Origin of the sequence: Micromonospora sp. HK10, assembly GCF_000982955.1 — a bacterium.
GTDB lineage: Bacteria > Actinomycetota > Actinomycetes > Mycobacteriales > Micromonosporaceae > Micromonospora.
In genome coordinates this window covers 55,609-110,081 of sequence record NZ_KQ058900.1, presented here as the reverse complement: position 1 = coordinate 110,081, position 54,473 = coordinate 55,609, and the positions used below count along the sequence as shown (strand labels likewise).

General features: G+C 74.1%; 49 protein-coding genes (1 of these 49 running past the window's edge). 33 read left to right on the top strand and 16 right to left on the bottom strand.

What is annotated here, in order from left to right:
- Window positions 1–341 precede the first annotated feature (341 nt).
- Window positions 342–1,019, bottom strand: a complete 678-nt coding sequence (locus LQ51_RS30345; protein WP_046571656.1) for a hypothetical protein — start codon at window positions 1,017–1,019, stop codon at window positions 342–344.
- 69 nt (window positions 1,020–1,088) lie between these two features.
- Between LQ51_RS30345 and LQ51_RS30340 the strand changes: the two genes are divergently transcribed.
- From LQ51_RS30340 to LQ51_RS34680, 3 genes are read left to right on the top strand one after another with little or no spacing between them, the layout of a single operon-like run.
- Complete coding sequence (locus LQ51_RS30340) at window positions 1,089–3,707, top strand: valine--tRNA ligase (RefSeq protein ID WP_046571654.1); 2,619 nt, start codon at window positions 1,089–1,091, stop codon at window positions 3,705–3,707.
- 58 nt (window positions 3,708–3,765) lie between these two features.
- A complete protein-coding gene (locus LQ51_RS30335; RefSeq protein WP_046571653.1) occupies window positions 3,766–5,100 on the top strand; it encodes a bifunctional folylpolyglutamate synthase/dihydrofolate synthase in 1,335 nt (444 codons plus the stop codon).
- A gap of 23 nt (window positions 5,101–5,123) precedes the next feature.
- Window positions 5,124–5,648, top strand: coding sequence for a DUF4233 domain-containing protein (locus tag LQ51_RS34680; RefSeq protein ID WP_046571701.1), 525 nt, complete (start codon window positions 5,124–5,126; stop codon window positions 5,646–5,648).
- A 24-nt stretch (window positions 5,649–5,672) separates the two neighbouring features.
- Here LQ51_RS34680 and LQ51_RS30325 read toward each other — a convergent pair whose 3' ends face one another.
- Complete coding sequence (locus LQ51_RS30325; RefSeq protein WP_046571650.1) at window positions 5,673–6,974, bottom strand: VOC family protein; 1,302 nt, start codon at window positions 6,972–6,974, stop codon at window positions 5,673–5,675.
- Between the two features lie 144 nt (window positions 6,975–7,118).
- Here LQ51_RS30325 and ndk point away from each other — a divergent pair, with 144 nt between their 5' ends.
- Window positions 7,119–7,544, top strand: coding sequence for a nucleoside-diphosphate kinase (ndk, locus tag LQ51_RS30320; RefSeq protein WP_046571648.1), 426 nt, complete (start codon window positions 7,119–7,121; stop codon window positions 7,542–7,544).
- A 54-nt stretch (window positions 7,545–7,598) separates the two neighbouring features.
- On the opposite strand, the gene LQ51_RS30315 is transcribed toward ndk, so the two are convergent.
- The 6 genes from LQ51_RS30315 to LQ51_RS30290 all read right to left on the bottom strand — a co-directional run bounded on the left by LQ51_RS30315 (window position 7,599) and on the right by LQ51_RS30290 (window position 12,943).
- A complete protein-coding gene (locus LQ51_RS30315; protein WP_231605940.1) occupies window positions 7,599–8,483 on the bottom strand; it encodes an RNA polymerase sigma-70 factor in 885 nt (294 codons plus the stop codon).
- Window positions 8,480–8,920, bottom strand: a complete 441-nt coding sequence (locus tag LQ51_RS30310; protein WP_046571645.1) for a carboxymuconolactone decarboxylase family protein — start codon at window positions 8,918–8,920, stop codon at window positions 8,480–8,482. Before LQ51_RS30310 ends, LQ51_RS30315 begins: the two co-directional genes overlap by 4 nt.
- A gap of 300 nt (window positions 8,921–9,220) precedes the next feature.
- The gene (locus tag LQ51_RS30305; protein ID WP_082159732.1) at window positions 9,221–10,006 is read right to left on the bottom strand and encodes an ABC transporter permease; all 786 of its coding nucleotides are present in this window, start codon (window positions 10,004–10,006) and stop codon (window positions 9,221–9,223) included.
- Between the two features lie 11 nt (window positions 10,007–10,017).
- Window positions 10,018–10,788, bottom strand: a complete 771-nt coding sequence (locus tag LQ51_RS30300; RefSeq protein WP_231605939.1) for an ABC transporter permease — start codon at window positions 10,786–10,788, stop codon at window positions 10,018–10,020.
- Window positions 10,785–11,795 (bottom strand): ABC transporter ATP-binding protein, encoded by a 1,011-nt coding sequence (locus LQ51_RS30295; protein ID WP_046571639.1) that lies wholly within the window; start codon window positions 11,793–11,795, stop codon window positions 10,785–10,787. Before LQ51_RS30295 ends, LQ51_RS30300 begins: the two co-directional genes overlap by 4 nt.
- A 128-nt stretch (window positions 11,796–11,923) precedes the next feature.
- On the bottom strand, window positions 11,924–12,943 hold the full coding sequence (locus LQ51_RS30290; RefSeq protein ID WP_046571637.1) for an ArsR family transcriptional regulator: 1,020 nt from the start codon (window positions 12,941–12,943) through the stop codon (window positions 11,924–11,926).
- A 277-nt stretch (window positions 12,944–13,220) separates the two neighbouring features.
- Between LQ51_RS30290 and ileS the strand changes: the two genes are divergently transcribed.
- Both ileS and LQ51_RS30280 read left to right on the top strand, forming a co-directional pair.
- Complete coding sequence (gene ileS / locus LQ51_RS30285; RefSeq protein WP_046571635.1) at window positions 13,221–16,367, top strand: isoleucine--tRNA ligase; 3,147 nt, start codon at window positions 13,221–13,223, stop codon at window positions 16,365–16,367.
- Window positions 16,368–16,512: 145 nt separating this feature from the next.
- The gene (locus tag LQ51_RS30280) at window positions 16,513–17,202 is read left to right on the top strand and encodes a lysophospholipid acyltransferase family protein (protein WP_046571633.1); all 690 of its coding nucleotides are present in this window, start codon (window positions 16,513–16,515) and stop codon (window positions 17,200–17,202) included.
- 45 nt (window positions 17,203–17,247) lie between these two features.
- On the opposite strand, the gene LQ51_RS34230 is transcribed toward LQ51_RS30280, so the two are convergent.
- Window positions 17,248–18,774, bottom strand: a complete 1,527-nt coding sequence (locus LQ51_RS34230; RefSeq protein ID WP_082159731.1) for a hypothetical protein — start codon at window positions 18,772–18,774, stop codon at window positions 17,248–17,250.
- A gap of 144 nt (window positions 18,775–18,918) precedes the next feature.
- On the opposite strand from LQ51_RS34230, the gene LQ51_RS30270 reads away from it, so the two are divergent.
- The 11 genes from LQ51_RS30270 to LQ51_RS30220 all read left to right on the top strand — a co-directional run bounded on the left by LQ51_RS30270 (window position 18,919) and on the right by LQ51_RS30220 (window position 32,391).
- The gene (locus tag LQ51_RS30270) at window positions 18,919–20,958 is read left to right on the top strand and encodes a TIGR03960 family B12-binding radical SAM protein (RefSeq protein WP_082159730.1); all 2,040 of its coding nucleotides are present in this window, start codon (window positions 18,919–18,921) and stop codon (window positions 20,956–20,958) included.
- Window positions 20,959–21,136: 178 nt separating this feature from the next.
- Entirely contained in the window at window positions 21,137–21,577 is a 441-nt protein-coding gene (locus LQ51_RS30265; protein ID WP_046571631.1) for a hypothetical protein, read from the top strand.
- Between the two features lie 13 nt (window positions 21,578–21,590).
- Complete coding sequence (locus LQ51_RS34305) at window positions 21,591–23,030, top strand: hypothetical protein (RefSeq protein WP_046571630.1); 1,440 nt, start codon at window positions 21,591–21,593, stop codon at window positions 23,028–23,030.
- A gap of 10 nt (window positions 23,031–23,040) precedes the next feature.
- Window positions 23,041–24,573, top strand: coding sequence for a type VII secretion-associated serine protease mycosin (mycP, locus tag LQ51_RS30255; RefSeq protein ID WP_046571629.1), 1,533 nt, complete (start codon window positions 23,041–23,043; stop codon window positions 24,571–24,573).
- Window positions 24,574–24,954: 381 nt separating this feature from the next.
- Window positions 24,955–25,674, top strand: coding sequence for a TIGR03936 family radical SAM-associated protein (locus tag LQ51_RS30250; protein ID WP_082159734.1), 720 nt, complete (start codon window positions 24,955–24,957; stop codon window positions 25,672–25,674).
- A gap of 131 nt (window positions 25,675–25,805) precedes the next feature.
- Window positions 25,806–28,919, top strand: coding sequence for an Rne/Rng family ribonuclease (locus LQ51_RS30245; protein ID WP_046571628.1), 3,114 nt, complete (start codon window positions 25,806–25,808; stop codon window positions 28,917–28,919).
- Window positions 28,920–29,038: 119 nt separating this feature from the next.
- Window positions 29,039–29,515, top strand: a complete 477-nt coding sequence (locus LQ51_RS30240; RefSeq protein ID WP_046571627.1) for a hypothetical protein — start codon at window positions 29,039–29,041, stop codon at window positions 29,513–29,515.
- Between the two features lie 189 nt (window positions 29,516–29,704).
- The gene (rplU, locus tag LQ51_RS30235) at window positions 29,705–30,019 is read left to right on the top strand and encodes a 50S ribosomal protein L21 (RefSeq protein ID WP_046571626.1); all 315 of its coding nucleotides are present in this window, start codon (window positions 29,705–29,707) and stop codon (window positions 30,017–30,019) included.
- 11 nt (window positions 30,020–30,030) lie between these two features.
- Complete coding sequence (gene rpmA / locus LQ51_RS30230; protein WP_013288010.1) at window positions 30,031–30,285, top strand: 50S ribosomal protein L27; 255 nt, start codon at window positions 30,031–30,033, stop codon at window positions 30,283–30,285.
- A gap of 90 nt (window positions 30,286–30,375) precedes the next feature.
- Window positions 30,376–31,854 (top strand): GTPase ObgE, encoded by a 1,479-nt coding sequence (obgE, locus tag LQ51_RS30225; RefSeq protein ID WP_046571623.1) that lies wholly within the window; start codon window positions 30,376–30,378, stop codon window positions 31,852–31,854.
- Window positions 31,855–31,941: 87 nt separating this feature from the next.
- Complete coding sequence (locus LQ51_RS30220) at window positions 31,942–32,391, top strand: GNAT family N-acetyltransferase (RefSeq protein WP_046571621.1); 450 nt, start codon at window positions 31,942–31,944, stop codon at window positions 32,389–32,391.
- Window positions 32,392–32,489: 98 nt separating this feature from the next.
- Here LQ51_RS30220 and LQ51_RS30215 read toward each other — a convergent pair whose 3' ends face one another.
- Window positions 32,490–33,149, bottom strand: a complete 660-nt coding sequence (locus LQ51_RS30215) for a DUF6766 family protein (protein ID WP_046571620.1) — start codon at window positions 33,147–33,149, stop codon at window positions 32,490–32,492.
- A gap of 249 nt (window positions 33,150–33,398) precedes the next feature.
- Window positions 33,399–33,881: a DUF4383 domain-containing protein gene (locus LQ51_RS30210; protein ID WP_046571618.1), complete on the bottom strand. Its 483-nt coding sequence runs from the start codon at window positions 33,879–33,881 to the stop codon at window positions 33,399–33,401.
- Window positions 33,882–34,080: 199 nt separating this feature from the next.
- On the opposite strand from LQ51_RS30210, the gene LQ51_RS30205 reads away from it, so the two are divergent.
- The 3 genes from LQ51_RS30205 to LQ51_RS30195 are packed head-to-tail and all read left to right on the top strand — an operon-like array spanning window position 34,081 to window position 35,988.
- Window positions 34,081–34,857 (top strand): hypothetical protein, encoded by a 777-nt coding sequence (locus LQ51_RS30205; protein WP_046571616.1) that lies wholly within the window; start codon window positions 34,081–34,083, stop codon window positions 34,855–34,857.
- Window positions 34,858–34,888: 31 nt separating this feature from the next.
- Window positions 34,889–35,353, top strand: a complete 465-nt coding sequence (locus LQ51_RS30200) for a phage holin family protein (protein ID WP_082159728.1) — start codon at window positions 34,889–34,891, stop codon at window positions 35,351–35,353.
- Window positions 35,350–35,988 (top strand): DUF3618 domain-containing protein, encoded by a 639-nt coding sequence (locus LQ51_RS30195; RefSeq protein WP_046571614.1) that lies wholly within the window; start codon window positions 35,350–35,352, stop codon window positions 35,986–35,988. The genes LQ51_RS30200 and LQ51_RS30195 overlap by 4 nt, the downstream gene beginning before the upstream one ends.
- Window positions 35,989–36,172: 184 nt before the next feature.
- On the opposite strand, the gene LQ51_RS30190 is transcribed toward LQ51_RS30195, so the two are convergent.
- Window positions 36,173–37,279: a glycosyltransferase family 2 protein gene (locus tag LQ51_RS30190; protein ID WP_156313284.1), complete on the bottom strand. Its 1,107-nt coding sequence runs from the start codon at window positions 37,277–37,279 to the stop codon at window positions 36,173–36,175.
- Between the two features lie 143 nt (window positions 37,280–37,422).
- On the opposite strand from LQ51_RS30190, the gene LQ51_RS30185 reads away from it, so the two are divergent.
- From LQ51_RS30185 to LQ51_RS30170, 4 genes are all read left to right on the top strand, one after another.
- Window positions 37,423–38,061, top strand: coding sequence for an SRPBCC family protein (locus LQ51_RS30185; protein WP_046571609.1), 639 nt, complete (start codon window positions 37,423–37,425; stop codon window positions 38,059–38,061).
- Window positions 38,058–39,236: a zinc-dependent alcohol dehydrogenase gene (locus LQ51_RS30180; protein WP_046571607.1), complete on the top strand. Its 1,179-nt coding sequence runs from the start codon at window positions 38,058–38,060 to the stop codon at window positions 39,234–39,236. Before LQ51_RS30185 ends, LQ51_RS30180 begins: the two co-directional genes overlap by 4 nt.
- 146 nt (window positions 39,237–39,382) lie before the next feature.
- Complete coding sequence (locus tag LQ51_RS30175) at window positions 39,383–41,830, top strand: molybdopterin oxidoreductase family protein (RefSeq protein WP_046571604.1); 2,448 nt, start codon at window positions 39,383–39,385, stop codon at window positions 41,828–41,830.
- A 1-nt stretch (window position 41,831) separates the two neighbouring features.
- A complete protein-coding gene (locus LQ51_RS30170) occupies window positions 41,832–42,290 on the top strand; it encodes a hypothetical protein (protein ID WP_046571602.1) in 459 nt (152 codons plus the stop codon).
- Window positions 42,291–42,391: 101 nt separating this feature from the next.
- Here LQ51_RS30170 and LQ51_RS30165 read toward each other — a convergent pair whose 3' ends face one another.
- Window positions 42,392–43,639 (bottom strand): cytochrome P450, encoded by a 1,248-nt coding sequence (locus LQ51_RS30165; RefSeq protein ID WP_046571690.1) that lies wholly within the window; start codon window positions 43,637–43,639, stop codon window positions 42,392–42,394.
- A 281-nt stretch (window positions 43,640–43,920) separates the two neighbouring features.
- Here LQ51_RS30165 and LQ51_RS30160 point away from each other — a divergent pair, with 281 nt between their 5' ends.
- Window positions 43,921–44,307: a hypothetical protein gene (locus LQ51_RS30160; protein ID WP_046571689.1), complete on the top strand. Its 387-nt coding sequence runs from the start codon at window positions 43,921–43,923 to the stop codon at window positions 44,305–44,307.
- 10 nt (window positions 44,308–44,317) lie between these two features.
- Here the strand turns inward: LQ51_RS30160 and LQ51_RS30155 are convergent, their stop codons facing one another.
- On the bottom strand, window positions 44,318–44,536 hold the full coding sequence (locus LQ51_RS30155) for a DUF397 domain-containing protein (protein ID WP_046571600.1): 219 nt from the start codon (window positions 44,534–44,536) through the stop codon (window positions 44,318–44,320).
- A 65-nt stretch (window positions 44,537–44,601) separates the two neighbouring features.
- Here LQ51_RS30155 and pepN point away from each other — a divergent pair, with 65 nt between their 5' ends.
- A complete protein-coding gene (pepN, locus tag LQ51_RS30150) occupies window positions 44,602–47,118 on the top strand; it encodes an aminopeptidase N (protein ID WP_046571686.1) in 2,517 nt (838 codons plus the stop codon).
- Between the two features lie 139 nt (window positions 47,119–47,257).
- Here the strand turns inward: pepN and LQ51_RS30145 are convergent, their stop codons facing one another.
- A complete protein-coding gene (locus LQ51_RS30145; RefSeq protein ID WP_046571598.1) occupies window positions 47,258–48,463 on the bottom strand; it encodes an FAD-dependent monooxygenase in 1,206 nt (401 codons plus the stop codon).
- 153 nt (window positions 48,464–48,616) lie between these two features.
- Entirely contained in the window at window positions 48,617–49,255 is a 639-nt protein-coding gene (locus tag LQ51_RS30140; RefSeq protein ID WP_046571596.1) for a PadR family transcriptional regulator, read from the bottom strand.
- A 174-nt stretch (window positions 49,256–49,429) separates the two neighbouring features.
- Between LQ51_RS30140 and nadD the strand changes: the two genes are divergently transcribed.
- The 7 genes from nadD to LQ51_RS30105 all read left to right on the top strand — a co-directional run.
- Entirely contained in the window at window positions 49,430–50,026 is a 597-nt protein-coding gene (nadD, locus tag LQ51_RS30135) for a nicotinate-nucleotide adenylyltransferase (protein ID WP_046571595.1), read from the top strand.
- A gap of 111 nt (window positions 50,027–50,137) precedes the next feature.
- Window positions 50,138–50,542, top strand: coding sequence for a ribosome silencing factor (rsfS, locus tag LQ51_RS30130; protein WP_046571593.1), 405 nt, complete (start codon window positions 50,138–50,140; stop codon window positions 50,540–50,542).
- A complete protein-coding gene (locus tag LQ51_RS30125) occupies window positions 50,539–51,168 on the top strand; it encodes a histidine phosphatase family protein (protein ID WP_046571591.1) in 630 nt (209 codons plus the stop codon). The genes rsfS and LQ51_RS30125 overlap by 4 nt, the downstream gene beginning before the upstream one ends.
- Before the next feature lie 48 nt (window positions 51,169–51,216).
- On the top strand, window positions 51,217–52,062 hold the full coding sequence (locus tag LQ51_RS30120; protein ID WP_046571590.1) for a DegV family protein: 846 nt from the start codon (window positions 51,217–51,219) through the stop codon (window positions 52,060–52,062).
- Window positions 52,059–52,835, top strand: coding sequence for an SDR family NAD(P)-dependent oxidoreductase (locus tag LQ51_RS30115; RefSeq protein ID WP_082159726.1), 777 nt, complete (start codon window positions 52,059–52,061; stop codon window positions 52,833–52,835). Before LQ51_RS30120 ends, LQ51_RS30115 begins: the two co-directional genes overlap by 4 nt.
- A 384-nt stretch (window positions 52,836–53,219) precedes the next feature.
- Window positions 53,220–54,092, top strand: a complete 873-nt coding sequence (locus tag LQ51_RS30110; RefSeq protein WP_369799915.1) for a ComEA family DNA-binding protein — start codon at window positions 53,220–53,222, stop codon at window positions 54,090–54,092.
- Window positions 54,093–54,217: 125 nt separating this feature from the next.
- A protein-coding gene (locus LQ51_RS30105; RefSeq protein WP_369799914.1) for a ComEC/Rec2 family competence protein crosses the window boundary here: on the top strand, window positions 54,218–54,473 show its 5' portion. Its footprint extends 2,192 nt past the window's final position; 256 of the gene's 2,448 nt are visible here — the first part of the coding sequence; its start codon is at window positions 54,218–54,220; its stop codon lies off the right edge, out of view.

Here is a 54,473-nt window from a genome sequence, read left to right as displayed (position 1 = left end):
TCCCCACCCCGAAACCCCAAAAAGGACCGGCACCAATCGCCGCACCCCGGCGCTTCCCAGCGCCCCGAAACCACGTTCTGCCGCAAACAGCACCAACCAAAGGTGCCGCAGCCCGGGGCTTCGCAGCGCCCCGACACCACGACCTGCCGCAAACAGCACCAACGGAAGACACCGGTTGCCGCAGCCCGGGGCTTCCCAAGCGCCCCGATACCACGACCCGCCGCAAACAGCACCAACCACGACACCGGGTGCCGCAGCCCGGGACTTCCGAGCGCCCCGAAACCACGACCTGCCGCAAACAGCACCAACCAGGATGCGGGTTGCCGGATCGTGGCGGTCGGTCAGCGGCGCTCGATGGCCTCCCGCATGCGGCGGAACAGCGCGGCCGAGTCGTCGACGGACCGGTTCGGGAAGATCGCCATCACCACGCTGCCGTGGTCGGCCCAGCCGCACACCGCGAAGTCGCCACCGTCACCGTTGGTCGTACCGCACTTCATCACTCCGCCCAGCCGGCCGGCGTCCACCTCGCGCAGGCCGGTGACCTTGCCGGTCTCGTCCGCCATCAGCCCGAAGAGGCTGTCCAGGTCCCGCTCCGGCTGCCAGAGCAGGGTGGCGCCACCGAAGACCAGCACCGAACGCTTCGCGTCGGCCGGATCCGCGTACACGGTGCCGAAGCTGCGGTCCAGCTCGATGTCGGCGGCGAAGCCGTCACGCAGATAGTCCGCGGTGCTCCGGGCCCGGTCGCTGTCGTCCCGGTGCAACCCGGCCACCTCGGCCGGCGTGCTGAGCCGCGGATCCTTCTGCTGGAGCACCCGCCAGCCACCCACCCCGAGCGCCCCCAGCCCGGCCAGCCCGACCACCAGGACGGCGGCGAGGGCGATCCGGCGCCGGCGCGAGCCGCGGCCCGGCTCGGGCTCGTTCGCCGGGTCGCGGCGGCTCAGCTGGATCGGTTCGTCGGTCAGCTCGACGGGATCGGGACCGTCGTCGACCGGCCGCTCGGTCAGGTGCGCGTCGGACATGTCCGCCACCGTACGCGAACAGGAGGTGGCTCACGTCAGGTCTCCGAAAGCGCTCCGTAGACTTTCAGGGTGACCGAGAGACTGGATGCCCGACGCCCCGACGCCCCGACCCTTGCCGGCCAGTACCAGCCCGGCGAGGTAGAGCAGCGACGGTACGAGCAGTGGGTAGCCGCCGGGCACTTCCGGGCGTCGGCGGAGAGCGACAAGCCGCCCTTCACCATCGTCATCCCACCGCCGAACGTGACCGGCTCGCTGCACATGGGCCACGCGTTCGAGCACACCCTGATGGACGCGCTGAGCCGGCGCAAGCGGATGCAGGGCTACGAGGCGCTCTGGCTGCCCGGCATGGACCACGCCGGCATCGCCACCCAGAACCTGGTCGAGCGGCAACTCGCCGGCGAGGGCCTGTCCCGCCACGACCTGGGCCGGGAGAAGTTCGTCGAGCGGGTCTGGCAGTGGAAGGCCGAGTCCGGCGGCGCGATCCTCGGCCAGATGCGGCGCCTCGGTGACGCGGTCGACTGGGACCGGGAGCGCTTCACCATGGACGAGGGCCTGTCCCGGGCCGTGCAGACCATGTTCAAGAAGCTCTTCGACGACGGCCTGATCTACCGGGCCAACCGGATCATCAACTGGTGCCCGCGCTGCCTCACGGCGCTCTCAGACATTGAGGTGGAACACACCGACGACGAGGGGGAGCTGATCTCGATCCGCTACAGCGACGAGGTCGTGGTGGCCACCACCCGGGCCGAGACCATGCTCGGCGACACCGCGGTCGCGGTGCACCCGGACGACGAGCGTTACCGGCACCTCATCGGCACCGAGGTGGAGCTGCCGCTCACCGACCGGCGGATCCCGATCGTGGCCGACGAGCACGTCGACCCGAGCTTCGGCACCGGCATGGTCAAGGTGACCCCGGCGCACGACCCGAACGACTTCGAGATCGGCCAGCGGCACGACCTGCCGGCGCTGACGATCATGGACGAGCGGGGCATCATCACCGCGCCCGGTCCGTTCCAGGGCCTGGACCGGTACGAGGCCCGCCCGGCGATCGTCGCCGCGCTGCGCGAGCAGGGCCTGATCGTCGCCGAGAAGCGCCCGTACGTGCACGCGGTCGGGCACTGCTCGCGGTGCAAGACCACGGTCGAGCCGCGGCTGTCGCTGCAGTGGTTTGTCAACACCGCCCCGCTGGCCAAGGCCGCCGCCGACGCGGTGCGCGACGGGCGGGTGGCGATCGAGCCGGCCGAGCTGGCCAAGCGCTACTTCGCCTGGGTCGACAACATGCACGACTGGTGCATCTCCCGGCAGCTCTGGTGGGGCCACCGCATCCCGGTCTGGTACGGCCCGGACGGCGAGATCGTCTGCGTCGGCCCCGACGAGCAGCCGCCCACCGGCGAGGGCTGGCGGCAGGACGAGGACGTCCTGGACACCTGGTTCTCCAGCGGGCTGTGGCCGTTCTCCACCCTGGGCTGGCCGGAGCGCACCCCGGACCTGGCCAAGTTCTACCCGACCAGCGTGCTGGTCACCGGCTACGACATCCTCTTCTTCTGGGTCGCCCGGATGATGATGTTCGGCCTCTACGCGATGGACGGCGTGCAGCCCTTCGACGTGGTGGCCCTGCACGGCATGGTCCGCGACGAGCACGGCAAGAAGATGTCGAAGTCCTTCGGCAACGTGGTCGACCCGCTGGACTGGATCGACCGGTTCGGCGCCGACGCCACCCGGTTCACGCTGGCCCGGGGTGCCAACCCCGGCCAGGACGTCCCGGTCAGCGAGGAGTGGTGCCAGGGCTCCCGCAACTTCTGCAACAAGCTCTGGAACGCCACCCGGTTCGCGCTGCTCAACGGCGCGCACACCGATGGGCCGCTGCCGGCCGCGACCGAGCTGTCGACCGTCGACCGGTGGATCCTGTCCCGGCTGGCGCACGTCACCGCCGAGGTGGACGAGCAGTTCGAGGCGTACGAGTTCGCGAAGGTCTGCGATCTGCTCTACCACTTCGCCTGGGACGACGTCTGCGACTGGTACGTGGAGCTGAGCAAGCCGGTGCTCGCCGAGGGCGGGCCGGCCGCCGACGCCACCCGCCGGGTGCTCGGGCACGTGCTGGACCAGTTGCTGCGGCTGCTGCACCCGGTCATCCCGTTCGTCAGCGACGAGCTGTGGACCGCGCTCACCGGCGGGGAGACGGTGATGACGGCCGCGTGGCCGGCGGCCGACCGTACCCGGATCGACGACGCCGCGGAGGGCGAGGTCGGCACCCTGCAGCGGGTGGTGACCGAGATCCGGCGGTTCCGCTCCGACCAGGGGCTGCGCCCGACGCAGCGGGTGTCGGCCCGGCTGGACGGCCTGGCCGGCGCCGGCATCGCCGCGCACGAGCCGTTGATCCGTTCGCTGGTCCGCCTCGACGCGCCCGGCGACGACTTCCAGGCCAGCGCCACCCTCGCCATGCCCGGCGAGGTCAGCGTGGCGTTGGACACCCGGGGGTCGATCGACGTGGCCGCCGAGCGGGCCCGGCTCACCAAGGACCGGGCGGCCGCCGAGAAGGAGGCCGCGCAGGCGCGGGCGAAGCTGGACAACCCGGCGTTCGTCGGCAAGGCCCCCGAGCCGGTGGTCGCGAAGATCCGCGAGCGGCTGGCGGTGGCCGAGGCGGACCTGATCCGGATCGACGCCGCCCTGGCGGCGCTGCCCTCGTGAGCGCCAGCAGAGAGCCGGTGCTGCGGGCCCCGCAGTCGCGAACGAAGGGTGGCTCCGCATGACCGACCGCACCGGATTCGCCGAGGTGGAAGCCGCGCTCAACGCGCGCGGCTTCACCCGGATCCGCTTCGAGCTGGAGAAGATCGAGAGCTTGCTCGACCTGCTCGGCAGCCCGCAGCGGGCGTACCCGTCCATCCACCTCACCGGCACCAACGGCAAGACCTCGACGGCCCGGATGATCGACTCGCTGCTGCGGGCGTTCGGGCTGCACACCGGCCGCTACACCAGCCCGCACCTGGAGACCGTGCGCGAGCGGATCAGCCTGGACGGTGAGCCGGTCAGCGAGGACCGCTTCGTCGCCACGTACCGCGAGATCGCGCCGCTCGCCGAGCTGGTCGACCAGCGGTTCGACGAGCCGCTGACCTACTTCGACCTGACCACCGCGCTGGCGTTCGCCACGTTCGCCGACGCGCCCGTCGACGTCGCCGTGGTGGAGGTCGGGCTCGGTGGTGCGGAGGACGCCACCAACGTGATCCAGGCCGGCGTCGCGGTGATCACCCCGATCGGGCTGGACCACACCGAGTGGCTCGGCGACACGATCGAGGACATCGCGCTGCACAAGGCGGGCATCATCCACCCCGGCGCCACCGTGATCGCGGCGGCGCAGGAGGAGGAGGCGGCCCGCCCGATCCTGGAGCGCTGCGCCGAGGTCAACGCCACCGTGGCCCGGGAGGGCGCCGAGTTCGGCGTGCTGCGCCGCGCGGTCGCGGTCGGCGGCCAGGTGCTGACGATCCAGGGCCTCGGCGGGGTGTACGAGGAGATCTTCATCCCGCTGCACGGCGCACACCAGGCGCAGAACGCGGCCGTGGCGCTGGCCGCCGTGGAGGCGTTCCTCGGCGCGGGGGCCCGCCGGCAGCTGGACATCGAGGCGGTCCGGGAGGGCTTCGCCGCGACCAGTTCGCCGGGGCGGCTGGAGAAGGTGCGTACCGCGCCGACGATCCTGCTCGACGGCGCGCACAACCCGCACGGGATGGCCGCCACGGTCACCGCGCTTCAGGAGGAGTTCGCGTTCAGCAAGCTGGTCGGGGTGCTCGCCGTGCTCGGCGACAAGGACGCGGCCAGCCTGCTGGAGCTGCTGGAGCCGGTACTCGACTCCATCGTGGTCACCCGGAACAGCTCGCCCCGGGCGATGGCCGTCGAGGAACTGGCCGAGCTGGCCCGGGAGATCTTCGGGCCGGAACGGGTGGAGGTCACCGAGGAGATGCCGGACGCGATCGAAGCCGCGGTCGCCGAGGCCGAGTCGGACGTGCCGGGCGAGCTGGCCGGGGTGGGCGTCCTGATCACCGGATCGGTGGTGACCGTGGCCGACGCCCGCCGGCTGCTCAAGCGATGACCGGCCCCGCGGAGGACCGGCCGGTGACCGAGGGAAACCGGCCGCCGGCCCCGACCGGTGACCGCGCGGCAGCGGCCGGTGGGCCGGCGGAAGAGGCCGGGGCCCGTGGGCCGGCGGAAGAGGCCGGGGCCGGTGGGCCGTCGGGTGCCGCCGGGGCAGGTGGGCCGGCGGACGAGGCCGACGCGGGCGTCCCGGCTGGGGCGGGGGAGCGGCGGTCCGGGCTGCGGGACCCGGTGAAGGCCGTCCGCGGGCTCGGGGCCGGCACGCTCGCGCTCGAGGCGCTGGTGCTGGTGCTCGCCATCCAGCCGATCCGGGTCGTCGGCGGCGACCTGGGCGGCCCGGCCATCGCGGTGATCGTCACCCTGGCGGTGGCCTGCGTGCTGCTCGCCGGTCAGATGAAGCGCCGCTGGGCCTGGCATGCCGGCACGGTCCTGCAGGGCCTGCTGATGCTCGCCGGGCTGCTGCACTGGTCGCTGTTCGTGCTGGGCGTGACGTTCGCCCTGGTGTGGGCGTACGCGCTGCACGTGCGGCGGGTCATCCTCGGCTGAGCGGCCCGCGACGCCGCCGACCGATCAGGCGTCGGTGAGGCTGCGCCACTGGGTGAGGGCCACCCCGTGCCCGTCCGGGTCCTTGAAGGCGGCCGCCCACACCTCCAGCCGGCTGCCCCGGTTGACCACCCGGGGGGGGTACGTGAACCGGACCCCGGACCCGCGCAGCCGCTCGTACGCGGCCTGGATGTCGGCGACCTCCAGGTTGACGTGGACCAGCCGGCGGCTGATCGGGGCGGCCCCGGTCACCTGGCGCAGCACGAGCCGGGTCGGTCCGGAGACGAGAACGGCGTTGCCGGCGCCCCGATCGAGCTCGGCGAAGCCCAGCTCCCGGTAGAAGTCGAGGGACCGGTCCAGGTCGGTGACGAGCAGGGTGATCCCGACCCCGCTGATCGGGTTGTCCGCCTCGGCGGCGGGCGCGTCGGCGGGCGGGTCGGCGGCCGGCCCGAAGATGGCCTCGTCCAGCTCCTCGGCGGTGGGGCCGGCCTCCGGCCCCGGCTCGTCGAGCGGTAGGTCGATCGGTTCGAAACCCTCCTCGGCCGGCGGGCGCGGCGCGGGGGTGGCCCGGCGGGGTAGCGGCCCGCCCGCCATCGGTCCGCCGGCTGTCGGCCCGCCCGCCATCGACCCGCCAGCCGCCGGCTCCACGACCTCGCCCTCGACGACCTTCGGTCCACCGGGACGCTGGTGCACCACCACCGGCTCGCGTTCCTCGCCCAGCAGCACGTCGTCCAGCCGCGGATCCGACGCGTCCCGGAAGTCCTCCCGGAAGTCGTCCCGGAAGTCGTCCTCCGGGCGGCGGCCGGCCCACGGCGGGGCCTCCTGCCCGATCAGCACCTCCTCCACCGGCTCCGGCCCGCCGTACTCGGGCGGCAGGTCGGCGAGGGTGGCGGCACTTTCCGTGTGGGTGGGCACCTCGTCCCAGAGGACCCGGACGTGGCGCTGGTCGTCCAGGGCGACCCGGATCGGCAGGGCCTGGCCGAGCGACGGCCACTTGGCGACCGGCACCCGCGGCTCGATGATCTTCTTCGACCGGGGCGGCAGCCCGGGCGCGTCGATGACCAGTTGCAGTTCGCAGCGGCCGAACGCGTACTGGGTGGGCGGTTCGGAGGCGCTGTGCACGTGCCCCAGCCCGACCACCCAGGTGCGCCCGCCGCCGCGCACCGTGGCCAGGGCGATCGCCAGGACCAGCAGCGCGACGCCGAGCGCGACGATCGCCCAGCTCGTCATGCCCAGCCCGAACAGCGTGATGAAGGTCGCCACGGTGCCCAGCACCACGCCGATCAGTTTCCGTACCGGCGCGATGGTTCGGTTCCCGCCATTCGCCACAGTGGACCTCCCAGGGGTTCCAGGGCCAGGCTAGGCCGGGGCGGCGACCAAGGGAAAGAGCAGCCGCCGTCCCGGCGCCGGGACCGGGTCGCTAGGCTGACCGTACCCAGCCGACGCCGCATCCGCGCACAGGAGGAACCCAGCGTGTCCAGCAGCAGCCCCGAGGAGCGCAGCCTCGTCCTCATCAAGCCCGACGCGGTCCGCCGCGGTCTGGTGGGCGAGATCCTCACCCGGTTCGAGCGCAAGGGGCTGCGGATCGACGCGATGGTCTCCCGGACGATGGACGGCGACTTCGCCGACCAGCACTACGCCGAGCACGTGGACAAGCCGTTCTACCCGCCGCTGAAGGCGTTCATGACCGGCGGCCCGCTGGTCGCCCTGGTGCTCTCCGGCGACCAGGTGATCGACGTGGTCCGCGCGATGATCGGCAGCACCGACGGTCGCAAGGCCGCCGCCGGCACCGTCCGCGGCGACTTCTCGCTGTCCAACCGGGAGAACCTGGTGCACGCCTCCGACTCGGTGGACAGCGCCAAGCGGGAGATCGCGCTCTGGTTCCCCGAGCTGGCCTGACCTCGCCGTCGACGGCCCCGGCCCGCACCGCGGGACCGGGGCCGTCGCGCGTGGTCAATCGGCGACCCGGGTCAGCTTGTCCGGGTTGCCGACCAGGTAGACGCCGGTGATCCGGCCGCGGTCGGCGGCGACGGCGAGGGTGTAGCGGGTCCCGTCCGGCCAGCGCAGCAGCAGCCCCGGGGCGCCGTTCAGCTCCACCGGCGCCGCCCCGACGTGCCGCTGACGGCGGCCGTAGATGCCGGCGAAGAAACGGGCGATCCGGTCCGCCCCGTACACCGGGTTGAGCGCCGCGCGGACCCGGCCGCCGCCGTCGCTCCACGCGGTGGCGTCGGCCGCGACCAGGTCGGTCAGCCGGGCCAGGTCGCCGTCGCGGGCCGCCGCGAGGAACGCGTCGAGCAGCCTGCGCTGCTCCGCCGGGCCCGCCGTGAAGCGCCGCCGCTCGTCGTGGATCCGGGCCACCGCCCGGTGGTGCAGCTGCCGGCAGTCCGCCACCGACCGGTCCAGCACGTCGGCGATCTCGGTGTACGGCAGCGCGAACGCGGTGTGCAGCACGTACACCGCGCGTTCCGGCGGGGTGAGCCGTTCCAGCAGGTGCAGCAGCGCGGTGGAGAGCGTTTCGCGCTGCTCGACGGTGTCCAGCGGCCCGAACGGCGACGGGTCGGTCGGCACCGGTTCGGGCAGCCACGGCCCGACGTACGTCTCCCGGGCGGCCTGCCGCGCGCGCAGCCGGTCCAGCGCCAGCCGGGTCACCACCCGGGACAGGTACCGGCGCGGCTCGGCGACCGCCGCCCGGTCCACGTCCAGCCAGCGCAGGTAGGCCTCCTGGAGCACGTCCTCGGCGTCGTGCAGGCTGCCCAGCATCCGGTAGGCGAGCCCGAGCAGCATCGGCCGGTGCGCGGTGAGCGCACCGGCCGCCTGTGCTGCCGCGGGTTGGGTCACACCTCGAGGGGCGGCTGGGTCTGGGTGCTCACGGAGATCCGGTTCCACACGTTGATTGTGGCGATCGCGACGACCAGGTCGGCGAGTTCCCGCTCCGACCACACCTTCGCCGCGGCGTCCCACACGTCGTCCGGCACGCCGTGCTCGCCGAGGCGGGTGACCGCGTCGGTCAGCGCCAGCGCGGTCCGCTCCCGCTCGTCGAAGAACGGCGCCTCCCGCCAGGCCGCCACCGCGAAGAGCCGGCGGCTGGTCTCGCCGGCCGCGAGGGCCTCCCGGCTGTGCATGTCCACGCAGAACGAGCAGCCGTTGAGCATCGACGCCCGCAGCTTCACCAGCTCCAGCACGGTGTGGTCGACGTTCGCCTGGACGTACTTCTCCAGGCCGAGCACCGCCTTGTACGCCTCCGGCACCGCCGCCGCCATGTTGATCCGACTCATCTCGGCCTCCCTCGGTTCGGTTTGCACCCGTACGACGGACGGCGGCGGTGCCGGCGTGACAGTAGGCCGTTGTGACGGTGGTCATGCCGCCGCTCGGCACCGCCGCTCCCGGCCGGCCACCCCGCCCCGGCGGCGGTTGACCGGGACGTCGTCGGCGGTGGCCGCCGAACCGGGCCGTCCCGTTCCCGGCCACCGGGCGGGGTCAGAGGGCCGGGTTGGAGGGCGGGGGTCAGAGGCAGGCCGGGATCAGAGGGCCGGGTTAGAGGGCGGGGGTCAGAGGGCGGGGGTCAGAGGGCGGGGTCAGAGGGCGTCCAGGGAGGCGCGGCGGCGGGACTCGGCCTCGAAGATCTTCAACAGGGCGGCGGCGAGCAGCGCGTAGCCGAGGCCGACGGCGGCCTCGGCGGCGAGGGCCGGGGCGGCCGCCGCGAGCCCCTCGCCGGCGGCCAGTTGGCGGGCGCCGCGGGCGGCGTGGGTGATCGGCAACGCCTCACCCACCGCGCGCATCCAGCCGGGCAGCCCGGCGGCGGGCACGTTCACACCGGTGAGCAGGAGCAGCAGCGCCACCGAGACGTTCGAGACCACCCAGACGTCCCGGAACCGCAGCCCCAGCGCGCCCAGGGTGAGCCCGAAGAACCCGCAGGCCAGGGCCGCCACCGCGAGGGCCAGCAGGAGCCCCGGCAGGGCCCGCACCGGCACCCGCAACCCGAGCAGCAGCGCGCCCACCGTCAGCGTGCTGGCCGCGATGAGCAGCCCGTTGCCGGCGTACGGGAGGACCCGGCCGAGGAAGACGGCGGTGCGGCTGCGCGGGGAGAGCAGCACGTGCCCCAGGGTGCCGAAGCGGCGCTCGTTGGCCACCGCCATGGTGCCGCCGAAGACGCAGGAGAGGGAGGCGGCGAGCACCGCGTTGCCGACGATGTAGAAGCGGTCGTCCGCGACGCCGAGCTGCCGGCCCAGGTAGGCGAAGAAGAGCAGCTGGAAGATCGGGCCGACCAGCAGCGAGCCGATGAACATCGAGGGGGTGGTCCAGTTGAACAGGGCCCGGTAGGCGATCACGCCGCCGGTGCCGATCAGCCGGAAGAGTGCCATCATCGTCCTCCTCAGGCCAGCGCCAGGGTCGCCGCGGCGCGGGCCCGGCGCTCCACATGGGTCATCATCAGGGCGCCCGCCACCAGGCAGCCGAGGCTGATCGCCAGACAGAGCCCGAGCGACGGCCAGACCGGGCCGCCGCTGGCCGCCTCCTGCACCGCCCGGGCGCCCCAGGTGGTGGGCAGCACCGCGGCGATCGGGCCCGTCCAGCCGGGCAGCACGGTCAACGGCACCAGCATCCCGGAGACCAGCCAGATCGGATATTCCAGCGTGTTGGCCAGCGCGTTGGCGTTGCGCAGCAGCACGAAGGTGGAGGCGAGCAGCAGACCGAACATGCCGAGGCCGAGCACACAACCGGGGACCGCGACCAGGAAGAGCAGCGGGTGCGCGAAATTCAGCGGCACACCGTAGAGCAGCCGACCCCAGAGCAGGGTGGCGAGCATGGCGTACGTGCCGGTGACCGCGGTGGCCAGGGTGATCGGCAGGATCATCAACGCCGGCGGCCGGGGCGCCAGCATGAGCATCTCCAGGGTGCCCTGCCAGCGTTGGTTCTGGATGGCGCCGCCGGAACCGAAGAGCACCGACGACCAGACCCCCATCAGCCCCGCGCCCACCGCGGCCTCCAGCAGCCGGCCGGGCTCGCCACCGGCGCGGAACAGGTAGACCGCGAGGGTCGCCTGCACCACCGGCACGATCAGCGCGGTGGCGATCTCGAACGGGGAGCGGGTGAGCTGCTTGGTGTGCAGCAGCAGGCCCACCGCGATCATGCGCAGCAGCCTCACCCGCCCACCGCCTCGAGCGGTCGGGTCGGTGCGTTGATCCGGTTGACGATCGCCACGTACGCGTCCTCCAGGGTCGGCTGGCGGGCGGTCACCCGGCCCAGCCGGACCCCGTCCAGCTCGCGCAGCACGGCCGCCTGCACGTCCACCCCCGCGTCGGACTGCACGGTCAGCACCTGGGTGGCCCCGGTGACCGTCACACTGGCCTCCCGGACGCCGGGCAGGGCGTGGATCGCCGCGAGCTGGGCGTCCGCCACCCCGTACGCCTCGACCTCCAGCACCTGCCGGCCGTCGGCGTGGTGCCGCAGCTCGGCGGGCGTACCCAGGGCCTGGATGGTGCCGTTGGCGATCACCGCGATCCGGTCGCAGAGCTCGTCCGCCTCGGCCATGTAGTGCGTGGTCAGCAGCACGGTGGTGCCGGTGGCGGCCAGGTCGGCGACGGTCCGGCGCAGCTCCCGGGCGGCCACCGGGTCCACCCCGATCGACGGCTCGTCGAGAAAGAGCACCCGCGGCCGGTGCAGCAGGCCCCGGGCGATGTGCAGCCGCTGCCGCATCCCCCGGGAGTAGCCCTCCACCCGCTCCTGCTCCCGGCCGGTCAACCGGACCAGGTCCAGCAGCTCGGCGATGCGTCGCTTCTGCTCCCGGGCGGGCACGCCGTACAGCTCGGCGAAGTAGCGCAGGTTGTCCCGGGCGGAGAGCCGGTCGTACAGGCCCCGGTCGCCGCCGAAGACGTAGCCGATCCGGCGGCGCACCTCCCGGGTCTGGGTGACCACGTCGTGACCGCACACCCGGGCGGTGCCGGCGGTCGGGATGAGCAGGGTGTTCAGCAGCTTGATCGTGGTGGTCTTCCCCGCGCCGTTCGGTCCGAGCAGGCCGAACAGCTCCCCGTTGCCGACCGTCAGGTCGACGCCGCGGACCGCCTCCACCTCCCGGCGCTGGGGTCGTAACCATCCGGTGCGGCTGCGGTAGGTGCGGCGCAGCCCGACCGCCTCGATCGCGTACCCGCTCATGCCGGCCCGCCGGCTCGCCGCGCGGGCTGGGGTCCGGCCGCGCCGAACCCGATGTTCCGCTCGCTCATGCCGGTGAATCTAGGGACGGCGGGTGGGGCGGGGAAACGAATTCGGCGCGGGCCGAATCCTCAGGCGGAGGCGGTGGCCGGGTCGGCCCCGATCAGCGTGACCAGGGCCACACCGGCCGGCTCCAGGCCGTACAGCACCCGCCGGCCCACCCGGCGCCGGTGCACCACCCCGGCCGCGAGCAGCGCGGCGAGGTGTTCCGAGACGGTGCTCGGGGCCAGGCCGAGGGTGGCGGCCAGGCCGGCGGTGGTGGCCGGCCGGGTCAGCGCCCGCAGCACCTGGGCCCGGCCCCGTCCGACCAGCACCGCCAGCCGGTCGGCGCCCGGGACGGCCGGTGCGGTGCCGGGCGCGGGCCGGTCGGCCAGCACCGCCGCGCCGCGCGCCTGGTAGGAGACGGCCACGATCTCCGGATGGTCGGTGGAGCAGTTCAACGCGCCCCGGGAGAAGATCAGCGGGACCAGTAGCAGCCGCTGGTTCACCGCCTGGAAGCTCTGCTCCAGCGGCTTGACCAGGGTGAGCACCGGACGCTCCCAGCGCACCCGGTCGTGCAGGTCGGAAAGGAGCGCGTCGGGGCCGTCGGCGGCGAGCGCGCGGGCCCGGTGCAGCACCTCCTCGTCCAGCGCCGCCCGCATCGCCGGCCACCAGGGTGCGATCGCCGCGTCCCAGTACGCCTGGATGCCGTCCGCGAGCCGGTCCAGCGCGGCCTGCCGGTCGGTGACGAACGGGCGCAGCCAGTCCGGCAGGTCCGCCGGGTCGTGGTAGCGGGGGATCTGCTCGGCGATCACCTCGGCCGGGGTACCCCGCAGCACGGCCAGCTCCTCGGCCAGCGTGGGGGTGGGCGACGGCGGGACCGGGGTGAGGAAATCCGGCGAGCGCGACTCGGCGGTGAGCACCTCGACCGGCCCGGTCGCCGGCACCTCGGCGAGCACCCGTCGGGCGTGCCGGGCCCAGTCGGTGTACGGCCAGGGTGCCTCGCCCGGGTGGCGGTGCAGCAGGTACAGGCTGGTCAGCACCTCCCAGAGCGGGCTGGTGGCGATCCGGGTGCGGGCCAGGGTGGGCTCGTCCAACTCGATCCGGATCACGCCGGCAGCCTAGCCGGGCGGTCGAGTACGCTGGATGGCACACAGGCGACGACCCGGCCATCACCGGCGAGCCTCCGGAAGAACAGCCGGGTGACCGGCCCAGTAGAACCGGACGGGACCGGCCCGTCACAGCCGGCCAACGAGCGGGCGGTCGCACCTCGGCCGCCAAGCGGGGTGGTACCGCGGGCCCGGCCCGGGACGCCGGTCACGGCGTACCGGATCAGGCTCGTCCTCGCAGACCCACGGACCGTGAGCTGCTGAGGAGAGAGCGACCCCGATGGCCTATCCGTTGCACGACCCGACCGCCGCCGGCGTCCCGGCGAGCCCGGACCTGCCCGCGGTCGAGCGCCGGGTCCTGGAGCACTGGACGGCCGACAAGACCTTCGAGGCCAGCGTCGAGGCCCGGCCGGCCGGCGACGACGGTAAGAACGAGTACGTCTTCTACGACGGCCCGCCGTTCGCCAACGGCCTCCCGCACTACGGCCACCTCTTCACCGGGTACGTGAAGGACGTGGTGCCGCGCTACCAGACCATGCGCGGCAAGCACGTCGAGCGGCGGTTCGGCTGGGACTGCCATGGGCTGCCCGCCGAGGTGGTCGCGGAGAAGCAGCTCGGCATCACCTCGAAGGCGGAGATCCTCGACCTCGGCGTGGCCCGGTTCAACGAGGCCTGCCGCACCTCGGTGTTGGAGTTCACCCAGGACTGGGAGCGGTACGTCAACCGGCAGGCCCGCTGGGTCGACTTCACCAACGACTACAAGACCCTCGACCTGGACTACATGGAAAGCGTCATGTGGGCCTTCCGGACCCTGCACGACAAGGGTCTGGTCTACGAGGGCTTCCGGGTGCTGGCGTACTGCTGGCGGTGTGAGACCCCGCTGTCGAACACCGAGACCCGGATGGACGACGTCTACAAGGACCGGCACGACCCGACGCTGTCGGTCTGGTTCGAGCTGACCGCCGACGAGTCCGCCCCGGAGGCGGTGCGGGGGCCGGTGCGGCTGGGCGTCTGGACCACCACGCCGTGGACCCTGCCGTCCAACCTGGCGCTCGCCGTCGGCCCGGACATCGAGTACGCGGTGCTGGCGCGCGACGCGGACCGGTACGTGGTCGGCGCCGCCCGGCTCGGCGCGTACGCCAAGGAGCTGGAGGGGTACGAGCAGGTCGGCACGGTGTACGGCCGGGACCTGGTCGGGCGCCGGTACCGCCCGCTCTACGACTTCCTCGTCGAGCAGGCCGGGCCGAACGCGTACCAGGTGCTCGGCGCGGACTTCGTCACCACCGAGGACGGCACCGGGATCGTCCACCTGGCCCCGGCCTTCGGCGAGGACGACCAGAACACCTGCAACGCGGCCGGCATCCCGACCATCGTCACGGTGGACGACCACACCCGGTTCACCGCGCTGGTCCCGCCGTACCAGGGCGAGCAGGTCTTCGACGTGAACAAGCCGGTGATCCGGGAGCTGAAGGAGCGGGGGGTGGTGCTCAAGCAGGACACCTACACCCACTCGTACCCGCACTGCTGGCGCTGCGACACCCCGCTGGTCTACAAGGCGGTCTCCTCCTGGTTCGTCGCGGTCACCCGGTTCAAGGACCGGATGGTCGAGCTGAACCAGCAGATCAACTGGACGCCCGGGCACATCAAGGACGGCTCGTTCGGCAAGTGGCTGGCCAACGCCCGGGACTGGTCGATCAGCCGGAACCGGTTCTGGGGCTCGCCGATCCCGGTGTGGAAGTCCGATGACCCGAACCACCCGCGGGTGGACGTGTACGGCTCGCTGGCCGAGATCGAGCGGGACTTCGGCGTACGCCTGACCGACCTGCACCGGCCGGCGGTGGACGAGCTGGTCCGGCCCAACCCGGACGACCCGACCGGGCGGTCGATGATGCGTCGGGTGCCGGAGGTGCTGGACTGCTGGTTCGAGTCCGGCTCGATGCCGTTCGCCCAGGTGCACTATCCGTTCGAGAACCGGGAGTGGTTCGAGCACCACTATCCGGGCGACTTCATCGTCGAGTACATCGGACAGACCCGCGGCTGGTTCTACACCATGCACGTGCTGGCCACCGCGCTGTTCGACCGGCCGGCGTTCCGCAACTGCCTCAGCCACGGCATCCTGCTCGGCTCCGACGGACGCAAGATGTCCAAGAGCCTGCGCAACTACCCGGACGTCTACCACGTCTTCGACTCGTACGGGTCGGACGCGATGCGCTGGATGCTGATGTCCTCGCCGGTGCTGCGCGGCGGCGACATGGCGGTGACGGAGACGCTGATCCGGGACGCGGTGCGGCAGGTGCTGCTGCCGCTCTGGAACGTCTGGTACTTCTTCTCGCTCTACGCCAACGCCGACGGCTACACCGCGAAGCGGCGGGTCGACTCCACCCACCTGCTCGACCGGTACGTGCTGGCCAAGACGAACGAGCTGGTGGCGACCGTCGGCGCGCAGATGGACGGGTACGACATCTCCGGCGCCTGCGCCACCGTCCGGTCCTTCCTGGACGCGCTGACCAACTGGTACGTGCGCCGCTCCCGGGACCGCTTCTGGGCGGGCGACGCGGACGCGTTCGACACGCTCTGGACGGTGCTGGAGACGCTCTGCCGGGTGGTGGCGCCGCTGGCGCCGCTGACCGCCGAGGAGATCTGGCGGGGCCTGACCGGTGAGCGGTCGGTGCACCTGACCGACTGGCCGTCGGCGGAGGAGTTCCCGGCCGACCACGAGCTGGTCGCCGCCATGGACAACGTGCGGGCGGTCGCCTCGGCGGCGCTGTCGCTGCGCAAGGCCAAGGGTCTGCGGGTGCGGCTGCCGCTGCCGAAGCTGACCGTGGCCTCGCCGGTCGCGGCCCAGTTGCGGCCCCTCGCCGACCTGGTCGCCGACGAGGTCAACGTGAAGGAGGTCGTCTTCTCCGACGAGGTGTCCGCGTACTGCCAGCAGGTGCTCACCGTGGTGCCCCGGGCGCTCGGGCCGAGGGTCGGCAAGGCGGTCCAGCAGGTGATCAAGGCGGTCAAGGCGGGGGAGTGGGAGCTGGTCGACGGCGCCCCGGTCGCCGCCGGGGTCACCCTCGCCGAGGGCGAGTACGAGCTACGCCTGGTCGCCGCCGACGCGGAGCACTCCGCGCCGCTGCCCGGCGGCGAGGGCGTGGTGGTGCTGGACACCGAGGTCACCCCGGAACTGGCCGCCGAAGGGCTGGCCCGGGACGTGGTCCGGGTGGTGCAGCAGGCCCGCCGCGACGCCGACCTGGACGTCTCGGACCGGATCGCGGTGGCGGTCTCGGCGTCGGAGGAGGTGCGCGCCGCGGTGGCCGCGTACACCGACTTCGTGGCCCGGGAGGTGCTGGCCGACACGATCGACTTCGCCGAGGGCGTCGAGGGTTTCCCCGGCGAGGTCGGCGAGGGCGAGCGGGTGACGGTGGCGGTCCGGCGGGTCTGAGGTGCGCGGCGGGGGCCCGCCCAGCCGGATCCGGCTGGGCGGGCCCCCGCCCGAGCGGATGGACTGCCGGCCACCCCATCGGTCGGAGGCGGTGGCGTCCGCTACCGTGACAGCGCCTGCTTCACGTTCGAACGCCGGAGGACCCGTGCCCCTGCTCTACACCATCGGCAAGCTCACCGTGGGGCCCACGGTGCGGCTGGCCTTCCGCCCTCACGTGGAGGGTCTGGAGCACATCCCGCCGACCGGCGGCGCGATCTTCGCGGGCAACCACCTCTCCGTCGCCGACGAGTTGCTGCTCGGCACGGTGGTGCCCCGCCACCTGGCCTTCTGGGCCAAGTCGGAGTACTTCACGGGCACCGGCGTGAAGGGGACCATCTCCAAGTTCGTGCTCACCGGGCTGGGCGCCATCCCGGTCGAGCGGGCCGGCGGCCGGGCTGCGCTGTCCGCGTTCGACGCGGCCATCCCGGTACTCAAGGCCGGTGACCTGGTCGCCGTCTACCCGGAGGGGACCCGCTCGCCGGACGGGCGGCTCTACCGGGGCCGGACCGGCACGGCCCGGCTCGCGCTGGCCGCCGGGGTGCCGGTCATCCCGGTCGGCGTGATCGGCACCGACAAGGCCCAGCCCATCGGGACGCGCGTCCCCCGGCCGGGCAAGGCCAAGATCACCATCAAGTTCGGCAAGCCGCTGGACTTCACCGGCCGGTCCGACGACCGGACGTCGCTGCGCCAGATGACCGACGAGCTGATGGCCGAGATCCAGCAGCTCACCGGCCAGGAGTACGTCCCGCGCTACGCGCCCCGGCGCGCCGAGGCCACCGGCGACCCCACCGCCTGACCGGCGGCCCGCCCCGCGGTGCCGGCCGGCCGGTGCCGGTCAGGACTACTTCGGGGTCACCACCTGCTGGCGCAGGGTGTCCAGCAGGCGGGCGCTGTCGTCGACGGAGAGCCGGGTGAAGACGCCGGTGGCCAGGCTGCCGTGGTCGACGGAGGTGCAGACCACCACCGCCTCACCGTCGTCGCGGCCCACCGCGCAGCGTTCGTACCGGCCCCGGACCCCGGTGTCGACCGGCTCGGCGGCGTCCAGCGCGTACCGATCGCGGAGCCGGGCGATCTCGGCGTCCGCGTCCGACTCCGGGGTCAGCCGGAACCCGGTGCCGCCGAAGAGGATCACCCGCTTGCCGTCGTTCGTGCCGTAGATGCCGGCGAAGGTGTCCTCGGCGAACAGGTGCGCCTGGCGTACCTCGGTCTTGAGTTTCCGGGCGGCGGCCTGGCTGCGCTGGTCCTCGCGCAGCCGCAATCCGGTCATCCGGTCGGGCAGCGTGGCGCTGGCGGGGTACTGCTCGGACATCGGCTGCGCCCACCAGAGCGGCACGCCGCAGCAGCAGGCCACGGTGAGCAGCAGCACCCACGGCCAGCGCCGCCGACGGCGGACCGGCACCGGCACGTACCCCTTGGGTGGCCGCCAGTCGGGCGGCGGGGCCACCGGCGGGGGCGGGGTCCGGCGGCGGCGCTGCTTCGGCGCCGGCCCGGGCGGTGCCGGCCGGGCCGGATGGACCGGCACCGGCGGCGCGGCCGGGCGGGCGACGACCGGCGGGGGCGCCACCGGCGGCGGTGGGCCGACCGGCGCCGGGTACGGCAGCGTGTGCGGGGGCGGCGGGTAGTGCAGCGTCGGCGGCAGCGCCGGGAAGTCGACCGAGTGCAGGTCCCAGCCGGTGGTGTCGACGCCCTCCCACGGGTCGACCGGGATCTGGTGCTCCGGCGCCGGGGGTGGCAGGGGGGTGGGCTCGGCGGACTCGCCCCAGGCACGCCGGCGCGGCGGCGGGGGCGGAACCGGCGCGGAGCCGCTCCAGCGGGGCGCGGCCGGCTCGGCTGCGGTCTCCACCCGGGTGGGGTCGGGCTGACCGGCGACCCGGGTCGGGTCGGGCGCGGCGGTCCGGGGGTCCGCGTCAGGCCGGTCGGGGGCGCTGGTCGGGTCCGCTGCGGCGGTCTGGGAGTCCGCGTCGCCCGCGTCGAAGGCATCGGCCGGCTCGGTCGCGGCGGCCTCGGGGTTCGCGTCAGCCGGGTCGAGGGCGTCGGTCGGCTCGGTCGCGGCGGTCTCGGGGTTCGCGTCAGCCGGGTCGGGGGCGTCGGTCGGGTCGGGCCGGTCGGTGGGGCCGAGCGGGTCCGGCAGCCGGTCACCGTCATGGTCGGCCGAGGTCACCGGTGGGCTGCCGACCGGGACGACACCGGTCGTCGACGGCGGGTCGGCCGGGCCCGGCGCGGGGCGGTCCGGGGCGTCCGGGCCGCCCTGGGCGGCCGGCGACGGCGGTACGGGGGAGCGGGCCGGCTCGCCGGTGCCCGGATCCCGGCCCGTGGCCGGGCTGCCCCCGTCGGCCGGCCGGTCCGCCCCCGGCTGCGGCTGCGACATCGCGGCTGTCTCCTCTCGCGCCCGCTGCGAGGTTAGTACCGTCGCGCCACCGCCGACGAATCCGCCGCCTCGCCCGCACCGGGCCGCTCCGGGTCCTGCGGTGCGCCGTGGTGACCTGGGGAGCACCGCGTACCCTTGGGCATCATGAGTGCCCCGTCCACGACGCCGCGCCCGGTCGCGGCCAATTCTGGCGACGGCTCCGGCTTCGCGGCCCCGGCGCCGCGCGGCGACCTGGGGTCGTCGGTCTGGCCCCGGCTCGAGCCACTGCTGCCCCAGGTGACAAAGCCCATCCAGTACGTCGGCGGTGAGCTGGGCGCGGTGGTCAAGGACTGGGACGCGGCGACCGTCCGGTGGGCGCTGATGTACCCCGACGCGTACGAGGTGGGCCTGCCCAACCAGGGCGTGCAGATCCTCTACGAGGTGCTCAACGAGCTGCCCGACGTGCTCGCCGAGCGGACCTACGCGGTCTGGCCGGACCTGGAGAAGCTGATGCGCGCCCACGGCGTGCCGCAGTTCACCGTCGACGCGCACCGGTCGGTGCGCGACTTCGACGTGTTCGGCGTCTCCTTCTCCACCGAGCTGGGTTACACCAACCTGCTCACCGCGATCGACCTGGCCGGCATCCCGCTGCTCGCCGCCGACCGCACCGACGCCGACCCGGTGATCGTGGCCGGCGGCCACGCCGCGTTCAACCCGGAGCCGATCGCCGACTTCGTCGACGCCGCGGTGCTCGGCGACGGCGAGGAGGCGGTGCTGGAGATCACCGCGATCGTCCGGGACTGGAAGGCCGAGGGCTGCCCCGGCGGGCGCGACGAGCTGCTGCTGCGGCTGGCCCGCACCGAGAGCGTCTACGTGCCGCGCTACTACGACGTGGACTACCTGCCCGACGGGCGGATCCAGCGGGTCGTGCCGAACCGCCCGGACGTGCCGTTCCGGGTGCACAAGCGCACGACCATGGACCTGGACGCCTGGCCGTACCCGAAGAAGCCGCTGGTGCCGCTGGCCGAGACGGTCCACGAGCGGTACGCGGTGGAGATCTTCCGGGGCTGCACCCGGGGCTGCCGGTTCTGCCAGGCCGGCATGATCACCCGCCCGGTGCGGGAGCGCTCGATCACCACGGTCGGCCAGATGGTGCAGCAGGGCCTGGAGTTCTCCGGCTTCCACGAGGTGGGCCTGCTCTCGCTCTCCTCGGCCGACCACTCCGAGATCGGCGACATGTGCTCCGGCCTCGCCCAGCAGTACGAGGGCACCAACGTCTCGCTGTCGCTGCCGTCGACCCGGGTGGACGCCTTCAACATCGACCTGGCCCAGGAGCTGTCCCGCAACGGCCGGCGGACCGGCCTGACCTTCGCCCCCGAGGGCGGGTCGGAGCGGATCCGCCAGGTGATCAACAAGATGGTGTCGAAGGAAGACCTCATCCGCACCGTGGTCACCGCGTACACCAACGGGTGGCGGCAGGTGAAGCTCTACTTCATGTGCGGCCTGCCCACCGAGACCGACGAGGACGTCCTCGAGATCGCCGACATGGCGCACGAGGTGATCCGGGCCGGCCGGGCGGCGACCGGGTCGAAGGACATCCGCTGCACGGTCTCCATCGGCGGGTTCGTGCCGAAGCCGCACACCCCGTTCCAGTGGGCCTCGATGGCCACCCCCGAGGTCATCGACAACCGGCTCAAGCTGCTCAAGCAGGCCATCAACAGCGACCGCTCGCTGGGCCGGGCGATCGGCTTCCGCTACCACGACGGCGAGCCGTCGCTCATCGAGGGCCTGCTGTCCCGGGGCGACCGCCGGGTCGGCGCGGTGATCCGCAGGGTCTGGGAGAACGGCGGTCGGTTCGACGGCTGGAGCGAGCACTTCTCCTACCAGCGCTGGGTGGACGCCGCCGCCGAGGTGCTGCCGGCGTACGGGGTCGACCTGGCCTGGTACACCACCCGGGAGCGCGAGGAGCTGGAGGTGCTGCCCTGGGACCACCTCGACTCCGGCCTGGACAAGGACTGGCTCTGGCAGGACTGGCAGGACTCCCTCTCCGGGTACGAGCAGGACGACTGCCGGTGGACGCCGTGCTTCGACTGCGGCGTCTGCCCGTCCATGGACACCGAGATCCAGATCGGCCCCACCGGCCGGAAGCTGCTGCCGCTGACCCCGGTCAACGGCCTGAAGCTGCCCAGCGGCGCCGCGCGGTAACGCGGCCGACGGTAGCGGAGCGCGGGAACCCCTCGGGGTCCCGCGCTCCGGCGCATTTCGGGACGGTCGGCCGGGTCGATGTCCCGTAACGCGGGGTGGGGGTGCCTCGACTGGCCGTCACTCGATACGCTGCGTCCGTATTGGACCGACCGTGGTCGGCAGCGGGGAGGCAGCAGCCATGGGTGACATCAAGCCGCCGGACACCGGCGACCTGCACGTCAGCGTCGAGGACCTGGACGCCGCGGCGGCGTACGTCGAGCGCCTGAAGCAGTACGTCGACGACACGATCAGCTATGAGTTGGAACGCATCAAGGAGCGGATGAAGGGCGACAGCAACAACGCCCAGACCGTCCCGAATGGCACCCCGTTCGGCGCGTACGAGGACGCGCGGATGCAGTGGCAGCGGCTGACCGCGTCGACGGCGAACATGGAGATGCACCTCAACGGGCTCTCCACCAAGCTCGCCGGGCTCAAGCAGGGCACCGAGGACATCGCGAAGGCGTTCCGGGACGCCGAGGCGCGCAACGCCGCCAACGGCAAGCAGATCGAGCGCCTGCTGGAGTCGGCCGCGCCGCCGCCGAGCACGGGCGACCAGCCCACCTACCCGTACACGGCCTGAGGGGGAGAGGGTCATGGCAGGAACCTGGGAGCAGTGCGTACGCGAGGTGACGCTCTCGGCCGACCCGGAGACGGTCGGCTCCGTCGGCGCGGGCTGGAACAGCCTCTCCACCGGGCTGGGCTACCTGCGGGACGCGCTGGTCGGTCGCTCCTTCGTCGGCCCGATCGCGCCCGGCCAGGAGCGCCCGCACACCGGTGGCCTGCCCGGCCTGCTCGCCGGCTGGAAGGGCAGCGGCGGTGACGCGTACCGGGACCACCTGGCGGAGATCGGCCAGCACATCGAGGAGCTGATCACGCACGCCGCCAACGTCAGCGGGGCGCTGTCCCGGATCGAGGGCGACATCCGCAAGTCGGTCGCCAGCATCCCGATCCCGTTGATGGACAACTTCGGGTGGAACGAGTGGAGCCTGCCCAACGGCACCGAGCTCGACGACGCCCGGGACGGCGAGAGCTCGTCGGGCTTCCTCGCCGCGCTGCGCCAGGACTACCAGAGCAACCCGGCCTCGTACGCCGACGGCGCGTTCCGCGACAAGGCCGACGACCTCGAGGCGACCATGAAGATCGACGGCAACGCCGAGGACCACAAGCGTGGCGGCTGGTGGGACACCAAGTCGCACCTGGACAACTGGTACAACGACAACCAGAAGGCGGCTACCAGCGCGATGTCACCGCTGCCCGCCGCGGTGCAGACCGAACGGCCCCGGCTGGTCGTGCCGAGGCCGGACGGCGATGACACGGCCGACGGTTACACCCCGGACAAGCAGAAGCCTGCGTCCGTGAACCTTCCGGGCGGCGGCGGCGGTGGTGGCGGTGGTGGCATCGGCGGCGGTCCCTCGATCGGCAGCACCGGCATCGGCGGCGGTGGCGGCTCCTACGGCGGTGGCGGCGGCATCGGAACCATCGGGTCGCCGCCGACCGGTGGCGGTCACCCCGGCGGGACGGGGTCCATCGGGTCGCCGGGTGCCGGCGCGCCGGGCACCGGGGGCCCCGGGTACGGCACCGGTCTGGCCGGTGCGGCACCGACCGTCGGCACCGGGTACGGCAGCGGGACCGGTCTGGGCGGTGGCCTCGGATCGGCCGGCCTCGGCGGCGCGGGCGGCCTGGGTGGTGGCGCCGGTGGCGGGATCGGTTCGGCCGGTGGGATCGGCGGTGGCGTCGGCGCGGCCGGTGGCATCGGGGTCGGCGGTATCCCCGGCATGGTCGGGGGCGGCAACGGCAAGGTGCCGCCGATGACCAGCGCGGCCAGCGCGTTGCGCAACGCGGCCGGCGCCGGGGCCGGCTCGGGCGGCGCGGGTGCGCTGCGCGGCGGTGCCGGGATGATGGGCGGCGGCATGATGGGCGGCCACGGCGGCGCCGGGCACGGCGGCGGTGGCAGCGAGCACTCGTCGTGGTTGACTGAGGACGACGATCCGTGGGGCAGCGGTGACGCGGCGTCCCCGGGCATCCTGCGATGAGGACGGACGGATGAGGTTGAACGTCGGCGGGCTCCGGCCGGTCGTGGCGGCCCTGGTGGCCAGCCTGCTGGTGCTGGGGGCCGCCCAACCGGCGGCCGCCGCGCCCCGCCGGGCCGAGCAGTGGTATCTGGACGAGCTCCGCATCGACCAGGTGCACCGGTTGTCGACCGGTCGTGGCGTGCTGGTGGCCGTGGTGGACACCGGCGTCGACGGCAGCCACCCGGACATCGCCGGCCGACTGGTGCCTGGCGGGCGGGTCGATGGCCGCAGCGGCGACGCCCGCACCGACCCGGAGGGGCACGGCACCCACATGGCCGGCATCATCGCCGCCACCAACGCCGCCCGGGACGGGGTCACCGGCATCGCCCCGCAAGCGAAGATCCTGCCGATCGGCATCACCACCAAGCGGTACGGCGGTGTCACCAGCGGGAATTCCGCCGCCGGCATCCGGATGGCCACCGACCGGGGAGCCAAGGTGATCAACCTCTCCTACGGCGGCCAGCGCGAGCCGCTGGAGGATGAGATCTCGGCGATCCGCTACGCCCTGGAACGGGACGTCGTGGTGGTCTCCTCCGCCGGTAACACCGACCGGGGCGGCGTCAGGGTGGGCAGCCCGGCCAACATCCCCGGGGTGATCGCGGTGACCGGCACCACCCGGGGCGGCCGGTTCTGGTCCGGCTCCGTGCAGGGCCCGGAGGCGGTGATCGCCGCCCCCGGCGACAGCATCTACAACATCGGTCCGGAGCACGGCTACGGCTGGGGTGACGGCACCTCCGACGCGTCCGCCATCGTCTCCGGGATCGCGGCGCTGATCCGGTCGAAGTACCCGGACCTCGACGCGCCGAACGTGATCAACCGGATCATCCGGACCGCCCGGGACGCCGGCCCGCCCGGCCGGGACGCGCAGTACGGCTTCGGCCGGATCGACCCGATCGCCGCCCTCACCGCGAAGGTGCCGTCGGTCTCCGCCAACCCGCTCCTCGGCGAGCAGTCGGCCAGCCCGGCGCCCCCGCAGGCGGCCGAGGACGACAACTTCGACGTCACCCAGTACGGCGATCGGGGCGGCCCCACCGACCAGCAGGTCATGATCATCGCCATCGGCATCGTCGTGGTGCTGGTCCTCCTGATCGGCCTGGCGATCTTCCTGATCTGGAACCGTCGCCGCTACCGGCGGGAGGCGGCCCGGGCGGCCGACCTGCCGGACGAGGTGCTCGACCGGATGATCGCCGAAGAACTCCCGCCGGTCCCGGCCGGCTACGGCCCGCCCGGCGCGACTCCCGGCTACGGTCCGCCGGCCGGTCACGTCCCGCCGGGCGGCCCCGGCTATCCGCCCGGTGGTCCGGCCCCGGGCTACCCACCCGGCGGCCAGGTCCCCGGGCAGGGCTACCCGCCGGGCGGCGGTCCGGCTCCCGGGCAGGGCTACCCGCCGGGCGGTCCGGCTCCGGGGCAGGGCTACCCGCCGGGCGGTTACGCGCCGCCCTCCGGCTACCCGCCACCGCCGAGCGGGCCGCCCACACCGCCGCCGGGCGGAAACCAGTCCTGACCGCCGCGGCCGGCCGGGTGACCTGCGCGTCACCCGGCCGGCCGTCGGCGTTCGGCGGGGCGGCGGGCAGCGGCCGGTCGGGCCGTTCCGGCCGGGCCGCCGCGCCGCGCCCGGCCGCGGGCCGCCCACAGCGCCGGGCCCGCCCCCGGTCGGCTGCCGTCCGGAGCGCCGCGCCGGCCCCGACCACATGCCGTGCGGGGCGCCGTGTCCGCCTTGGCCCCGACCACATGCCGTCCGGGGCGCCGTGTCCGCCCCGGCTGCGTGCCGTTCGGGAGGCTGCGCCAGGATGGTGCGGACAGGCAGGCAGCACCCGAGGAGCTCACGATCGCCAGAAAGCCTCAACCCGAGGGCGGCCAGGCGCCGGTCGTCCAGCGGGTCCGGATCCGGTACGCCAAGCGTGGACCGCTGCGGTTCACCTCGCACCGGGACTTCGCCCGGGCCTTCGAGCGCGCGCTGCGCCGGGCCGGCGCGCCGATCGCCTTCTCCCAGGGCTTCACCCCGCACCCCAAGATCTCGTACGCCTCGGCCGCGCCGACCGGCGTCGCCAGCGAAGCCGAATACCTGGAGATCGGGCTGCGCGAGCCGGTCGACCCGGAGCGGCTGCGGCAGGCGTTGGACGCCGCCCTCTCGCCCGGCCTGGACGTGCTCGACGCGGTGGAGGCGACCGGCGGCAGCCTGGCCGACCGGATCGAGGCGTCCCGGTGGCGGATCGAGCTGCCCGAGGTCGACCCGGCGCTCGCGGAGCAGGCGGTGGCCGCGTTCCGCGCCGCCGGGGAGATCCAGGTCGAGCGGATGACCAAGCAGGGCCGGCGTACCTTCGACGCCCGCGCCGCCGTCATCGCCATCGATGTGGTGCCCCCTTCGGAGACGCCTTCCCGGGCGGCGGCCGTACCGTGTGCGATACTCGAACTGGTCGTGCGGCAGGTCACCCCCTCCGTACGACCCGATGACGTCCTTTCCGGCCTCCGCGTGGTGGCCGCCCTGGAGCCGCCGGTCGCCCCACGGGTGATCCGGCTGGCGCAGGGCACGTTGACCGCGCAGGGCGAGATCGTCGATCCGTTGGATGCGGATCGCGACGGGGCAGCCATCGGAGAACACTGACCGACGGTCAGCGTTCTGGCAGGCAGACTTCGGCGGTCGCGCGCCTGCGCGCCCGGCGGAAACACCTTTTGCGGCGACCCTGCGTGGCAGCGCTCACCCGCGCCCGGGGCAGCCAGAACTGGAGAACGTCCATGCTCGAGAACGAGCCCGAGGGCGGCGAACGGACCGGTACGGAACCGGCCGAGGCATCCGCCGCCAGCACCGACGCCACGCCCGAGGCGAAGCCGGTCCGGAAGCGGACCAGCCGCCGCAAGACCGCCCCGCTGAACCAGCCGGAGCAGATCGACGCGCCCGTCGAGGCGTCCACCGGCCTTGGCGCCGGCAGCGGCGAGGCGCCGCAGGCCGAGGTCTTCGCGCCGGTCTCCGGCGAGCTCGACGGCGCGGCGAAGAGCACCCGCCGGCGCCGCAAGGCGACCCCCGCGAAGGCGGTCGCCGAGCCGGTCGCCGCCGACGCCGTGGCGCCGGCCGCCGACGAGGTTGTCCCGCCGGTCAAGGCGACCCGGACCCGTCGACGCAAGGCCACCCCGGCCGCCGAGCCGGCCGCCGAGGCGGCGGCCGCCGAGCCGCCGGCGCTCGCCGAGCCGCCGGCGCTCGCCGAGCCGCCGGCCGACACCGAGGACGCCGGGCGTACCCCGCCCGCCCGGGAGTCCGTCCCGGCCGGGCCGCCTTCGGCGACCGCCGACCAGGCGGCCGAGGACGAGGACGCGGTGGGCGAGGACGCCGAGGACGAGCCGGCGCCGGCCGCCGTCGCCGAGCTGCCGCCGGCCGACGAGGCCACCCTGGCCCGGGCCGGTGGCCCGCAGGACCGTACCGGCGAGGTCTCGCCGGGCGCCGCCGTGCCGGGCAAGGAGGAGCGGCCGGCCGAGGAGCCGGCCCCCACCGGCCGGCGTCGCCGGGCCGCGCTCTCCGCGCCGACCGTCCTGTTCATGGCGCCGCAGCCCGACGAGGTGCCGACCGTCCGGGTCACCTACCCGGCCCCCGCCGAAGAGCTGGTCGAGGAGCCGGCCGAGGCGCCGGCGGAGACCGGTCGGCGCCGCCGCCGGGCCCGCCGCGAGGTCGAGCCGGTCGACGTCGAGGTCGAGGTCGAGGAGGAGCCGGCCGCCGAGGCCGAGGAAATCGCCGAAGCGGACGAGGACGAGGACGACGAGACGGCCGCTGCCCGTCGCCGCCGTCGTCGCGGCCGTCGCGGTCGGGGCCGGGGCAAGGGCGGCGCGGACGAGGCCGACGAGGAGGCCGAGGAGGCCGCCCAGGCCGAGGCCGGCGAGCCCGAGGAGGAGGCCGAGGAGGCCGAGGAGGAGTCGGAGGGCGACGGGCTGACCCGGCGCCGGCGCCGGCGCCGCCGCCGGGGCGCCGGTGACGTGGAGACCGCCGCCGAGGACGGGGTGCCCACGGTCGTCAAGATCAGGGAACCGCGCAAGGCCGTCGACGAGGTCCAGGGCGTCTCCGGCTCGACCCGGCTGGAGGCCAAGCGGCAGCGCCGCCGGGACGGCCGCGAGCAGCGCCGTACCCGTCCGCCGATCCTGAGCGAGTCGGAGTTCCTGGCCCGCCGGGAGGCGGTCGACCGGGTGATGGCGGTCCGCCAGCGCGGCGACCGTACGCAGATCGCGGTCCTCGAGGACGGCGTGCTGGTCGAGCACTACGTCACCCGTAACTCCTCGGGGACCATGGCCGGCAACGTCTACCTCGGCAAGGTGCAGAACGTGCTGCCGAGCATGGAGGCGGCCTTCGTCGACGTCGGGCGGGGCCGCAACGCCGTGCTCTACGCCGGCGAGGTCAACTGGGACACCACCGGCCTGGAGGGCCGGGCCCGCTCGATCGAGCAGGCGCTCAGGTCCGGTGACTCGGTGCTGGTGCAGGTCACCAAGGACCCGATCGGGCACAAGGGCGCCCGGCTCACCAGCCACATCGCGCTCTCCGGCCGGCACCTGGTGTACGTGCCGAACGGCAACGCCTCCGGGATCAGCCGCAAGCTACCGGACACCGAGCGCAAGCGGCTGCGGGACATCCTCAAGAAGCTGGTGCCGGACGGCGCCGGGGTGATCGTCCGGACCGCGGCCGAGGGGGCCAGCGAGGACGAGCTGGCCCGGGACGTCAAGCGGCTCCAGGCGCAGTGGGAGGACATCCAGGCCAAGGCCGCCTCCGGTGGTGCCCCGGTGCTGCTCTACGAGGAGCCGGACCTGGTCATCCGGGTGGTCCGGGACCTGTTCAACGAGGACTTCCGCGAGCTGGTCATCGAGGGTGAGCCGGCGTACGACCTGGTCGAGTCGTACCTGTCGCACGTCTCGCCCGACCTGGTGGCCCGGCTGCGCCGGCACGCCGGCACCAGCGACGTCTTCGCCGAGTACCGGATCGACGAGCAGATCCTCAAGGGGCTGGACCGGAAGGTCTTCCTCCCCTCGGGCGGCTCGCTGGTGATCGACCGGACCGAGGCCATGACGGTGATCGACGTCAACACCGGCAAGTACACCGGCTCCGGGGGCAACCTGGAGGAGACGGTCACCCGGAACAACCTGGAGGCGGCCGAGGAGATCGTGCGCCAGCTGCGGCTGCGCGACCTGGGCGGCATCGTGGTGATCGACTTCATCGACATGGTGCTGGAGTCGAACCGGGAGCTGGTGCTGCGCCGGCTCACCGAGTGCCTGGGCCGGGACCGGACCAAGCACCAGGTCACCGAGATCACCTCGTTGGGCCTGGTGCAGATGACCCGCAAGCGGATCGGCGCGGGCCTGCTGGAGGCGTTCAGCGAGACCTGCGAGTGCTGCAAGGGCCGCGGCGTGATCATCCACACCGAGCCGGTGCCGGAGAAGCCGCGCGCCCGCGGGGCGGGGGAGCGGGTCAAGGCGGTCGCCTCGGCCGTCACCGCCCCGGCCACCGAGGAGAAGGGCCGCCGCCGGGGCCGCAAGGCCGCCGCCGAACGGCCCGCCGCCGAGGCCCCGCCGGAGCAGCCGGCCGCCCCGGAGCAGCCGGCCGCGCCCGAGTCGCCGGTGGAACCGGTGAAGGCCGTCGCCGAGGTGGCCGACGACGACTACTACGACACGCAGGGCTACGACCTGTCCCGGTTCGAGACCGAGACGCCGGCCGCGCCGGCGGTCGCCGACGCGCAGGAGGGTGACTCGGCCCGGCTGGCCGGTGCGGACGACCCGGACGCGATCAGCGACGGTGCGGCCGAGGAGGAGGGCGGCGAGACGGGCACCGGGCGGCGCCGGTCCCGGCGCGGTGGCGCCCGGCGGCGTACCCGGCCGTGAGGCGCTGACCAGCACGGCGTTTGACAGGGCCCCTTCCCCGGCAACAGAGTCGGCAGGAAGGGGCCCTTGCCGTACCCGTCGACCCCCGGTCGGGACGCCGGGCCCGGACGGGAGGAGACATGCGCCGGGTGCTCGCGGTCGCCGCGCTCACCGGGATCGTGCTGGCCGGTGCGGGCTGCGCCGACCGGGACGACGACAACCCCTTCGCGGTGGGCTTCGCCTCGCCCGCCCCGTCGCGCACGGCGGCCCTGCCCAGCCCGACCGCCAGCGGCGACGCGGGCGTCTGCGCGGGCGCCAAGCAGGCCGGTTCCGCGGCGGTGCAGACGTACGTGCAGGAACTGGCCCAGATGCTGGGGGCCGGGGCGACCGGGGACCGGAAGACCGAGCAGGCTGCCCGGCGGGACGCGGAGGCGGCGCTGGCCGGCTGGCGGGACGCCCTGCGGCAGCACTCGGCGCGGGCCGAGGACCCGCGGCTGCGTACCCTGCTGGCGGAGTTGGCCGACGAGGTCGGCGGGCTCGGCACGGACGTGCGGGCGATCGACCAGACGCAGTTCGACCGGCTCCAGGGGCGCCTCGACGAGCTCTGTCCGGCCTGATCGGCGGCCCGGTTTGGGAGCCGGGGCGGGTATGGCGTACCCTTGCCTGCGGCGCACTTTTGGTGGGCCGAGTTCCCGCGTGCCCGCGCTGCCGGTGTCACGGCTCCCGGCGAGACGCCGTGGGAACAGCCGACCGGCAACGGTGGGCAAAAGACGCTAGCAGCCTCAACGACAGGGAGTGCGCCTCCGATGTACGCGATCGTCAAGACCGGCGGCAAGCAGTACAAGGTCGCCGAGGGCGACGTGATCGAGGTCGAGAAGCTCGCCGGTGCCCCCGGCGACGCGGTGAAGCTCACCGCGGTGCTCCTCGTCGACGGTGACGACCTGGTGACCGACGCGGCGAAGCTTGCGCAGGTCGCGGTGTCCGGCGAGATCGCCGCGCACACCAAGGGCCCGAAGATCCGGATCCACAAGTTCAAGAACAAGACCGGCTACCACAAGCGCCAGGGTCACCGCCAGCCGCTGACCCAGGTCAAGGTGACCGGCATCTCCAGCGGGAAGTAGGTCGTCCTCCAATGGCTCACAAAAAGGGTGCGTCCAGCTCGCGTAACGGCCGTGACTCCGCGGCCCAGCGACTCGGCGTGAAGCGCTTCGGTGGTCAGGTCGTCAGCGCGGGTGAGATCCTCATCCGTCAGCGTGGCACCAAGTTCCACCCCGGTGACCTGGTCGGCCGTGGCGGCGATGACACGCTCTTCGCGCTGGCCGCCGGCTCGGTCCAGTTCGGCACCAAGCGCGGTCGCAAGACCGTCAGCATCGTGCCGCAGCAGTAGTTCGAAGGCGAAGCGGGCCGGGGACCTCGGGTCCCGGCCCGCTTCGCCTTTTCTCACGCGGGGGCGTGCCCCGCTGGAAGGATTGGCGTCGTGACGACGTTCGTTGACCGGGTCGTCCTGCACATGCAGGCCGGCGACGGCGGGCACGGCTGTGTCTCCATCCACCGGGAGAAGTTCAAGCCCTTCGGCGGTCCGGACGGCGGCAACGGCGGGCACGGTGGCAGCGTGTCGCTGGTGGTGGACCCGCAGGTGACCACGCTGCTCGACTTCCACTTCCGTCCGCATCTCAAGGCCGAGAACGGCAAGGGCGGCGCCGGCTCGAACCGGGACGGGGCCAACGGTCACGACCTGCTCATCAAGGTGCCCAATGGCACCGTCGTGCTGGGCCTCGACGGCGAGGTGCTGGCCGACCTGGTGGGCGCCGGCACCACCTTCGAGGCGGCCCGGGGCGGCCGGGGCGGCCGGGGCAACGCGGCGCTGGCCAACGCCCGGCGCAAGGCGCCCGGCTTCGCCGAACTGGGCGAGCCCGGCGACAAGCTCGACGTGGTGCTGGAGCTGAAGAGCGTCGCCGACGTCGGCCTGGTCGGTTTCCCGTCGGCCGGCAAGTCCTCGCTGATCTCGGTGATCTCCGCGGCCAAGCCGAAGATCGCCGACTACCCGTTCACCACCCTGGTGCCGAACCTCGGCGTGGTCCGGGTGGACAACCACACCTTCACGGTCGCCGACGTGCCGGGACTGATCCCGGGCGCGGCCACCGGCAAGGGGCTGGGGCTGGAGTTCCTCCGCCACGTCGAGCGCTGCGCCGTGCTGGTGCACGTGGTCGACACCGCGACGCTGGAGCCGGGCCGCGACCCGCTCGCCGACATCGACGCCATCGAGGCCGAGCTGTCCCAGTACGGCGGGCTGGCCGACCGCCCCCGGCTGGTCGCCCTGAACAAGGTCGACGTGCCGGACGGCCGGGACCTCGCCGAGATCGTCCGGCCGGACCTGGCGGCCCGCGGCTTCCGGGTGTTCGAGATCTCCACGGCCACCCGGGAAGGGCTCAAGGAGCTGACGTACGCGATGGCCGAGCTGGTCGAGCAGGGCCGCAGCGCCGCGCCGCCGGCCGAGCCGACCCGGATCGTGATCCGCCCGAAGGCGGTCGACGACGCCGGCTTCACCATCGAGGCGGAGCAGGACGGCTCGTTCACCGTCCGGGGCAGCCGGCCGGAGCGCTGGGTCAAGCAGACCAACTTCGACAACGACGAGGCGGTGGGCTACCTGGCCGACCGGCTGGCCCGCCTCGGCGTGGAGGAGAAGCTGGCCAAGGCCGGCGCGCAGGCCGGCGACCTGGTCCGGATCGGCGACCGGGAGTTCGACTGGCAGCCGACCCTGTACGCGGGCGTCGACTTCGTCCCCGGCAACCGGGGCACCGACGTCCGGCTCGAGGAGAAGTCGACCCGCTCCTCGGCCGCGGAGCGGCTGGCCGCCCGCAAGGCGCGCCGGCAGCGCCCGGCCGACGAGGTGGCGGCCGCGCCCGCCGACGCCGACATTGACACCGCCGACGACGACGACGAGGACTGGGAGTAGGGGCGGCCCCGCCCTTACGGCACCTGGTCAGGTGCGGGTCGCCCGCCAGAAACCTGACCGAAACGGGCCCGGCCTAGCGTGCCGGGCATGCTGATCGAATCCCGTCCGGCCACCGATCCGGAGATCGCCGCTCTGGTCACCGCCCAGCAGCGGGAGCTGCGCGCGGCCGACGGGGGTCTGGACGGGCAGGCGACGGTCACCCACGACGACATCCGCTACCTGGCGGTGGTCGAGCGCGGGCGGGCCATCGCCTGCGGCGGGATCCAGGCCCTCGACGCCGAGACCGGCGAGCTCAAGCGGATGTACGTCCGTCCCGCGTACCGGGGTCGGGGGGTGGCCCGGCAGTTGCTGGCGGCGCTGGAGGAGTTGGCCCTGCGGCAGGGGCACACCACGGTGTGCCTGGAGACCGGCAGCTACCTGCCGGCCGCCATCGGCCTCTATCGGTCGTGCGGCTACCGGCCCATCCCGGTCTACGGCGAGTACGTGGCCAACCCGTACAGCGTCTGCTTCGCCAAGCGGCTGCCGGTGGCCGTCTAGCGCCGGGCTGGCGGCTGCCGGTCGCCGGCTGGCACCGGACTGGCGGCTGCCGGGGGTGGCGCCGGGGTGGCGGGTGCCGGTCGCCGGGTGGCGCCGGGTCAGGCGCCCGTCTCGGCGTGCGCGGCGGTGACCGGCTTCGACTCCGGGCTGGCGTGCTGGCGCAGCACGATGCTGAGCAGGATCAGCACGCCGACGGCGAGAAACTCGCTCTGCCAGTTCTGCATGGACTGGAACCAGAAGTCGCTGGTGCCGAGGAACTGCCAGGCGCTGATCGGGGCCGCGCCGCTCTGCAACGCCTGCTCCTCGTTGTAGGTGGCCACGCCGCCGAAGAGGTGGCCGAGGAACGCGCCGCCGAAGATCATGAACAGCGCGATCGACAGGCTGTTCCGGTAGACCACCAGCGGGAGCCCGCCGGTCCGGACCGGCCAGGGCGAGTCCGGGGTGGCCCGGCGCGGGTCGTCCTCGGGCCGGTCCGTCTGCCCCTCCGGCTTCGACTCGGCCGACCCCCGCTGCACCAGGTACGCGGTGAGCAGCACGTAGCCGCCCATCTGGAGGAACTCGGACTCCCAGTTCTCGAAGACGGCCTCGGCGAAGTGCCCGGTGCCCAGGTACGCCCACCAGCTCAGCGGGGCCGCGCCGTACTCGGCCAGCTCCTCGTTGTGCACCTGCCAACCGAACACGCTCTGCAACACCAGGAAGACCGCGAATGCGCCGAGCATGGCGACCGTGAGCGCGTTGTCCCGCAACCACCGTGGCATCCCCGGACCTCCTCGTCCCTCGGGACTACTGCGTGTAGCGATCCCTCGGTGCCCGGCGCGGTGATCGGGTAAACGCCGTACCGGAGTGTCGGCGCGGGTGTCACCCGGCCGGGTGACACCGGTTCAGGGCCGGGTGACGGCGACTCAGCGCCGGGTGACACCGGCTCAGGGCCGGGTGACGGCGGCTCAGGGCCGGGTGACGGCGGCTCAGGGCCGGGTGACGGCGGCTCAGGGCCGGGTGACGGCGGCTCAGGGCCGGTCGATCGGGGTGTCCGGCCGCCCGCCGGTGCCCAGCTCGTTGGAGAGCAGCAGGCCGAGCAGGAGCATGCCGAAGCCGAGGAAGAGGTGCAGCCAGTTGTCGGCGTCGTTGAACGGGACGAAGTTGGCCTGGGCCTCCCGGTCGATCGCGAAGCCGTACAGCCAGAGGCCGAGGTAGGCGGCGCCGCCGCCGGCCAGGAAGAGCCGGGCCCCGCCGATCCGGCGGGCCAGCACCAGCCCGGCCAGGCCGAACAGCAGGTGCAGCAGGTTGTGCAGGATCGACACCTGGAACAGGCCGATCAGCTTGGCCTCCGAGTGGTGGCCGGCGAACCGCAGGTCACCGTAGTGCGTGGTGAAGCCGGGCACGAACCCGAGCACGCCGATCAGCACGAACCCGGCGGCGACCGCGAGGGCGGCCTTCTGGACCGCCGGCCGGGACCGGGCCGGGGCGCGTCGGCGCACGTCACGTGCCATCGCTGTCACCTCCGTTGATCCGCCGCCGTCCGGAACGGGCAGACCCTCCATTGTGTGATCGGGACGGGGCGCTTCCGCAGAGAAATCACGAATCAGGCATGGACCCGAAGCCCAGGGGTAGGGACTTCGACACGCCGGCAGCACGGCCGGCGGAATCCCCCGAGCAGGAACCGCTACGACATCGAGCGGAAGGGACACCATGACTTACGATCTCTCACCGACGTCTGCCACGTACGAATCGAACAACGGCGGGGTTCGCGACCAGGCCCGACAGGTCGGCTCCGAGGCCGCCAACGCGGGTGGCGCGGTCGCCCAGACCGCCAAGGAACAGGGCCAGGAGGTCGTGGGCGAGGCGAAGCGCCAGGCCCGCAACCTGTACGGCGAGGCCCGCACCCAGCTCACCGCCCAGAGCAGCCAGCAGCAGCAGCGCGCCGCGAGCGGGCTGCGCTCGCTCGCCGACGAGGTGCGCGCGATGGCGCAGAACGGCGGCGGCTCCGGCCCGGTCACCGAGCTGGCCCACCAGGCCGCCGACCGGGTGCACGGGGTGGCCGGCTGGCTGGAGCAGCGCGAGCCGGGCGACCTGCTGCACGAGGTGAAGGAGTACGCCCGGCGCAACCCGGGGACCTTCCTGATCGGCGCCGCGCTGCTCGGTGTGGTCGCCGGCCGGCTCACCCGCAACGTCGCCGCGGCCGGCGACGGCGGCGCGCAGCCGGCGTACGACCCGGATCGGACGGCGGTCATCCCGACCACCCGGGCCGTGCCGGACCAGCTCCCGCAGGGCGGCTACCTCGACCCGACGCCGGGCAGCTACGCCGAGCCGGACCCGGGCTACCCGGCGCCGGGCGCGACCTACCCGGGCGGTGGCGCCCCGAACGGCTGGGCCGACCCGCAGGGCGGCACCGGAGCGCCGCTGCCCCCGCCGGAGCGCACCGACCCGCTGCCGGGCGTGCCGTCGAGCGGTTCGACCCGGCCGTGACCGGCCGGTCCGGCAGAAGGGAGGCGACGCAATGAGCATGCCGACGCAGGGGTCCGGGCTGGACTCCGGTTACCAGCCGGCGGGCGACCCGCACACCGCGGAGGAGGTCCGGGGCAGCTCGCTCGGCGACCTGATGCGCCAGGTGACCACCGACCTGTCCACCCTGATGCGGCAGGAGGTGGAGCTGGCCAAGGCGGAGATCCGCCAGGAGGGCCGGAAGGCGGGCAAGGCCGCCGGGCTCTTCGGCGGCGCCGGCTTCGGCGGCTACATGGTGGCGCTCTTCGTCTCGATCGCGCTCTGGCAGTTCCTGGACAACGTCATGGACTCCGGGCTGGCCGCGCTGATCGTGGCCGTGATCTGGGCCGCCGTCGCGGCGGTCCTCTACTCGATGGCCAAGAAGAACGCCGAGCGGATCCGCGGCCTCAAGCAGACCAACGACAGCGTGCAGCGCATCCCCGACGCGCTCAAGCCGCACCCGGAGGGAGTCACCCGATGAGCACCGATCCCGACCAGATCCGCCGGGAGATCGAAGCCACCCGCAACAACCTCAGCTCGGACGTGGACGCCCTGGCGTACAAGGTCAGCCCGAGCCGCATCGTCGACGACCGCAAACGGCGCGTCCGGTACGCGCTGACGAACGTGAAGGACAAGGTGATGGGAACCGCATCGGACCTCGGCCACAGCACCGGCCACGCCACCCACGCCGTGGGCGCCCACGCCTCCTCGGCGGCGTCCACGGTCGGCGACAAGGCGCACGCCGCCGCGTCCAGCGTCGGCGACGCCGCCCAGCGCGCCCCGCAGGTGCTGCGGGAGAAGTCCGAGGGCAACCCGATCGCGGCCGGCGTGATCGCCTTCGGCGTCGGCATGCTGGTCTCCTCGCTGATCCCAGCGACCCGGCGCGAGCAGCAGGTCGCCGCGCAGCTCAAGGAGAAGGCCGCCGAGCACGGCGGCGTGGTGAAGGAGAAGCTGGGCGAGGTGGCCAGCGAGCTCAAGGACGAGCTGCGGGAGCCGGCCCAGCACGCGGCCCAGTCGGTGAAGTCCACCGCGCAGGACGCCGCGCAGGCCGTCAAGGAGGACAGCCGCTCCGCCGCCCAGGACGTCAAGGACACCGCGCAGCAGGCCCGGTCCTGACCGTTCCCGTACGCCGCAGCTCGCGGCCGCCTCCCGGCCGGACGCCGGGGAGCGGCCGCGAGCTGTCCCGTCCGGGCCGGCCGGACGCGGGGAGCGGCCGCCAGCTGTCCCGTCCGCGCCGGCCGGACGCGGGGAGCGGCCGCCAGCTGTCCCGTCCGGGCCGGCCGGCACGGCAGTGGGGCCGTCAGCCGGGTAGCCGGTCGGTGGCCCGGCGGGCCGGCACCGGCAGGTCACCCGCCTCCACCCAGAGCCGCAGCTCGCCCGGGCGGCGCTCGGCCAGCCGGCGGCGCAACACCCGGGTCGGGTTCGCCGCGGTCCGCACCCGGGCGCCGGCGTAGGGGACGCCGCCGCGCAGCCGCCGGCCCAGCGCCAGCCACGAGCAGACCCCGCGTTCCAGCAGCCAGCCGGGAGCGGCGAGCGCGGTGTGCGCCGGGAAGATCCGGGCGCCACCGCCGCGCCGCCGGCCCAGCTCGGCCACGGCCACGGCCGCCACCCCGGCGCGCAGCAGCAACCCGGGCCGGCGGACGGCCAGCGCGGCCGCCACCGCCGGCAGCACCGCCAGCGCGGCCAGCAGCCGGGCCGGTTGGGCCAGGTCGTCGTACGCCTGGCGGACCCGCTGCCCGCGGAAGTGCGCCACGGTCGGCGGCAGCCGCCGCACGTACAGCCACCCGGGGGTCGCCGTGACGCCGCCGTACGCGCGGACCGTCCGGACCAGCTCCAGGTTCTCGAAGAGCACGTCCGGGTCGTAGCCGCCCATCGCCCGGAAGGTGCTCCGGCGCACCGCCAGGGTGCCCGGCCAGTCCCCGGCGAACGCCCGGTTCAGCAGGGTCCGGCCGGTGTCCCACCAGGCGTGCCAGGGCAGCGGGTCGAAGTGGTTCTGCGGGCGGACCAGGTCCACCCGGTCCAGCAGGTCGTGCACGGCGCGCAGCCCGGCCTCGTCGTAGCGGACGTCGTCGTCGGCGATCACCACGTGTTCGTGCCGGGCCGCGGCCACGCCGGTGAGCACGCCCAGCACCTTGCCGTTGCGTCCGCGCAGCGCGGGGTCCGGTGGCAGCTGCCGGACCAGCCCTCGCCAGGCGGCCGCGTGCCGGGCGAAGAGTTCCGGCGCCGACCCGTCCACCACGGTCACGTCCACCCACCGCCGCAGGTGCCGCAGGTAGCCGGTCAGCTCGGCCAGGCCGGTGTCGGCCGACCAGCGCAGTGGCAGGACGTACTCGATTCCCAACCGGCCGGCCGGTCGCGGGCCGGGGTCCGGTCCGGCCGGGCCGGCGGCGCGGTGGTTCGCAGGCAAAGACGTACCCCTTCCGCACTCGCGGGTGGCCGGCGGCGTGCCCGAAATTTCGGTGGTCAAACCGGTTTGCCGTTTCGACGCGGTCCTGCCGGGTAGCGCTGCGGGGGTGGGGCGGACCGCAACGCCCGGGTGGAGGAGACGTGATGAGCAGCAACGCAACGAGGTGGGCGCTGGCCGGCGCCGCCACGGCGACCGCGGTCGGGGTCGGCCGGGCGGTGCTCCGGCGGCGACGGCGGCATCAACCGGCGCGGGAGGACGGCTGGTACGTCGTCCACCGGGGAATCACCGTGGACCGGCCGATGGACGCCGTGATCGGCTTCTGGACCGATCGGGAACGGCTGGACCGGGGGCTCGGCGAGTGGGCGACGCTGGAGCAGCTCGACGAGACCCGCTGGCGTTGCGTGGCCAGCGACCCGGCCGGCGGCAGCACCGAGTGGCGGGCCGAGCTCACCGTCGACGGTCCCGGCCGGCTGAGCTGGCGGGTGACCGACGGGCCGACGGAGCAGCGCGGGCGGGTCGAGCTGACCGAGGCGCCGCAGGACCGGGGCACCGAGATCCGCACCGAGCTGCGTTGGCGCTCCGGGCCGGCCCGCCGGGTGCTGGGGTTGGCCGGCGGGCACGACCCGGACCTGGCGTTGCGGAGCGCCCTGCGGCGGATCAAGTCGCTGATCGAGACCGGCCAGGTGCTGGACACCCGGCGCGACCCGTCGGGGCGCGACCCGAAGCAGGAGCCGGCGACCGACCGGGTCCGGGAGAAGCTGATGGCGGGAGGCCGGCCGTGAAGGCGCTGTGCTGGGAGGGCGTCGGCAAGCTGGCCGTACGCGACGTGCCGGAGCCGACCATCCGGTCGGGCGGCGACATCATCGTCAAGGTGCGGGCCAGCAGCGTCTGCGGCTCCGACCTGCACCTGATCAACGGGTACCTGCCGGCGATGCGGGAGGGCGACATCCTCGGCCACGAGTTCATGGGCGAGGTGGTGGAGACCGGTCCCGACGTCCGGCGGATCAAGGTCGGCGACCGGGTGGTGGTCGGTTCCGTGGTGGCCTGCGGTGGCTGCTGGTACTGCCGCACCGAGCAGTACTCGCTCTGCGACAACTCCAACCCGCAGCCGGTCTTCACGGAGAAGCTGTGGGGGCACTCACCGGCCGGCATCCTCGGCTACTCGCACGCGGCGGGCGGCTACGCCGGCAGCCACGCCGAGTACATCCGGGTGCCGTTCGGCGATGTCGGCGCGTTCACCGTCCCGGACGGGGTGCCCGACGACTCGGTGGTGTTCGCCTCCGACGCGATGCCGACCGGCTGGATGGCCGCCGACTTCTGCGGCCTCAAGGGCGGCGAGGTGGTGGCGGTCTGGGGTGCCGGCGGGGTGGGCCAGATGGCCGCCCGGTCCGCGCAGATCCTCGGCGCGGAGCGGGTCATCGTCATCGACCGGCTGCCGGACCGGCTGGCCACCGCCGCCGGGCGGCTCGGCGTGGAGACGATCAACTACGCGGAGACCGACGTGCTGGAGGCGCTGCGCGAGTTGACCGCCGGGCGCGGACCGGACGCCTGCATCGAGGCGGTCGGGATGGAGGCGCACGACGTCGGCCCGACGTACGCCTACGACAAGGCCAAGCAGAGCGCCCGGCTGCAGAGCGACCGGCCGACCTCGGTCCGCCAGGCGATCATGGCGTGCCGCAAGGGCGGCACGGTGAGCATCGTCGGGGTGTACGGCGGGCTGGTCGACAAGTTCCCCCTGGGCGCGGCCATGAACAAGGCCCTGGTGCTGCGGATGGGGCAGATGCACGCCCAGCGCTACATTCCCATGCTGTTGGACCGGATCGCGGTCGGCGAGATCGATCCGGGCTACCTGGCCACCCACCCGATGTCGCTGGCCGACGGCGCCCGGGGCTACGAGATCTTCGAGCAGAAGCAGGACGGTTGCCTGCGGACGGTGCTGCACCCGCAGGCGGCCTGACCGGATCACGGCCCGGGACGGGCGTCCGGTGCGGGCACCGTCGTCGGGTACCGCCGGTGACCTGCCGGCGGGGGCCGACGAGACGCCGTCCCGGGCCACCGGTCGGCCGATGCCGCTGTGGGCCGCGCCGAAGGAGGGGTGACGAGATGGTGGACCGGATCGCCGACCCGTGGGGGAAGCGCACGCCGTACGGGCCGGGGGAACGCTGGCCGGTGCGGGTCGACAGCTTCCTCGCCGACGGGCACACCGAGGCGGACGTGCAGCGTTGGGTGCCGAGCGCCTCCATCCTGCATTCGAACGGCGACGCCATGGACATCGCGGTGCGCGACGACCGGATCGTCGGCGTCCGCGGCCGGGCCGGGGACCGGATCAACCACGGCCGGGTCGATCCGAAGGACCTGTACGGCTGGCAGGCCAACCACAGCCCGGACCGGCTGCGCCGGCCGCTGGTGCGGGAGGGCGACCGGCTGGTCGAGACCGACTGGGACACCGCGATGGGCCGGCTCGTCGCCCGCTCGAAGGAACTGCTGGACGGCCCCGGCGGCTGGGGGCACTTCGGCTTCTACACCAGCGGGCAGCTCTTCCTGGAGGAGTACTACACGCTCGGCGTGATCGGGAAGGCCGGGCTGGGCACCCCGCACATGGACGGCAACACCCGGCTCTGCACCGCCACCGCCGCGGCGGCGCTCAAGGCGTCCTTCGGCACCGACGGGCAGCCCGGGTCGTACACCGACGTGGACCGCTGCGACGCGATCGCGCTCTGGGGGCACAACGTCGCGGAGACCCAGACGGTGCTCTGGATGCGGATGCTGGACCGGCGGCGCGGACCGAACCCGCCGGCGATGCTCGCGGTGGACCCGCGCGCCACCCCGGTGGCCCGGGAGGCCGACGTGCACCTGGCGGTGCGCAACGGCACCAACCTGGCGTTGCTCAACGGCCTGCTCCGCGAGCTGATCCACCGCGGCTGGTACGACGAGGAGTACGTCCGCGCGCACACCATCGGCTTCGACGAGTTGTGCGCGGTGGTCGAGGACTACCCGGTGGCGAAGGTGGCGGAGATCTGCGACCTGCCGGCCCGGGACATCGAGCGGGCCGCCGAGCTGCTCGGGCAGTCGCAGCGGCTGCTCTCCACCGTCCTGCAGGGCTTCTACCAGTCCAACCAGGCCACCGCGGCGTCCTGCCAGGTGAACAACCTGCACCTGATCCGCGGCATGCTCGGCCGGCCCGGCGCCGGGCTGTACCAGATGAACGGGCAGCCGACCGCGCAGAACAACCGGGAGTGCGGCGCCGACGGCGACCTGCCCGGCCTGCGCAACTGGGCCAACGAGGAGCACGTCGCGGAGCTGGCCCGGCTGTGGAACGTCGAGGTCGACACGATCCCGCACTGGGCGCCGCCGACACACGCCATGCAGATCTTCCGGTACGCCGAGCAGGGCTCGATCAAGCTGCTCTGGATCTCGGCCACCAACCCGGCGGTCTCCCTGCCCGACCTGGCCCGGATCCGCCGGATCCTGGCCAACCCGGAGCTGTTCGTGGTGGTGCAGGACCTGTTCCTGACCGAGACCGCCGAGCTGGCCGACGTGGTGCTGCCGGCCGCCACCTGGGGCGAGAAGACCGGCACGTTCACCAGCGTGGACCGGACCGTGCACATCTCCGACAAGGCCGTCGAGCCGCCCGGCGAGGCCCGTCCTGACCTGGACATCTTCCTGGACTACGCGCGCCGGATGGACTTCCGCGACAAGGACGGGAATCCGCTGATCACCTGGACCGGGCCGGAGGAGGTCTTCGAGGCCTGGAAGGAGTGCTCCCGCGGCCGGCCGTGCGACTACACCGGCATCACCTACGACCAGCTGCGCACCGGCGGCGTTCAGTGGCCGTGCACCGACGAGCATCCGGACGGCACCGAGCGGCTCTACACCGACGGTGTGTTCAACACCGACCCGGACTACTGCGAGTCGTACGGCCACGACCTGGCCACCGGGGCCGAGCAGCTGCCGGAGGAGTACCGGGCCAAGCAGCCCGGCGGGCGGGCGTTCCTGCACGCGACGCCGTACCAGCCGTCGCCGGAGGTGCCCGGCGAGGAGTACCCGCTGCTGCTCACCACCGGCCGGACCGTCTACCAGTTCCACACCCGGACCAAGACCGGCCGGGCCAGCCAGCTCGTGCACGCCGCGCCCGAGTCGTGGGTCGAGCTGAACCCGGCCGACGCCGACAAGCTCGGGGTGGCCGAGGGGGACCTGGTGCGGGTCGAGTCGCCGCGCGGCGTGGTCCGCGGCCGGGCCCGGCTCTGCGGGGTCCGCCCCGGCGTGGTCTTCGTGCCGTTCCACGACGGCTACTGGGACGCCGCCGACGGCGCCGGCCCGGGGGAGGGCCGGCACGACCGGGCGGCCAACGAGCTGACCATCACCGCCTGGGACCCGGTCTCCAAGCAGCCGATCTTCAAAGTGGCGGCGGTCCGGGTGGTGAAGGAGGCCGACTCGGGCGGCCGGCCGTCGCCCGCGCCGACCGTCGGCGGCGCCGCCCCGCCGGAAGGTTCGGGCATCCCGGCCACGGTCGGCGGGCCGGCCGCCGAGGCGCCGTCGAGGAGGGAATGAGATGCACCTCGCGCACTATCTCGGGCTGCTGCACAAGGCGCAGGAACGGCTCGGCGACGCGTTCACCGAGGTGGGGAAGGCGCACAGCGAGGAGCCGGACGTCTTCCACACCTGCGAGAAGCTGGCCACCCAGTGCCGGGGGCACGCCGAAAAGCTGGCCCCGTTCGCCGGCCGGTACGCCGAGGAGGCCCCGGCCGAGCCGGACCGGCTGCACTCGGAGCTCTTCAACGGCACCCGGACCGGGCCGATCGGGCTGCTCCGGGACCTCCAGGACCTCTACCTGATGGCCGCCGAGTGTGACATCTGCTGGACGGTGGTGGGGCAGGCCGCGTACGGGGCCCGGGACGAGGAGCTGCTCGGCGTGGTGAAGGCGTGTGAGCAGGAGACCGCGATCCAGCTCAAGTGGCTGCGGACCCGGATGAAGCAGGCCGCTCCGCAGGCCCTCGTGGTGGCGGAATGACCGGCGGTAGCCCGGGGCCCGGGCCGGTGGTGCTGCGCACGACCCGCTGCGACGACTCGGGCCAGATCACCGACCTGGTGTTCGAGGTGGCCCGCTGATCCTCACCCGGCACGCCGGACCGTGTCGATGAGCAGGCCGCTGGCGGGCAGGGTGGGCATCCGGCCGAGGTTCAGGGCCAGGTTCTGGGGCGGCACCTGGTAGCTCATCGCGCCGGTGAGGGCGGCGACGGCCCGTTTCATCAGCTCGATGGTGAGCCACTCGCCGGCGCAGCGGTGCCCGGCGAAGTGGTCGCCGCCGCCCTGCGGGATCAGGCTGAACGGGTCGGCCGGCCCGCCGGCGAACCGGTCCGGCCGGAACCGCTCCGGCTCGGGCCACAGTTGCGGGTGGTGGTTGGTGGCGTACAGGTCGAGCAGCACCCGGCGGCCCAGCGGGAACGCGTACCCCTGCCACTCGAAGGAGCGCCGGACCCGGGCGGCGGCCACCGGGAAGAACGGGTAGTAGCGGCGTACCTCCTGCACGAAGCGCTCGGTGGCGGCGTCGTCGTCGCGGACCCGGTCCCGCCACTGCGGGTGGTCGTGCAGGGCCAGCGCGGCGAAGACCACGAACCGGTCGACCGCGACCGTGGGCCGGAGGATGTTCAGCAGCTCCACGGCGGCGATCCGGCGGGGCAGCAGCCCGCCGCGCTCGTCGCGGTGCTCGGCGATCACCCGCAGCGCCGCGCCCTCGGGCACCGGCAGGTCGCCGGCGCGGACCCGCCGGACCAGCTCGCCGGCCCACCGTTCGGCGCGCCGGCGGGCGAGCAGACCGCGCCAGTGCCGGGGGCCGAGGGCGGCCGGCGCGTCGATCATCGCGTGCAACTCGTCGGTGCGGCGGGTCACCTCGCTGTCGGCCAGCGGCACCCCGGCCCAGGCGCAGACCGCCCGGGTCAGGATCCGGCCGACCTCGGCGTAGAGGACGACCGGCCCGGCGCCGGCCCAGACCGGGATGCGGGCGTGCCACTCGTCCTCGACCAGCTGCCCGAGGTGGCGGATCGCGGTCGGTGTCATGATCGACATCAGCATGGCCTTGCGGGTCCGGTGTGCCGCGTCGTCGAGCCCCTGTACGCCGCCCACTCCGGTGAGGGTGCGCTGCGCGCGCATCGGCAGGGCACCCCGCCGGATGAACCGGTCGTCGTCGTAGAACAGCTCGGCGGCCGGGCGGCCGCGCAGGCAGATGGTCGGCTCCAGCAGCAGCCGGGTCTGGAAGATGTCGCTGCCGAAGCGGTCGCAGCGCTCGCCGATGAACCGGTACCCCGTGCGGAGGAAGGCCAGCGTGCTGTCCGGACTGCGATCGGTGGGGATGGCGCTCATCGGCTGCTCCTGCACGGCGGCGTGGCACGGGTCGCTGCGCGTCTACCCCGGTCCGCGCGGGTGAATCCCGCCCGCCGGGTGGTCCGGTCGGGCCCGCCCGTCGGGCGCCGGCCGGCGCGCGTGCCGGGGAGGGGCCAGCCCGCGCGCGTGAGCTGGCCCCTCCCAGGGCGGCGGAAAGCTGGTTGGCTCGGGTGCGGGACCGGCGGTGGGCCGGTCCGGGTCACCGCCGCACCGGCCGCACCGGGTCGGCGGCGGCCGGGCACGAGGACGGGGAGGACCGGATGCGGGACAACAGGGCGCCGCGCTGGCGGCCACGACGGTTGGGGACCGGGTTCGGCGCGGGCGGCGGCGAGCCGCTGCTCGCGCCCGCCCGCCGGGCCGGCTCCCGCCCGCCCCGGTTCTTCACCGTGCACCTGGGCTTCGAGGCCGCCGACCGGGCCGTCGCGGGCGAGCTGGCCGTGGCGTACGCCGAGGCGTTGGCCCTGCTCCGCCCGGAGCTGGCGCTCGGTGCGGCGGCGCTCTCCCCGGCCGACGCCTGGCACCGGGCCGAGCGGCTGTTCTGCGGCGCGCTCGGGCCCGACGGCGAGCGCTGCACCGACGTGGCCGGCCATCCCGGCTTCCACCACGCGCCGGGTCCCGGCGGGCTCGGTTGGGGCGACGGTGACTGACCGCCGCCGCTCAGTCCAGGTCGAACTCGCCGTCCTGGGCACCCGCCACGAAGGCGTCCCACTCGGCCTGGGTGAAAACGAGCACCGGGCCGTCCGGTTCGGCCGAGTTGCGCATCCCGATCAGGTCGTCGACGAAGGCCACCTCGACCGCGCTCTCGGAGCTGTCCCCGTCGGCCCGCTGCCAGACCGCCCGGGAGAGGTCGAAGTCGCCCTTGGGGTGCTGACCCATCGTGTTCCTCCATCACCACACGCCACCGGAAGATTCCCGTGGACCTCATCGGGCAGGATAAGCGGATGCCGAGCCTGAACCGTGTAGAGGCGACCGCGCGTGGCGCGGCGATCACCGTCGAGTCCTACCAGGTGGACCTCGACCTGACCGGCGGCGGTGAGCGGTTCCGCTCGACCGTGACCGTCCAGTTCCGGGCGACCCCCGGGGCCGAGACCTTCGCCGAGGTGAAACCCGCGCACCTGCACGCGGTACGCCTCAACGACCGGGAGCTCGACCCGGCCGTGCTGGCCGACAACCGGCTGCCGCTGACCGGCCTGGCCGCGACGAACACGCTGACCGTCAGCGCCGAGATGGCCTACTCGAACACCGGTGAGGGGATGCACCGGTTCGTCGACCCGGCCGACGGGGAGACCTACCTGTACGCGATGTCCTTCCTCGACGACGTGCAGCGGATCTTCGCCGCCTTCGACCAGCCCGACCTGAAGGCCCCGGTGACCCTCTCGGTCACCGCCCCGCCGGAGTGGACGGTGGCGGCCAACGGGCAGCTCGCCGACCGGCCCGCGCCCGGGCGCTGGGAGTTCGCCCCGACCGCGCCCCTGGCCACGTACTTCTTCAGCCTGATCGCCGGCCCGTGGCACGTGCGGCACGCCGAGCACGACGGCATCCCGCTCGGCATCTACTGCCGGCGCTCGCTCGCCGCCCACCTGGACGCCGACGCCGAGGAGATCTTCACCATCACCCGGCAGTGCCTCGACCGGTTCCACCAGCTCTTCGCCGAGCGTTACCCGTTCGGCAAGTACGACCAGGCGTTCGTGCCGGAGTTCAACGCCGGCGCCATGGAGAACCCCGGTCTGGTCACCTTCCGGGACGACTACGTCTTCCGCTCCGCCGTCACCGACACCCAGCGGGAGCTGCGGGCCACCACGATCGCCCACGAGATGGCGCACATGTGGTTCGGCGACCTGGTGACCATGCGCTGGTGGGACGACCTGTGGCTGAACGAGTCGTTCGCGGAGTACCTGGGCACCCGGGTCACCGCCGAGGCGACCCGCTTCGACCAGGCCTGGACCACCTTCGCGATGCGCCGCAAGGCCTGGGGGTACGCGGCCGACCAGCGCCCGTCCACCCACCCGGTGGCCCCGGCGGAGGTGGCCGACGCCGCCCAGGGCCTGCTCAACTTCGACGGCATCTCGTACGCCAAGGGCGCCAGCGTGCTGCGTCAGCTCGTCGCCTGGCTGGGCGACGAGGCCTTCCTCACCGGCCTGAACGCGCACTTCGCCAAGCACCGGTTCGGCAACGCCACCCTGGCCGACCTGCTGGAGAGCCTCGGCGCGGCGAGCGGGCGGAACCTCACCGACTGGGCGCAGCGCTGGCTGCGCACCCCGCAGGTCAACACCCTGCGGATGGTCACGGCGGTGGACGCCGACGGCCGGTGGACCGAGGCGGCGGTGGTGCAGACCGCGCCGGAGGCGTACCCGGTGCTGCGGCCGCACCGCATCGGGGTGGCCCGGTTCGCCCCGGACGCCCCGGTGCGCCGCTTCGAGGTGGACCTCGACCCGGACGCCGACCACGGCCGCACCGAGCTGACCGAGCTGCTCGGGCAGCCGGCCACCGGCCTGCTGCTGCCCAACGCCGGCGACCTCACCTTCGCCAAGATCCGGCTCGACGCCGCCTCGGCGGACGCCGTACCGCTGCTGCTGCCCGGCCTGGACGACCCGCTCGCCCGGGCGCTGCTCTGGGGTGAGGCCCTGGACGCGGCCACCGACGGCGAGCGGCCGGTGGCCTCGGTGGTGTCGTTGATCGCGGCGGCGCTGCCGGTGGAGACCGAGGTGGTCATCGCGGAGGACGTGCTCACCCTCAGCCGGAGCCTGGTCGACCGCTACCTGGAGCCGCTGGCCCGGGAGGCGGCCCTGCTCCGCATCTCTGGGGCCTGCGCCGCCATGCTCGCCGGGGCGCCGGCCGGCGGCTCGTTGCAGCTGGCCGCCGCGCGTGGCCTGATCGCCGCCGGCACCGACACCGGCCTGCTCGCCGGATGGCTGGCCGGCAAGGGCGTGCCGGAGGGGCTCGCGGTCGACGCCGACCTGCGCTGGGCGCTGCTGCACCGGCTGGTGGTGCTCGGCGCGGCTGGCGAGCCGGAGATCGCCGCCGAGGCGGCCGCCGACCGCAGCGCGCTCGGCGCCGAGCGGGCTGCGAGCTGCCGGGCGGCGCTACCGGATGCGGACGCCAAGGCGGCCGCCTGGGAGATCGTCATCCACAACACCGAGCTGTCGAACCGGCTCGTGGAGGCCACCGCGGAGGGCTTCTGGCAGCCGGAGCAGGCCGCGCTGACCGCCGGCCACGTCGAGCGGTACTTCGCCGACATGCCGGCGGCGGCGCGGCTGCGTACCCCCTGGACGGCCGACCGGGTCGCGAGCCTGGCGTTCCCCCGCTACGCGGTCGCGCAGCCGACCCGGGACCTGGCCGCCGCGTTGCTGGCCCGGGACGACCTCACCCCGGGGCTGCGCCGCCGGGTGGTGGACCTCGACGACGACCTGCGCCGGGCGCTGGTGGCCCGGACGGCGGTGGCCGCCGCCGGCGCGTGACCGGTCGGGCCGGCGAGTGACCGGTCGGGCCGGCGAGTGACCGGTCGGGCCGGTGGCGGACCGGTCGGGCCGGCGAGTGACCGGTGGCGGACCGGTCGGGCCGGTGGGTGGCTCGCCCGCGCCACCCACCGGGCCCGGCTCAGCCGGCCGCCGCGCCGGCGGCCACCGGCGACTCCCAGTCGATGCGGTAGCGCAGCTCGGCGCCGAGGGTCTTCTCCGGGTTCATCGCCGTGCGGATCAGCAGCGGCATGAGCAGCGGCATGAGCGTGCGCGCCACCGGGCCGGGCGCCTTGGCCTGGTTGATCCGTGCCGCCCGGGCCGCAATCCGCTCCACCCGGCCGCGCCGCAGCCGCTCGTAGGTCGCGAAGGCGGCCGGGACGTCGGGCAGGTCGCGCAGGCAGCGGGCGAGCTGCACGGCGCTCTCGATGGCCAGTGAGGCGCCCTGACCCGAGCTGTTGGACGGCGCGTGGGCGGCGTCGCCGACCAGCACCATCCGGCCCCGGTGCCAGTGCCGGACCGGCGGCATGATGTGCAGCGAGCCGACGACCCGCAGGTCCGCCGCGCTGCTGGTACGCATCAGGTCCCGGCCCGGGTCGTCGTCGCCGTACGCGGCCCGCAGGATCCGCAACCACTCCTCGGCCGGGACGGCGCGGGCCTCGGTGAGGCTCATCGGCCGCTCCTGCGGCAGGTTGACCCCCCACCGGGTGCCGCCGCCCGGCTCCGGCCAGTAGAGGTAGTAGCCGCCCCGGCCGAAGGCGAAGGTCATCGTGCCGGGGGCGGCGTCGACCTCGTGCCGGGCCACCGCCTCGAAGCCGAGCAGCCCGGTGAAGCGCGGGCCGACCGCGTCCGGGTCGATCAGGGTGCGGACCGTGGAGTGGATGCCGTCCGCGCCGATCAGCACGTCGGCGGTGGCGGTGCTGCCGTCGGCGAAACGGGCGGTGACGCCGTCCCCGGACTCGTGGACGTCGACCAGCCGGCGGCCGTGCGTGATGACCACCCCTTCGGCCACCGCGCGCTCGTGCAGCACCCGGTGCAGTTCGTTGCGGTGCACCGCCTGCATCGGCCCCACGTCGGGCAGGCCGGGCAGGTCGAAACGGCGGCGGTCGACCGCCATGGCGGTGCGGTGGATCGGGGTGCCGATCGCGGTCACCGGCTGGTCGGCGTCGACGATGCGCAGCGCCGCGACACCGTTGGCGGCCAGGGCGAGCGTGCCGCCCACCCCGTCGGTGGTGCGCGGGTACGCCTCGTGGACGGTGGCGGTGATGCCGGCGCGGTGCAGCGCCAGCGCGGTCACCGGGCCGGCGATGCCGCCACCGATCACGATGGCGGTTCGTACTCTGGTCATGGTCCCTCCCGGGATGGTCGGTGGTCGTGGTGAACCGACCCGGAGGGAGCCCAGCTATCCTCAAGGTGGTCGCTTCGGGCCGGGCGCCCTCGGGTGTCGGTTCGGGGTAAGGGCCCCGGCCTGGTGTTGGCGCACCGTGCCGGGGCCGTCCAACTACTGCGCGGGGCCGCTCCCTTCTGCGGTCCCGTCCGCCGTCCCGCCGCCCTCGTGGTAGGCCCGCCACTGGTCGAGCCCCGGGTAACGGCCGGTGTCGAGCTCCGCGAGCAGGTCGCGCAGCCAGGCGGCCTCCGCCTCGCGGACGGCGAGGTCGTATTCCGACTCGATGAGGAAGAGGCGGGGCACCGTGCGCAGGTGCTCGGCGAGCGCCGCCCGGCCGGCCGCGATGCCGGCCTCCACCCGGTCCAGCCGCTGCCGCAGCAGCGTGCTGGCGTCGTCGGGGTGCAGCGCGGCGAGCACGGACAGGCCGGCCCGGAAGCGGGACTGCTCGGAGACCGGGTCGCCGACCAGCTCGCGGGCCCAGTCGACCAGCTCCGCCCGCCCGGCATCGGTGATCCGGTAGACGGTGCGCTCCGGCCGCCGGCCCGCACGGACGCTCTCCACGGCCGCGATCAGGCCGTGCCGCTCCATGTTGCGGACGACGGTGTAGAACGACCCCCACTTGATCGCCATGTCCTCGTCCTTGCCCCAGGAACGGAGCGCGGTGGCGATCTCGTAGGGGTGCATCGGCTGCTGGACGAGGGCGGAGAGCACGGCCAGCGCCAGCAGATTGTTGACCTTCCGTCGCGCCGCCATCCCCGCCTCCCTCGACACTGCTCGTCTCCGATTACTCGCAGACGAGTATACGGATCGGAGTGGTCGCGGGGAAGCCCGCCCCGGAACATCCTCGATGGGGGAAGCCTCCGCCGGGCGCCGGCGCCCCGTCCGGGGCCCGACCGGTCGCCGCGGCTGCGGGCCTACGATCGCGGAGTGGAGGAAGACATCCGGCGGATCGGGATCATGGGCGGGACCTTCGACCCCATCCACCACGGGCACCTGGTGGCCGCCAGCGAGGTGGCCGACCGGTTCGGCCTGGACGAGGTGGTCTTCGTGCCCACCGGGCAGCCCTGGCAGAAGGCGGACGAGACGGTCACCCCCGCCGAGGACCGCTACCTCATGACGGTGATCGCCACCGCCTCCAACCCCCGGTTCCAGGTCAGCCGGGTCGACATCGACCGGAACGGCCCGACGTACACCGTCGACACCCTCCGCGACCTGCACGCCGAGTACGGCCCCAAGGTCCAGCTCTTCTTCATCACCGGGGCGGACGCGCTGGAGCGCATCCTGTCCTGGAAGGAGGTGGACAAGATGTTCGAGCTGGCCCACTTCATCGGGGTGACCCGGCCTGGCTTCGAACTCACCGACAAGCACCTCCCGGCCGACACGGTCAGCCTGGTCCAGGTGCCGGCCATGGCGATCTCCTCGACCGACTGCCGGGCCCGGGTGGCCCGCGGTGAGCCGGTCTGGTACCTGGTGCCGGACGGTGTGGTGCAGTACATCGCAAAACGGCGCCTCTACCAGCGGTGACTTCGCCCCGGAATGTGAGCCGTTGTCCCTGAAATCGACCAGAACTGGCAAGTCGTCGCCGCGCCGGGTGTGAGACGCTTGGAGGATCGCACGGTTGATCGAAGGAGAACGGTGACAATTTCCGAACGCGCCCACGAGCTCGCCATCGCCGCGGCCCAGGCGGCGGCGGACAAGAAGGCGCAGGACATCGTCATCATCGATGTAGGCGACCAGCTCGCCATCACCGACGCGTTCGTGCTGGCCGCCGCCCCGAACGAGCGTCAGGTGCTGGCCATCGTCGACGCCATCGAGGAGCGCCTGCTGGAGCTGCCGGAGAAGGCCAAGCCGGTCCGGCGCGAGGGCGAGCGGGGCGGCCGCTGGGTGCTGCTCGACTACGTCGACGTCGTGGTGCACGTCCAGCACACCGAGGAGCGCGAGTTCTACGCCCTCGACCGGCTCTGGAAGGACTGCCCCCAGGTCCCGTTCGTGGACCGGGACCTCGCCGACTCCACCGCCGGCACCGCCGCCGCCGAATGACCCGCCTGATCATCTGGCGGCACGGCAACACCGACTGGAACGCCGCCGGCCGGGTCCAGGGACAGACCGACGTACCGCTCAACGACCTCGGCCGCGAGCAGGCCCGCGCGGTCGCGCCGGTGCTGGCCGCGCTGCGCCCGGACGCCATCGTGGCCAGCGACCTGCGCCGCGCCGCCGACACCGCGGCGGCGCTCGCCGCCGTCACCGGCCTGCCGGTACGCCCCGACGCCCGGCTGCGCGAACGGCACTTCGGCCAGTGGCAGGGCCTGTCGCTCACCGAGGCCGCCGAACGGTTCCCCGCCGAGTACGCCCGCTGGCGCGCTGGCGACCCCGACCCCGGCGCCGGCATCGAGACCCTCGACGACCTGGGCAAGCGGCTCGGCGTCGCCTTCCAGGAGGCGGCCGACCTGGCCGCCGGTGGCACCGTCGTGGTGACCACCCACGGCGGCGGCGCCCGGCAGGGCATCGGCCACCTGCTCGGCTGGGACCACCGCGTGCTGCGGGCCGTCGGATCGCTGGCCAACTGCCACTGGACCGAGCTGCGCCACGACGACGTCCGGGGTTGGCACCTGCGCGCCCACAATGTCGGGCTCGTCACCCAACCCGCGCTGACCGACGCGGTCTGAGCCGTTCGGCCCCGGCGCGGCGCCGCGACATCGGCTAGCGTGCCGGGCATGCCCGTCGCGGTCGTCACCGACTCCACCGCCTACCTCCCGCCCGAGCTGGTGCGCGCGCACCGGCTCACCGTCGTCCCGCTGACCGTCGTGCTCAACGGCGCGGAAGGACTGGAAGGGGTCGAGACGTTCCCGGCGGACGCCACCCGGGCGCTCGGCGGCCGGCGGGTCGCGGTGAGCACCTCCCGGCCCGCCCCGGAGCAGTTCGTCCAGGTCTACCGCGAGCTGCTCGCCGGCGGCGCGGACGGCGTCGTCTCCGTACACCTCTCGGCCGAGCTGTCCGGCACCGTCGAGGCGGCCCGGCTGGCCGCCACCGCGGTCGGCGGCCGGATCGCCGTGGTGGACAGCCGCTCCACCGGCATGGGCCTCGGCTTCCCGGTGCTCGCCGCCGCGGCCGCCGCCGACCGCGGCACCGACCTCGACGGGGTACGCCGGGCCGCGGTCGACGCGATCGCCCGGACCACCATCTTCTTCTACGTCGACACCCTGGAGTTCCTGCGCCGGGGCGGCCGGATCAACGCGGCCGAGGCGCTGTTCGGCACCGCCCTCTCGGTGAAGCCGATCATGCACATGCCGGACGGCGCGATCGTGGTCAAGGACAAGGTCCGCACCGCCAGCCGGGGCGTGGCACGCCTGGTCGACCTCGCCGCCGAGGCGGCCGGCGACGCCGAGGTGGACCTGGCCGTGCACCACCTCGCCGCTCCCCAGCGCGCCGAGCAGCTGGTGACGGCGCTGACCGAGCGGCTCGGTGACCGCCTGCGCGACACGTACGTCACCGAGGCCGGCGCGGTGGTCGCCGCGCACGCCGGACCGGGCCTGGCCTGCGTGGTCGTGCACCGGCGGTGAGCGCGATGTCGTACGTGGTGACGGGCGGCGGTCGGGGTGTCGGGCGGGCGGTCGTCGAGCGGTTGGCGGCCGACGGCGCCACCGTCGTGGTCGTCGAGCGGGACCCGTCGTCGCTGGCCTGGCTCGCGCACCACCCCGCCGCCGGTCGGCTGTCCGCGGTGACCGGCGACGCGTCCGACCAGGAGACCGCGGCCCGCGCCGCCGACCTCGCCGAGGCGGCCGCGCCGCTGACCGGCTGGGTGAACAACGCGGCCGTCTTCCGGGACGCCGCCCTGCACACCGCGCCCGCCACCGAGGTGTTCGACCTGATCGCCGCGAACCTGCGCCCCGCCGTGATCGGTGCCGGCACCGCGGTACGCCGGTTCCTGGCCGCCGGCACCGGCGGCGCGATCGTCAACGTCTCCTCCCACCAGGCCCGCCGGGCCGTGCCGGGCGCGCTGCCGTACGCCACCGCGAAGGCCGCCGTCGAAGGGCTGACCCGGGCGCTCGCCGTCGACTACGGCGGGCGGGGGATCCGCGCCAACGCGGTCGCGCTCGGCTCCATCCACACCGAACGGCACGACGCCTTCCTCGCCGGGCTCGATCCGGCCGAGGCCGACCGGGTGACGTCGGAGCTGACCCGGCTGCATCCGGTCGGGCGGATCGGGCGTACCGGCGAGGTGGCCGAGGTGGTCGCGTTCCTGCTGTCCGAGCGGGCCGCCTTCGTCAACGGGGTGACCCTGCCGGTCGACGGCGGCCGGGCGGCCCTCGGTGTGGACCCGGAAGCGCGCTGACCGGTCCGGCGGGCGCCGGCCGCTAGCACACGTCGAACCTGAGTGGGGGCTTGTCCACAGCCGCCGCCGTCATCCACAGGGGACCCCCGGAGTCCGGAGCAGGCGCCCCTCCTCGCCGTAGCCTCCCGAACCGTGCCAGACGACGAGGAGACGACGGTGCGGCAGCGGCTGGTGCGGCTGTTCGACCCGGTGGCGGCCGGGCCTGTCTCGCCGGTCGGGCCGGGCGGGGCTGCCTCCCCGGTCGGGCCGGGCGGGCCTGCGTGGCCGGTCGAACCGGGCGGGCCTGCCCGGCCGATCGGGCCGGGCGGGCCGATCGGGCCTGCCTCGCCGGGCGGGCCTGCCTCGCCGGGCGGGGCGGCCTCGCGCGCCGCACCGGCCGTGGCAGTGGGCGCTGCCGGCGGGCCCGCCGGACCGGTCGGCCGCGCCAACGAATCCGGCGAGCCGGTGGACGGGGTTGGCGGACCCGGCGAGCCCTGGTCGGCGTCGGCGCGGAACGCCGAGACACGACCCGGACCGGCCGGTCAATTAAGTGACCGGTCGGCGGTCTCCCGGTCGGGCGACAGGTCGACGGCCCCGCCGGCGGCGGGTCGGGTGAGCGACGGGCCGGCGGTCTCCCGGTTGCCCGGGCCCGGGGCGTTCGACCCCGGCCGGCGGGGCGTCCGTGCGCTGGCCGCCGTCGCCGCCGTGGTGGTGCTGGTCGCCGCGGTCTGGGCCTGGCGCTCCCGGCCGCAGACCGAACCGGTCCGCCCGGTCGCCGCCACCGCGGAGCCGGCGCAGCCCGCCCCGGCGCCCCCGTCCGCCACGAACGCCCCGCTCGTGGTTGCGGTCGCCGGCAAGGTACGCCGTCCCGGGCTGGTCCGCCTCCCCGCCGGAGCCCGGGTCGGCGACGCGATCGAGGCGGCCGGCGGCGCGCTGCCTGGCGTTGACGTGGCCCTGCTCAACCCGGCCCGCAAGGTCACCGACGGTGAACTCATCCTGGTCGGCGTCACCGCCCCACCGGTCCCGGCGGGCGCGCCCGGGGCGGCCGGAACCGCTCCCGGGGCCGGTGCTGCGGCGGCGCCGGGCGGTCCGGTGAACCTGAACACCGCCACCCTGGCCCAGCTCGACGCGCTGCCCGGGGTCGGCCCGGTGCTCGCCCAGCGGAATCTGGACCACCGCGAGCGGCACGGCGGCTTCCGGTCCGTATCCGACCTGCGCCAGGTCGACGGCATCGGCGACGCCCGGTACGAGCAACTCAAAGACCTGGTGACGGTGTGACGCCGGGCGAACGGGCCGACGAGGCGGCCGAGGCGGTCCCCGACCTGCGGTTGGCCGGGCTCGCGGTGGCCGCCTGGCTCACCGCCCTGGCCGGGCTGCGCCTCACCGCCGGCGAGACCGCCGCCGTGGCCGGGTCGGCCGCCGGCCTGGCCACGGTGCTCGGCCTGCATCTCTGCGGCGTCCTCGGGCGGCCGTCGATCCCGGCCCGGCGGTACGGCTGGATCGCCGTCGCGGCGCTCCTCGGCGTGCTCTGCGGTGGGGCGGCGACCGCGGCCCGGGTGCAGGTCCGCGATGCCGCGCCGGTGCGGGCGCTGACCACCGCGCGGGCGCCGGTCACCGCCGAGTTGGTGGTACGGGACGACCCGCGCCCGGTGCGGGGTG

Coding starts and splice junctions, on each gene's coding strand:
- LQ51_RS30345 (WP_046571656.1), bottom strand. CDS start 1,019: ATGTCCGACGCGCACCTGACCGAGCGGCCGGTCGACGACGGTCCCGAT.
- LQ51_RS30335 (WP_046571653.1), top strand. CDS start 3,766: ATGACCGACCGCACCGGATTCGCCGAGGTGGAAGCCGCGCTCAACGCG.
- LQ51_RS30310 (WP_046571645.1), bottom strand. CDS start 8,920: ATGAGTCGGATCAACATGGCGGCGGCGGTGCCGGAGGCGTACAAGGCG.
- LQ51_RS30305 (WP_082159732.1), bottom strand. CDS start 10,006: ATGGCACTCTTCCGGCTGATCGGCACCGGCGGCGTGATCGCCTACCGG.
- LQ51_RS30295 (WP_046571639.1), bottom strand. CDS start 11,795: ATGAGCGGGTACGCGATCGAGGCGGTCGGGCTGCGCCGCACCTACCGC.
- ileS (WP_046571635.1), top strand. CDS start 13,221: ATGGCCTATCCGTTGCACGACCCGACCGCCGCCGGCGTCCCGGCGAGC.
- LQ51_RS34230 (WP_082159731.1), bottom strand. CDS start 18,774: ATGTCGCAGCCGCAGCCGGGGGCGGACCGGCCGGCCGACGGGGGCAGC.
- LQ51_RS30270 (WP_082159730.1), top strand. CDS start 18,919: ATGAGTGCCCCGTCCACGACGCCGCGCCCGGTCGCGGCCAATTCTGGC.
- LQ51_RS30265 (WP_046571631.1), top strand. CDS start 21,137: ATGGGTGACATCAAGCCGCCGGACACCGGCGACCTGCACGTCAGCGTC.
- LQ51_RS34305 (WP_046571630.1), top strand. CDS start 21,591: ATGGCAGGAACCTGGGAGCAGTGCGTACGCGAGGTGACGCTCTCGGCC.
- mycP (WP_046571629.1), top strand. CDS start 23,041: ATGAGGTTGAACGTCGGCGGGCTCCGGCCGGTCGTGGCGGCCCTGGTG.
- LQ51_RS30245 (WP_046571628.1), top strand. CDS start 25,806: ATGCTCGAGAACGAGCCCGAGGGCGGCGAACGGACCGGTACGGAACCG.
- LQ51_RS30240 (WP_046571627.1), top strand. CDS start 29,039: ATGCGCCGGGTGCTCGCGGTCGCCGCGCTCACCGGGATCGTGCTGGCC.
- rplU (WP_046571626.1), top strand. CDS start 29,705: ATGTACGCGATCGTCAAGACCGGCGGCAAGCAGTACAAGGTCGCCGAG.
- rpmA (WP_013288010.1), top strand. CDS start 30,031: ATGGCTCACAAAAAGGGTGCGTCCAGCTCGCGTAACGGCCGTGACTCC.
- LQ51_RS30220 (WP_046571621.1), top strand. CDS start 31,942: ATGCTGATCGAATCCCGTCCGGCCACCGATCCGGAGATCGCCGCTCTG.
- LQ51_RS30215 (WP_046571620.1), bottom strand. CDS start 33,149: ATGCCACGGTGGTTGCGGGACAACGCGCTCACGGTCGCCATGCTCGGC.
- LQ51_RS30210 (WP_046571618.1), bottom strand. CDS start 33,881: ATGGCACGTGACGTGCGCCGACGCGCCCCGGCCCGGTCCCGGCCGGCG.
- LQ51_RS30205 (WP_046571616.1), top strand. CDS start 34,081: ATGACTTACGATCTCTCACCGACGTCTGCCACGTACGAATCGAACAAC.
- LQ51_RS30200 (WP_082159728.1), top strand. CDS start 34,889: ATGAGCATGCCGACGCAGGGGTCCGGGCTGGACTCCGGTTACCAGCCG.
- LQ51_RS30195 (WP_046571614.1), top strand. CDS start 35,350: ATGAGCACCGATCCCGACCAGATCCGCCGGGAGATCGAAGCCACCCGC.
- LQ51_RS30185 (WP_046571609.1), top strand. CDS start 37,423: ATGAGCAGCAACGCAACGAGGTGGGCGCTGGCCGGCGCCGCCACGGCG.
- LQ51_RS30175 (WP_046571604.1), top strand. CDS start 39,383: ATGGTGGACCGGATCGCCGACCCGTGGGGGAAGCGCACGCCGTACGGG.
- LQ51_RS30170 (WP_046571602.1), top strand. CDS start 41,832: ATGCACCTCGCGCACTATCTCGGGCTGCTGCACAAGGCGCAGGAACGG.
- LQ51_RS30165 (WP_046571690.1), bottom strand. CDS start 43,639: ATGAGCGCCATCCCCACCGATCGCAGTCCGGACAGCACGCTGGCCTTC.
- LQ51_RS30160 (WP_046571689.1), top strand. CDS start 43,921: ATGCGGGACAACAGGGCGCCGCGCTGGCGGCCACGACGGTTGGGGACC.
- LQ51_RS30155 (WP_046571600.1), bottom strand. CDS start 44,536: ATGGGTCAGCACCCCAAGGGCGACTTCGACCTCTCCCGGGCGGTCTGG.
- pepN (WP_046571686.1), top strand. CDS start 44,602: ATGCCGAGCCTGAACCGTGTAGAGGCGACCGCGCGTGGCGCGGCGATC.
- LQ51_RS30145 (WP_046571598.1), bottom strand. CDS start 48,463: ATGACCAGAGTACGAACCGCCATCGTGATCGGTGGCGGCATCGCCGGC.
- LQ51_RS30140 (WP_046571596.1), bottom strand. CDS start 49,255: ATGGCGGCGCGACGGAAGGTCAACAATCTGCTGGCGCTGGCCGTGCTC.
- LQ51_RS30125 (WP_046571591.1), top strand. CDS start 50,539: ATGACCCGCCTGATCATCTGGCGGCACGGCAACACCGACTGGAACGCC.
- LQ51_RS30120 (WP_046571590.1), top strand. CDS start 51,217: ATGCCCGTCGCGGTCGTCACCGACTCCACCGCCTACCTCCCGCCCGAG.